This window comes from Providencia sp. UF-224 (genome assembly GCF_058245955.1).
Genome location: NZ_JBSICC010000005.1, coordinates 173,015 through 230,685, shown reverse-complemented (window position 1 = coordinate 230,685; position 57,671 = coordinate 173,015). Strand labels below are relative to the sequence as shown.

The following is a 57,671-nucleotide window of genomic DNA, read 5'->3' as shown; positions in this document are numbered from 1 at the left end:
AAAGAAGACACTAGCCATGCAATGGCAAAAACGGGAATTGGTGTTCATGTCGGCGGTCATATGCATTTTAATGATACGGGTGTGCGTCAGTATCCAGATGGTAGTTTGCTTTTTAATATTCAGGCTCCATCGATGGCGGCATATGTTCCAGCGTATAAAATCTTGAATTTTAAAAATGCCAATGAGATTGACGTACAAACTATTGTTATAGAAGACGTTCCACGTTTTGATGAGCTATTTGAGCACTACCAGCAAGAGTGGGATCATCTCAAGAATACAAACTCGTCACATCTTTGGAATAAAGATATTTTAAAAGCGAGTAACTATTATGATTTCACAAATTGGCATATTACGGAGCTCACTCGCTTACGTTTTATTCCTGAAGAGTGGCCATGTGAAATTCGCCAAATGTTATTTAGTTTAAATGGCGAAGAAATGCTGATTTTGAGCCAATTAGATACTCAGAATGCTTACAGTGATGTGTTAACCGCTCCACTAAGTCAAAATCATGAAATATGCGTGAAAGATTCAGACCCTGGAACCGTCAATATCACTGAGGTTTATTTAAAGAAAGATTCAGATGCATGGAAAAAAGCTCGTGATAAAGCCGCTGTCGTGGCGAAGAAAGCTGGCTATCAATTAAATGATTTTGCGAAGTGGAATGGTTTTGATCTTGCTGTTGATTTTTACCGTTTACGCAATGCTGATGAACTTGCATTGCAAGATATTCCTGTCGAAAGGTTGAATCAGTATCGTTTTCTAACAGGAACATTATTATCATCGTTACCAAGCACTACAGACAAAATTAATACTGATAGTACTTTCGAAAATATTTTTAAATTACGTTTTGGCAGTATTTTCACGGTGATTGATAAATACTTACAAGGTAATCCTAGCCGAGATTTTTATATCAACGTTGAAACAGGTGAAATTAAGCCGATGAATGTAGAGCAGGGAAATAAGTAATTTAAATGTTGTAGTTAATAAATAAGATAATAAAAATCACTGGCAATATTGTGTTGTCAGTGATTTTTTTATGCATAAAGCCACTCAAAGAAGAGTGGCTTGGATAGGTTTTAACTAATTGATTTATTGATAAACTTCTCCAATATCGTAACGATATTTTCCGTTTTCAGGAACGAAAGTTAGCCGGTGAGTAATACAGGCTGGTGCATCTTCTTGATGGTGAGTGACAAATAGCAGCTGAGTGTTGCCTTGCTTGAGCATCACATCAATAAAGCGCAGAACGAGTAAACGGTTCAGTCCATCAAGCCCTTGAAGGGGCTCATCTAAAATCAGCATCGCTGGGTGTTTGACAAGTGCCCGTGCGATTAATACTAACCGTTGTTGACCCCACGAAAGGCTATGGAAAGGTTGTTGTGCAGTTTGGGTTGGGAATCCCAACAGCGCTAACCATTCATATGCTAATTGTATCTGGCGGTCTGATGGTGTTTGGTATAAACCGATTGAATCATGGAAGCCTGAAATGATTACATTCAGCACGCTAGTGGCAACACGGTATTCTTGGTGAATACTGTTACTCACATAACCGATATGGCGCTTGATGTCCCAAATGGTTTCTCCGCTACCACGGCGACGACCAAATAAGGTTAAGTCGTTGCTATAGCCTTGCGGATGGTCACCCGTGATTAAACTTAATAAGGTGGATTTCCCCGCGCCATTTTCACCGATAATTTGCCAATGCTCACCGGGGTTAACATGCCAAGTTAACCCATGCAAAATGGGTTTGTCGTTATAACTGATAACACCATTATTTAATATGATGCGAGGCGTCGTATCATCCAGTTTTTCATCGTTTGTTGGGTCTTCCGTTTCAGGAATGGCAAGCTGCTTAATTTTTTCACTGTGCTGTAACTGGCTGATTAGGGTGTTAGCAAGTACTGACTCTCTATCACCAGACATTGTTAATTTACAATCAGCGACCACCCCCATATTTTCAATATAATCAGGAAGTTCATCAAAGCGGTTTAACACCAAGACTATCGTAAGGCCTTTTTCAGATAAACTGTAGAGCAACTCACTCAAGTTACTTCGTGAATAGACGTCTAAGCCATCAAAGGGCTCATCTAAAATTAATAGGTCGGGATTGCCCATTAATGTTTGGCATAACAGTACCTTACGTGTTTCCCCTGTAGAAAGGTATTTAAAGCGGCGAGAAAGTAAATCGCGAATGCCAAACCGTGTGGCGAGCTCTAAGCAATATTCATTGTCTTTATGGTTTAATTGAATGATTTCAGCAGCGGTATAACCCGTATCTTCCTCATCATCACTGAGCAAGTCGGTATTATTGCGTTGCCACTCTTCGCTAATAATCTTTTGTAGCTGCTCAAATGAAAGACGAACAGGGGAGTTAAAGGTATTTTTAACAACTCCAGAAAGCGGTTTGAGTTCATTCGATAGAACACGTGCCAGTGAGGATTTACCACTGCCGTTAGAACCGATAAATGCCCAGCTTTCACCCTTATTAATATTGAGTTGTTGAATATCAAGTGTTTGCGTTTCGCTGAGCTTAAAGCTGCTATGTTGTATTGTTATTGAGCTCATCAAGCTTCCTTATCATGAATATTTACCTTGTCACCTAACAGGAATAATCAGGATTGGGGATAAAGTCAACAATTGAGCGAAGAGGGGCGAAAAAAAAGGTGAATGCTTACTTACTTTCTCAAGCAAGTAAGCCGATTTATTTAGCAAAGGGTAGCAACAATCACTTGGTCTGCATTGAAAAGTGCCGTAATCGTATCGTTAACTTGCAAAGATTGCGCATCAACATCACTATTTGGCAGGGTTGAGCAGAGCGTTTCGCCGCCTGTTAGTGTGACAATCACTTCGCTATTATCTTTACCACGTTCTAATGTGGTGATTTTGCCTTCAAGGCGGTTATCGAACTCAGTTTGGTTTGGTTTCTTGCTGAGCTTAACCCAAGGTGCTTTAATTAATGCGAGCACTTCTTTGCCTTCGACTAACCCTAAACGGTTAGCACTTTGCTCAGTCAATGCGGCATTGATCACCGTACTGTTATCCGCTAAACGGATTTGCACGTGTTGTTGGACATGCGTATGGTCACGAGCAATCAAGGTGCCGAAAAACTGGTTACGTGCACTGGTTTGCAGTGAAAAGCGTGAGATCGCTGCAAGTAGGCTATCAAGAGGCAAATTGTCTTCTTTGAGAACATCAAAGGCTTTTTGTTGAATTTGTGCTAATAAATCATATAACTGAAGCAGTCTTTCACCGTAATGGGTTAATGTGGTGCCGCCACCGCCTTTCCCCCCAGTTGCACGGTCAACCAGAATATCATCGGTGAGTTGGTTCATCTCATTGATAGCATCCCAAGCACTTTTATAACTGATACCAGCGAGTTTGGCACCTTGGCTGATAGAACCTGTCGCTTTAATTTGTTTGAGTAGCGCGATACGGCGTGGATCAGCAAATAAACTGCCTTGCAATTTAAGTGTGAGTAAAATTTCTGCCTGCATATTTTTCTCCCTTCCGGCTCGGTTGGTGGTGACAGAGTTAAAAAGCACGTTTAGTATGTCGTTAGTATAATATTTTGTCTAAAATAGTCTGCATTATAACGCTATTATGCGTTATTATTTTGATTTGATTTATAATCATTGTGTTTATAATAGATGTATTGAGAGTCGAATTTTCCCTCGTCAGCGTATCTTGTAGGCTGGTGGGTACAGTATCACTGAAGAGGCTTTTTTATGTTAGAACTCATTAAAAGTTTAGGTTTCGCTCTGATGATGGTCCCAGTAGTGATGTTTTTAATCATGGGCTTGATTTACGGCTTAGGCGCATTTTTTAACTTGTTGTCGAAAGCGCACGTACCTCATCATCATAACACTGAGAACAAGTAACGCTTAGCGAGTGCTGTTCGAATTGATCATAGACCCCTTGATTGTTAATGCAATCAGGGGGTTTTGCATTCTATCCCGTCCAAAATATGCACTAAGCCATCATTTTTAGATGAATGTTAATTAAATTATGCACTATATGACTATGAGTAATTTTATTATTAAATAAAAAACTTAATATCATCATGGTTTTTATTTACCTGTAATACCTATTGAAAAAACGGTTATTTAAAATATATTATGGTGTTAAAATTCTTATAGGCCAAACTATCAATATAGGTGCATTATGAAACGTACAGCAACAATACTTCTGTCATTATTTTTCACTAATATCTCTTTTGCTTCTACGCTCATTAATAATTTATTACAGTGTGATACTTCATTCTTTCAATCAGCAAAGAAAATGCGCCAATTTACACCCATAATTGAAGATTTCTATCAGCAAAAACTTACTGATAGCATAAATTATACGAAACCCGTTAATATGGTTGAAAATGGCGTTAAAATAGTTAACTTTACGGTGACATATACGGATTTCGATAAATACAAAGGTCTTATTCCTAATACACCAATGGGTAAATATTATTATTGGGGAGTTGAATCTTCCCAACCTATCGATGAGGTAGTAGCTATTTTATCTAAAGATATCCACTTGATTAAGTTAGATAAAGATAATTATGTGTATAACCCAATGTATCGAAAATCACCTTCTGAAGATTGGCTAGTAAATAGCTCTCCTGCGGGTAGCATTGCCCCAAGTGAACAAGAGGCTGAAAAATTATTAATTGTCGAAAATGACAGTGAAAATAACAAAGTAAAAATCTTTTGTACGTTACAAGGTAATTTAACAGAAAAAGATTTACGCCATGCAGGGTTAGTTAAATGAAAACAAAATTGGTCATACTCTTATTAAATGGGTTTGTTTTAATAGGGTGTCAAAAAAATACGCTGAATGAAAAAGCAAAAGATAATCACGAAGAAGCAATTCCTGAAAATTATACAAAAGCCTTTGAGACTTCTGTCGGCGTAAATTATTTTGTGAGGGAGGAATCTTTATTTTATCGAAATAACCCAGACCTCGTTCAAATAGATTTAGTCACATCTCTGAGTAAAGAAGATGAACTAAATGGCGTTAAAATTAACTCCATGAAGACTAAACATATTTTTGATTGTCGCCAGAAATATAAATACACAGAAAAACCAGAGGGGTTTTTTACCAATCGCTATGCAACAGGCAAGCCTACTGTGCCTTATCCGGCAAGTAGTAGTGTATGGAAAATAGCTGAAGAAAATTCATTAGATGGTATGTTCTGGACAAATTTATGTGACATCAAAGATCAAATAAATCTGATTGCGGATGCTTTCGTCACGACCACCAATGACAAAGCACCGTATGTGTTGGATGAAAATACGATAATTAAAAGTGCTATTAATGAAGCGGGTGCGGTAAAAATTAACTACCAAATAGTTAACCAAGATAAAGCGTCGTTTATGAAGCGTTACCCTGATATCCAAGCGAAGAAAAAACAGGACTTCTGCTTAACAAATGCCTCGTTTAAAGGTTTATTGAAGCCTCGAATGGCAATCCATGAATATTTTATTGAAAGCCAATCGATAGCCAAATTTGAAATCAGCACACAAGATTGTCATTAAGTAAATATGTCATAAGTTCATTATCATGCATGTAACCTTGAAAACTAAAGTTACATGCATGATTGTCGATATTGGATTTAATTGAGCTTACTGTTTTGAGTCGTTTCTTATTTATAAATTTATTTTCCAGTTAGCAAAATTGCATCATTTCTTGAGCCAGCACACTTTTATACGTAGTTTAACTTTAAGTTATCGCTGTGTCCTGATATATATAGCGTGTTAACTCATACTATGGTGGATTAAAATGAAAAAAGGTTTGGTATCTCTTCTTGCTGGTGCAACATTAACGTTAACCATGGCAAGCAACAGCTTTGCCGCTGATAAAATTACCGTTTTCGCTGCTGCCTCTTTAACTAACGCGCTGAATGAAATTTCAGAGCAATACAAAAAAGAGTCCAATGTAGAAGTGGTGGCATCTTATGCTTCGTCTTCAACATTAGCCCGTCAAATTGAACAGGGCGCACCTGCTAATCTGTTTATTTCTGCTGACCAACAGTGGATGGATTACGCTATCGATAAAAAATTAATGGTCGAAAATACACGCTACACCTTATTAGGTAATGAGCTAGTATTGATCGCACCAAAAGATTCAAAAATCGATAAAGTCGAAATTAATAAACAAACAGATTGGAAAAAACTGTTAGATGGTGGCCGTTTAGCCGTGGGTGACCCTGATCACGTGCCAGTCGGTATCTATGCTAAAGAAGCATTAGGTAACTTAGGTGCATGGGAAACCGTAGATCCATTATTAGCGCGTACCAATAACGTGCGTAGTGGTATGGCACTGGTTGAACGCCAAGAAGCCCCTTTAGGCATTGTTTATGGCTCTGATGCGGTTGCAAGCCAAAAAGTAAAAGTTGTGGGTATTTTCCCAGCAGATTCACATAAACCTGTTGAATACCCAATGGCTATCGTTAAAGATCAAGACAATAAAGCAACTCGTGACTACTACGAATACCTGAAAACCCCAGCGGCTTCTGAAGTGTTCAAACGTTACGGTTTTGAGCCACGTACTAAATAAAAATTAAGAGAGTGTTTCGTTGCAGATGTTAAGTCCTTATGAATGGGAAGCAATCTACCTGAGTCTTAAAGTATCCAGTGTCGCTGTGATCCTCAGCTTACCACTTGGTATTTTAACGGCTTGGATACTGGTTCGCTGTAATTTCCCAGGTAAAACACTGCTCGATAGTATTATCCATCTACCATTGGTGCTGCCACCAGTGGTAGTGGGGTATTTATTATTGATCAGCATGGGAAAACGCGGTTTTATTGGTGAATGGCTGTATAACTGGTTTGGTTTTAGCTTCACATTTAGTTGGCGAGGTGCCGCACTTGCATCTGCGGTGGTGGCTTTTCCCTTAATGGTGCGAGCGATCCGTTTAGCACTGGAAGCGGTTGACCGAAAACTAGAACAAGCCGCAAGGACGTTAGGGGCTACGCCGCTGCGCGTCTTCTTCACTATCACTATTCCACTTTCTTTACCGGGTATTATCGTGGGTACTGTGCTGGCTTTCGCTCGTTCTCTGGGTGAATTTGGTGCCACGATTACCTTCGTGTCCAATATACCGGGTGAAACCCAAACTATTCCCCTTGCCATGTATACACTGATTGAAACACCCGGCGCGGAAGTTGATGCTGCCCGCTTGTGTATCATTGCCATCGTTTTAGCCTTGATTTCATTATTAATTTCAGAATGGCTAACCCGTTGGGGTAAAAAACGTTTGGGGGTAGCGTAATATGTTAGAACTCGACTTTTTCCAAAAGTTAGGGGATTTACAGTTGGAAGTGAATACCCAGCTACCCACTGAAAGTATTACTGCCGTTTTTGGGTTATCGGGGGCAGGAAAAACCTCCTTAATTAACGTGATTGGTGGGCTAACGAAGCCTAACAAAGGGCGCATTGTGTTAAATGGCCGTACGTTAGTCGATATCGAAAAGAAAATCTGTTTGCCACCTGAAAAGCGCCATATTGGTTATGTATTCCAAGATGCTCGGCTCTTCCCGCATTATCGTGTCAAAAATAATTTACGTTATGGCATGGCACCCGAAATGAAATCGCGTTTTGACGATATTGTTGAATTATTGGGTATTGAACAACTGCTTAATCGCTACCCAATCACCTTATCGGGTGGGGAAAAACAGCGTGTTGCTATTGGCCGTGCATTGTTAACTGCGCCTGAAATTTTATTGATGGATGAACCGCTGGCTTCTTTAGATTTGCCGCGCAAACGTGAGTTATTGCCTTATTTAGAAAAGCTGTCTCAAGACGTTAAAATTCCCATTTTGTATGTAAGCCATAGTTTAGATGAAATCTTGCGCTTGGCGGATAAAGTGATTGTGATGGCAGACGGGAAGGTCAAAGCGTTTGGCCCACTTGAAGAAGTGTGGGCGAGCAGTGCGCTACGCCCTTGGCTACAAAAAGAAACGTTAAGCAGCGTTGTCAGTGCCACAGTACACAGCCAGCACCCAGATTATGACATGACTGCGGTGGTTGTTGGTGGTCAAAAATTATGGATCCCGCGAGTTGATAGCCAGCAAGGTGCAGAATTACGTATCCGTGTCGATGCATCGGATGTTTCGTTGGTGCTAGAAAAACCGCAAGTCAGCAGTATTCGCAATATTCTCTCCGCAGAAGTGGTTGAATGGATTGAAGATGGCGAGCAAATAGATGTGAAGCTGGATTTAGGCGATGAGCACTATTTGTGGGCGCGTATTACGCGTTGGGCACGAGATGAGCTGTCGATTCGTAAAGGTCGCAAGGTGTATGCGCAGGTTAAGGCGGTGTCGTTGTCTCGCCATTTATAATTTTACTCGTCGTCCTTGGCGCCGTGGCGTTGTTGGCTTCAATCAGCCAATCAAGTCACATACTTATGTATGCTCCTCAATCCTCGTCATATTTCGTACTACAGCGTTGTTGGCTTCATTCAGCTACCCAAGTCACATACTTTTGTATGCTCCTTGGGATAGCTTCATTTGCCGCCTAGCTGTAGTGCGAACTATTTAGAGGATTGACGTAAAAGTTTTAATAGAAAACAGAAAAAGGAAAGCGGGGCTTTCCTTTGGATTGATAAGTAAAAATGGGGTTACAGAACGTATTTGCGGATCACTTCAGCGATACCGGGTTCGGTATTTTCGCGGGTGACCAGTTTGGCTTGCTGTTTGATTTCATCGACGGCATTGCCCATTGCGACGCCAAGACCTGCGGTGGTGAGCATGCTTAAGTCATTGAAGTTATCTCCAAAAGCGACAACGTTCTCCATTGTCATACCTTGGGATTCAACCCACTCTTTTAAACGTTGGCCTTTACTATTACCTTTGCGGCCAACATCCACCTGATCCATCCAAGACCATTCACAATCTAAGCCAAAATCATTTTCGATTTCGTTGACGACTTGGTGCAGCTGTTCTTTATCTTGTGAGCTAACCGCAAATTTCCATATTGAATCGTAGTTGTGCATCACATCCGCGTAGTCTTCAACAAATTCAATGGTTGGTCGTTGTGCAGCGGGTAATGAATCGGCCCAGTTCAATGTGCGTTTAATGCCTTCTGTTTTTGCGTTATATAACATCGCATTATCCACATACATTAAATGTTGGATATCGGTTCCGCGCAGTTTATCAATCATTTGTGTGACGGAATCGAGGGTCATTGGGTTTGATTTAAGCACTTTTTTCCCAAGATAGTCATATAGGTATGTGCCGTTACAGCAAATAGCCGGAGTATCCAGATCAAGGGCTTGGTAAAAGGGGTGAATAGCGACATGGTGACGACCGGTCACGATGATCACTTTAACGCCTTGACGACGGGCTTCTTGTAGGACAGCTAACGATTCAGGCAGGATCTTCTTTTGATGATCAAGCAGTGTTCCATCGAGATCGAGCGCAATAACGCGGTATGACATAAACGGCTCCACGTGATTTTAGAAGTGACCTATAGGCGAGCTATAGGAATGAGGTCATTTTATCATCATAGCTGATAATAGTAACGAACTGAACCGTTTTAGTTTAACGTTTTTGGTTTAAGCTAATAGCGACATTGGCGTTAATTACTCACAGTAATTTAAAAAATATAAGGTATAGTGGCCTAATACATTTAGGTTATCGATGCGGCTGAGCATTTTTATCATGAATTAAGGAGTCAGGATGAATCAGGTTGTTTATATTGCAAGTCCCGAAAGTCAGCAAATTCACGTGTGGTCAATGAATGAAGTGGGGGAGTTGACGCTTCTGCAAACTGTGAACACACCGGGGCAGGTACAGCCAATGGTGTTAAGCCATGATAAAAAGCACCTGTATATTGGAGTACGCCCGAATTTCCGTGTCGTCACCTATGCGATTGAAGAAAAAGGCACACTACGTTTAAAAGCACAAACGTCGGTACCCGGTACACCAGTTCACTTATCCCTTGATAATACGGGTAAATACTTGTTTGTTCCTTCTTATCATCAACACAATTTATCTGTGTTGTCGATCAACCAAGATGGCGTGCCTAGCCAAGTGATCCAAGTACTTGAAGGCCTGCGTAACCCGCATTCTTCTCATGTGGATGTCGACAATCAACAGCTTTGGGTTCCTTGTTTAGGGGAAGATCATATCCGCTTGTTTGATCTGAATGAAAATGGCTATTTAACAGAAGCGACGGCAGACCAAATCACGACAGCGCCAAATTCAGGCCCACGTCATTTGGCATTCCACCCAACGCAGAAAGTGATTTACTGCGTAAATGAGCTGGATTCAACTATTGGTGTTTACCGTAAATTCACCCGTTACCGCACCATGCAAACGCTGGCAAACTACCCAGCAGGCAATGAAAGCCAACGCTGGGCAGCCGATATCCATGTGACGCCAAATGGTCGCCATTTATATGTCAGCGAGCGTTCAGAAAGCTACATCAGCCACTATATAATTTCTGATGATGGTTGTGAGCTCACGTTAGAGGCGCGTTACCCAACCGAGGTACACCCTAGGGGCTTTAATATCGATGCAACAGGGCGCTTTTTAATCTCCAGCGGGCAAAAGTCTGACCATATTTCGGTCTCAGAGATTGACCCGATCACAGGAAAATTGACGCAAATAGACAGGTATAAAGTAGGTAAAGGCCCTATGTGGGTACTGTCTTTCATCCTTTGAGCCGTAGCTGCGTTAGCTACGCTTACTAACCCTAGTCACATACTTATGTATGCTCCTAGGGCTTAGTTTCACTTGCCGCCTTGCTACAACTCAAATGATTTTAGATATTAATGCCCTATTATAATTTCGAGTTGTAGCAGTGTTAGCTTCACTGGATACCCTCGATTGCTGCCTTGCTATAACTCAAATTATTTAGGAGATTATTTGTTTAAAAATCTGTTTAAAAATCTGTTTAAAACAAATAATTAATGGTATCGCGCTGATTACCCTAATACTTTTGTCATAGTCGCGGTGACCTTCGTGAGCTGCTCAGGGGTAATGATATAGGGCGGCATAATATAAATTAACTTGCCAAATGGGCGTACCCACACGCCATTTTCCACAAATACCTTTTGCAAAGCAGCGGTATTTACCGGTTGCTTCATTTCAATCACGCCAATGGCGCCAAGAACACGCACATCTGCAACAGCAGAGTGAGAAGCTAAGGGCAGCAGTTCGGTTTTTAATTGCTGTTCAATATCAGCAATTGTGTGTTGCCAAGGGCTATTGAGCAACAGGGTTAGGCTTGCACCGGCGACAGCGCAGGCAAGGGGGTTACCCATAAAGGTCGGCCCGTGCATAAAACAACCCGCTTCACCGTTGCTAATCGTGTCTGCAACGTGGCGCGTTGTGAGTGTCGCTGAAAGTGTCATATAACCGCCAGTTAATGCTTTGCCTAAGCACATAATATCCGGTGATATATTGGCATGATGGCAGGCAAACAGTTTCCCTGTGCGGCCAAAACCGGTAGCGATTTCATCGGCAATCAGCAAGATCCCATATTCATCACATAACTGGCGCACACCTTTCAAATACTCAGGGTGATATATCCGCATACCGCCAGCCCCTTGCACGATCGGCTCTAAGATGATCGCCGCGACTTCACTGTGTTTTTTTGCTAATTCATCGATTAACGGTACAAGATCATTTGGATCCCATTCATCATAAAAACCGCATTGTGGTGCATCCACAAAGAGATGCGGTGGTAAATAACCTTTGTACAGGCCGTGCATGGAGTTATCTGGGTCGCAAACGGCCATTGCACCAAAGGTATCCCCATGATATCCATGGCGTAATGTTAAAATTCGTTGACGTTTTTCACCTCTTGCTTGCCAGTATTGCAACGCCATTTTTAGTGCAACTTCGACGGCAACGGAGCCTGAATCCGCCAAAAACACACACTCCAAAGGCTCAGGTGTAATGGCGACTAACTGCCTGCATAAATTCACAGCTGGTGGGTGAGTTATTCCGCCAAACATCACGTGAGACATCTGACTTAGCTGATTTGTAACGGCTTGGTTGAGCACGGGATGATTATAGCCATGAATAGCTGACCACCACGAAGCCATCCCATCAATCAATTTTTTTCCATCTGCCATTTCGAGCTCAACCCCGTGCGCAGCAACAATAGGGTAGGCTGGAATAGGGCGGCTCATTGAGGTGTAAGGGTGCCAAATGTGTTGGCTATCAAAAGCGATATCGTGACTATTCATGATTATCCATCGTAAACTTTTTTAGATCATTTTGGTTGACATGATAACCACAATATTTAAACTGGCAACAACTTTTTCAACGGGAGCGTCTCCATGAGTACATTAAAACAGTGGACAATAAAACAAGCTAATGAACTGTTTTCAATGCCTTTTTTTGAGTTGTTATTTCAGGCTCAGCAAACACATCGCCAACACTTTGACCCACAGCAAGTGCAAGTTAGCACCTTGTTGTCTATCAAAACAGGCGCGTGCCCTGAAGATTGCAAATACTGCGCGCAGAGTGCTCGCTATAAAACAGGTTTGGAAACTGAACGTTTGATGGAAGTGCAGCAAGTACTTGAATCTGCGAAAAAAGCCAAGCAAGCTGGGTCAACACGTTTTTGCATGGGGGCAGCATGGCGCAACCCAAAAGAGCGTGATATGCCTTACCTAGAAATGATGGTGAAAGAGGTGAAATCCCTAGGGATGGAGACCTGCATGACCTTAGGCATGATTGATGATGCTCAAGCCCAGCGCCTTGCTGAAGCGGGTTTAGACTATTACAACCACAACCTTGATACATCCCCTGAATATTACGGCAATATTATCACCACAAGAACATATCAAGACCGTTTGGATACCTTGGGCAATGTTCGCAATGCAGGGATTAAAGTCTGTTCAGGCGGTATTTTGGGTTTAGGCGAAAAAGTCAGCGACCGTGCCGCATTGCTGGTGCAATTAGCCAATTTACCCAAACCACCAGAAAGTGTTCCAATCAACATGCTCATGAAAGTTGAAGGCACGCCAATGGCAGACAATGAAGATGTTGATGCCTTTGATTTTATTCGCACTATTGCGGTTGCCCGTATCATGATGCCGACCTCATATGTCCGTTTATCTGCGGGTCGCGAATATATGAATGAGCAAACGCAAGCACTCTGTTTTATGGCAGGTGCAAACTCAGTTTTCTATGGCTGTAAGTTACTAACCACACCAAACCCAGATGAAAACAAAGACTTAGCTCTGTTTAGAAAGCTGGATATTAACCCTGAGCGAATTGATACGACTGAAGGGGATAACCTGCAAGCTGCTAAATTGGCTGAAACATTGCTAACCGCGGATAACGCCAAATTCTATAACGCAGCGGTATGATGAGCTGGCAAACATTTCTACAAGAGCAGGAAGAGCAGCGCAAACGCGCATCGATTTGGCGTCAGCGGCAATGCATTGATGGCGCTAATGGCCGAGAACTGCACCAGCATGGAAAGAAATACCTTAATTTCTCCTCTAATGATTATTTAGGGTTATCTCATCACCCGAACATTATTGCTGCATGGCAACGCGGTGCGGATATTTATGGGGTCGGTAGTGGGGGCTCTGGGCATATCACGGGGTATACCCAAGCCCATGCCGAACTAGAAACGGAGCTGGCGCAGTGGTTGGGGTACTCGAAAGCGCTGTTGTTTATTTCGGGCTTTGCAGCAAACCATGCGGTAATTACGGCGTTAATGATGCCAAATGACCGCATACTGGCCGATAAACTCAGCCATGCGTCGATCATAGAAGCCTCGATACATTCAGCGGCTCAATTAAGACGGTTTCATCATAACAATACATCTTCACTTGAAAATTTAATTCATAAGCCAGCAGCAGGGAAAACCCTCGTGATAAGCGAGGGGGTTTTTAGTATGGATGGGGATAGTGCTCCCCTTGATACCTTGCATAATATTGCGAAAAAACACTGTGCATGGTTAATGGTTGATGATGCACATGGTATTGGTGTTTGGGGGGAGCAAGGACGAGGAAGTTGCTCTGCTTATGGTATCAAACCTGAAATTTTAGTCGTCACATTCGGTAAAGCGTTTGGCTCAAGCGGAGCAGCCGTGCTTTGTGATGAGCAAACCGCCGATTATTTGCTTCAGTCTGCGCGCCATTTGATTTACAGCACGTCTATGCCACCCGCGCAGGCAGTTGCATTATTAGAAGCCGTTAAACAGATTAAATTGGCAGATAAACCGCGTGAAACTCTTAATCATCATATTGAATACTTAAGAGAAAATACCAATTTTAAGCAGATGAAATTAGCGGATTCAAAGACAGCTATCCAGCCTTTAATTATTGGTGATAATGAAGCATGCCAACATGCAGCCGTATTTTTACGCCAGAAAGGTATTTGGGTACAAGGGATCCGCCCGCCAACGGTTCCGCCAGGAAGTGCACGGTTGCGGATCACGTTGAGTGCAGCACATCAACAAGACGATCTAGATAAATTGTTGGAGGCGTTATATGACTTCGATAATTTGTCATGATAAGCAAAAAATTGCGGCGGCATTTGGTCGAGCAGCGGCAAGTTACGATGCAATTGCGAATTATCAGCAAGGGACAGGAAATCAACTGCTCAATAAATTGAAATCGACCCTTGTTGCAAAGCAAATCAACAAGCCCTTACGGGTATTAGATGCTGGATGTGGGACGGGTTTTTTTAGCCAAAAACTGAAGAATCAAGGCTATATTGTTACTGCGTTAGACTTATCTTCAGGCATGTTAGATGTCGCCAAAAGCAAAGATGCAGCAGATGAATATGTGTGTGCGGATATGGAGTCGATCCCTGTTAGTTCAGCACAGTTTGATGTGGTGTTTTCCAATTTATCCATACAATGGTGTGAAAGCTTGCATGGTGCATTGAGCGAATTGTACCGCGTGACAAAACGTGGTGGTGTGATTGTTTTTACAACGCTTGCAGAGAATTCGCTGAGTGAATTATCACAAGCTTGGCAGTCACTAGATGGATATTCTCATGTGAATACCTTTTTAAGCTCACAAGACATTACTGCGAGTTGCCAAACATGGCGTCATGATGTGTCTTTTCAGCAAGATACGTTGCTTTTCCCTGATTTAATCAGCTTATTGAATTCGCTAAAAGGGATCGGTGCAACCCATTTAACGGCAGGGCGCCAAGCTGGGCTCATGACGCGTAAGCGCCTTCAACAATTAGCTTTAGCTTACCCGATGGCTCACCAAGGGTTACCGTTAACTTATCAAACCGTATTTGGAGTCATCTATTGTGACTAAAACGTATTTTGTAACAGGAACGGACACTGAAGTCGGTAAAACCGTGGCGAGTTGCGCTTTATTACAAGCCGCTAATGCGCAAGGGTTTAATGCAATAGGTTATAAGCCTGTCGCTTCTGGCAGCGAACAGACTTCAGAAGGGCTGCGTAATAACGATGCTTTATTATTGCAAGCCAATAGCCGCGTGAAATTACCTTATTCAATGATAAACCCCATCGTATTTGAAGCACCGACTTCACCGCATATTATAAGTGAAAAAATGGGATTACCTATTGATTTCTCTGTCATTAATCAAGGGGTATTAGATATTCAGAGACAAGGTGATTGGGTGCTAGTTGAAGGTGCTGGTGGCTGGTATACCCCATTATCCACTGAAAAAACCTATGCAGATTGGGTCATTGAACAGCAACTTCCGGTTATTTTAGTGGTGGGTGTGAAGCTGGGTTGTATTAATCATGCACTATTAACACTAGAGGCGATTCATGCAGCTGGGTTATTGGTTGCCGGCTGGATTGCTAATGAAGTGGAACCTGCTGGGGCTTATCAAGCTGAATACCTTGCCACACTCAAACGCATGATTAAGCCGCCTTGCTTGGGGATCCTTCCTTATCAACCTGAACTTAATGAATCTACATTAGGGCAATATTTGGATCTTTCATTATTGTGAAATAAATAAAGGGCTTAGCATTATCGTTAAAGCCCTTTTTTCCTTCGTAAAAAAAGATCAATTGTTAAATGTTCGGTTGATCTTGTGTAACGTTCTTAACCTATTTTTTGTCAAGTTTTACCGTAGAAATAGTCTGACGATCGAACTAAAACAGATAAAATCCCTTTTTATTAGCGGATACTACGTAAAAATTTTTTCATATAACTGCCATCATTTTGTCATTTAGTCCACGTTTATCAAATTTTACCAATGTCGAGAAAGCATGAGCCCTAAGGGCTTCAAGAGTTATCCACCATTTCTGTGGATAACCTTGTGCATTAACGTTATAAAACGACTTCTATGCTAGGCGACGAGCGGCTTTGCCTTTATTTGATGTGATTCTGGACTTAAAAATAATTTCATTTAAATACAAATGGTTAAATAAAATCAAGACTTCAATTTGCATTTGCGATAGGGCGATAAAAACCAATAGCATAAAATATAAAGTTTTCCAAAGGTCAAGCATTATTTTGGGGATAACATTTTTATAAACTCATTGGAACGTCGGATAGACAAAATATTAAATTCAGGACTTGAAGCTGTTTTTTTATCCAGTATTATAGCAAAAGAGATAAGTGATGAGGCGGTAATATGAGTAAGGATTTTAAGCTGTATTCTGAGTTTCAGCCTGCAGGGGACCAACCTGAAGCAATTCGTAAATTACGCGAAGGGCTGCAAGACGGCTTAGCACATCAAACCTTATTAGGTGTTACAGGGTCAGGGAAAACATTTACGATAGCCAACGTTATTGCAAAAGAAAATCGCCCAACCATGTTGATGGCACATAATAAGACCTTGGCGGCGCAGCTCTACAGCGAAATGAAAGCGTTTTTCCCTGATAACGCAGTGGAGTATTTCGTTTCTTATTATGATTATTACCAGCCTGAAGCTTATGTACCTAGCTCTGATACATTTATCGAGAAAGATGCTTCTGTAAACGAACACATTGAGCAGATGCGCTTATCGGCGACTAAGGCCTTACTTGAACGTCGTGATGTGATTGTAGTGGCTTCAGTCTCAGCCATATACGGGTTGGGCGACCCAGATAGCTACTTAAAAATGATGCTGCACCTAACGGATGGCATGATCATTGACCAACGCTCTATTTTGAGGCGTTTAGCTGATCTGCAATACAGTCGTAACGACCAAGCTTTTACTCGCGGTACTTTCCGCGTTCGGGGGGAAGTGATAGACATTTTCCCTGCAGAATCTGATGAATACGCGCTGCGTGTCGAACTATTTGATGATGAAGTCGAGCGCCTATCTCTTTTTGACCCTCTGACGGGGCAAATCCAACACCGTGTGCCTCGCTTTACGGTTTACCCAAAAACGCACTATGTCACCCCAAGAGAGCGTATTTTGGAAGCGATGGAGCATATCAAAGAAGAGCTGGTGGATAGACGAAAAGTGTTGTTGGAAAACCATAAACTGGTTGAAGAGCAGCGCATTACCCAGCGCACTCAGTTCGATTTAGAAATGATGAATGAACTGGGCTATTGCTCAGGGATTGAAAACTATTCACGTTATTTATCCGGCCGTGCACCGGGCGAGCCACCTCCGACACTGTTTGATTATTTACCGGCGGATGGCCTACTGGTAGTGGATGAATCTCACGTGACGATCCCACAAATTGGGGCGATGTACAAAGGTGACCGTTCCCGTAAAGAAACCTTAGTCGAATACGGTTTCCGTTTGCCTTCGGCATTGGACAACCGGCCAATGCGTTTTGAAGAATTCGAAGCTCTAGCACCGCAATCTATCTATGTCTCTGCAACACCGGGCAAATATGAGCTGGAAAAATCGGGCAATGAAGTCATTGAGCAAGTGGTTAGGCCAACAGGCTTACTTGACCCAATCATTGAAGTTCGTCCTGTCACCACGCAAGTGGATGATCTACTGTCTGAAATTCGTATTCGTGTACAGAAAAATGAGCGAGTGTTGGTCACCACATTGACCAAACGGATGGCGGAAGATTTAACGGAATATCTGGAAGAGCATGGGGAGCGTGTTCGCTACCTTCACTCAGATATTGATACGGTTGAACGGGTGGAAATCATCCGTGATTTACGGCTCGGTGAATTTGATGTGCTGGTTGGGATCAACTTATTGAGGGAAGGTCTCGACATGCCAGAAGTTTCGTTAGTGGCTATTTTAGACGCTGACAAAGAAGGCTTCCTGCGTTCAGAACGCTCTTTAATTCAGACAATAGGCCGTGCAGCGCGTAACTTAAACGGTAAAGCGATCCTCTACGGCGACCGAATCACCAATTCGATGGAAAAAGCGATAGCAGAAACCGAACGCCGTCGTGCAAAACAAATGGCGTTCAATGAAGAACATGGCATCGTGCCGCAAGGGCTGAACAAGAAAATTGGTGATATTCTGCAAATTGGCCATAAAGTGGGTGGAAAAGGCAAAGGTCGCTCAAAAGACAACGCCAAAAATGAGATATCAATTGATATCCAAGGCATGTCAACGAAAGAGTTGGAGCAACGTATTTCACAACTTGAAGCGCAAATGTATAAGCACGCACAAGACTTGGAGTTTGAAGCGGCAGCGCGTGTGCGTGATGAGTTGCAAGAGATTCGGTCTCTGTTTATCGCTAATTCCTAATCTTCTTCATATTTCGCGTTGTGGGGGTGTTGGCTACGCTCAATCACTCGGGTCACATACTTATGTATGCTCCCCGAGATGCTTTCGCTTGCCGCCTACCCACAACACGAACTATTTTGAAGATGATTTTTCATTGTATTTCATTATGTTGGGAAGCAGGGCAATCACTCGGGTCACATACTTATGTATGCTCTCCGAGGTGCTTTCGCTTGCCGCCTACCCACAACGCGAATTATTTTGAAGATGATTTTTCATTGTATTTCATTATGTTGGGGAGATCAGGGGCCATCACTCGGATCACATACTTATGTATGCTCTCCGAGATGCTTTCGCTTGCCGCCTAGCCACAACGCTAGCTATTTAGAGGATTTGCGTGAAAATAATTAGAAAATCAATAGGATTGATATAAAAATTGTCTTTAAAATAGAGAAATATTCCACCTCTGGGAGCCAAAGGTGGAATAAATTACAATAGCGGGATGGTTTCTTCGATGGCTTGTAGGAGCAGCTTTCTATCGTGGCGGTAAGGGATATCGTCCGCTTCGAGGACACGCTGGATAATCTTACGGTCACTGCTGATATCACTGATTTTTGTGCGTGGGCCAAGGATCAACGCATCAATTTTTTTGCAGCCAATATAGTTTTCCATCATCTGCAATTTTTCGGGCAAAGTTAAATTTGCGGCGGAGGAGCCTACTTCCTTTCCTAAGTTGCCAATATAAATCATCGGTGCTTTACATTCGCGCAGGGCTGTTGCAACTTCTTCAAGTAACAGCAGTGGCATTAAACTGGTGAAGAAACTGCCGGGGCCAATAAGAATCAAATCAGCTTGGTGAATAGAATCTAACGCTTCTCGTGTGGCTTTCACGGAAGGGTATAAGCGTAACTCTTTCGGGATTTCGCGTAGAGCGTCTACATTGACCTCGCCATAAACTTCATTACCCATCTCATCAATTGCCATCAAATCAACGGGGGATTCTGACATTGGAATGAGTTGTGCATCCACTTTGAGCATATTACGAATTAAATTAATCGCCTCGAGCGGTCTAACACTCAGGTGATCTAATGACTTTAACATTAGGTTACCCAAATTATGGCCAGACAGCTCGCCATTGCCACCGAAACGGTATTCAAACATCGCCGAAGCAATCGACGGTTCAGTAATTAACTGATTCAAGCAGTTCCGCATATCGCCCCAAGCAATCCCGCCTTCAGAACGACGAATTCGACCTGTAGACCCCCCATTATCCGTGGTGGTTACAATTCCAGTTAGGCGAGGCCCTAAAGAGGAAAGGGAAGACATTACGCGGCCCAGCCCATGCCCGCCACCAAGGGCAACAACATGTTTCAGGCTCGCCAGACTACTATTTGGCATAGTGTTCCTATATCAATCAGTCAATATTCGGCAAATAAACAGCCACTACTTGGGGCTTTTTATCTGTGATTTTGCCGTGTTTACAGAACCGAACGTATTAAAAATGAAATCTAAAATAAATTGGGCGTTAATCTACCATAAAATATCATTGCCCGCTGAGTTACTGTGATAAAAAACAATAAAAGGCAATATTCCAGATTTACCTTAATTTCTTCGCAAAAAAATACCTGAATGTTTCCATTTTGCACATTTACCTATATAGTGTAAATAATTCTCATTTTCACTATTTGTGTTATGGCTCAATATGTCTGATTCTGAGTTGCAACGCTTGTTTGCACGCCATTCTTCCTCATTATGTCGCTATCTCAACATGTACCTTAAAGACCATAGTTTAAGCATGGATATTGTGCAGGAAAGTTTTGTGCGAATGGCTGAATTGATGAAACACTCGACGATCCAAGACTTTGATGCTTATCTTTATCGCGTAGCGAAAAACCTGATGATTGATCACTTTAGGGAACAAAAAGCTCGCCCTTCAATGGCCATCAGTGATGAGCAGTGGCATGAAATACCAGCACAAACAAAAAGTCTTGAAGCAACGGCAATCAGAGAGCAGCAACTGAGCCAGATACAAACCATTATTCAAACATTGCCTGAGAGAACACAGGCTATTTTTCGTTTGCACAGAGAAGAGGGATTGACGCAAACCGAAGTAGCTCAATTGTTGAATATTTCGCTCAGTACCGTTGAAAAGCATTTAGCCAATGCATTGGCTGTTCTGATTCATCAATGGAAGGATTAATCATGAAACCAACATCTCCATCTGAAATCGAAAATACAGCAGCGATGTGGGTCATCAAAACCACACAAAGAGAACTAAACGCGCAAGAAAATAGCGAGTTCCAGCACTGGGTGAGCGCATCAACAGAGCATGCAAATGCTTATTACCGTGCAAGGCAAATCTGGGCATTAACTTCCTGTCATCAACAGCCTAAAAAAAGAATAAAACCGATTAAAGCGGCAAATAGTTATTTGAAAAAAACCATTGCAGCTAGTGTATTAGTGTGTGGTTTGGCAACGCTACTTTGGTGGAGTGAAAATCACGAACAGATTGATTACCAAGCCAAAATTGGTGAGGTTCAACACATTACATTGCCCGATGGTAGCCAAGTTGACCTCGATAGTGGTGCGCAATTACAGTTAGCTTTTGACGGGCAATATCGGCAAGTTAATTTGCTTCAAGGACGCGCCTATTTCTCTGTTGCACCTACCACTGGCAGTGAACTTCGTCCTTTTCAAGTTAAGGCGAAAAATGGAGTAACGCAAGCACTGGGAACCGAGTTTGCTATTGATAATGAAGGGGATAATGTTGATGTGAGTGTTTATCAGCACAGCGTTAAAATATCGCTATTATCAGGACAAGAAGTGGTGGTTAAAGCGGGCAACTTTACACAATACCAACAGCAAATTTCCCCTATATTGCCTCTCGCCAAACAGAATTCAGAAGGGTGGCGTGAGGGGCAGATTATTTTTCAACAGCAAACGCTTTCTGAGATCGCCGCTAAAATCAGCCGTTACCATAAAAAGCAAATTATTATTTTAGCCAATGACAATGATGGGAGGTTAAGTGGCGTATTGCAAATAAACGCGCTAGAAAGCGGGCTTAAGCACCTTGCGTCATCAAAAGGGCTTTCGGTTTATGAAGTGCCATTCTTCACATTAATCTACTGATAGATAATAACATTATTATTTTTCACAATTATTTAAATTATTTTTTACGGGTTTCTTGCATTTCTGCGTCTTAATCTAAGTGATTATGATTTTTATTACCATTATCATTTTAGGGATGGGAAATGACTCAAAAAAAGCACCAATATAAAAAAGCCTCACTCTGTGTTTACCTTGTATTAGGGGCACTACCTGCATATTCATTGTTTAACATTGCACACGCGAATCAACCAATAACTGCCGCACAGCAGAAAATTTCATTTTCGATAGGGGCCGGCTCACTTGAGAGCGTATTGTTGCAATTTGCCCAGCAGGCAAAAGTTGAAATTATTATTAATAGCCAAGAAATGAATGGCTTAAAAAGCCAAGGCATCAAAGGACAGTTAACCTTGCAAGAAGGGTTACAGCAGCTTGTTGGTGCAAATCCAGTTCAGTACCAAATACACAATAATCGTATTTCTATTCATCGGGTAACTAACTCCCCCGCGGGTGAAAAAGTCATCAAGCTAGATAATATTACGGTGACTGCAAGCCAAATTCAGCAAGGGGACTGGGTTTACAGTAGCCCCTCATCGGTGAGTGTGATCAGTAAAAAGCAAATTGAAGACAGGCCACCGAAGCATATTGCTGACGTATTGGAACTCACGACGGGCGTGTATTCCAGTGTTAGCCAACAAGACCCGTCATTATCAGTGAATATTCGTGGGATCCAAGATTATGGGCGTGTGAATATGAATATTGATGGGATGCGGCAAAACTTCCAAAAAAGCGGCCATGGGCAGCGTAACGGTTCAATGTATATTGATTCTGAGCTACTTTCTGGCGTTGAAATTCAAAAAGGAAATAGTAGTGGGATGGGGAGTGGGGGAACACTCGGCGGTGTTGCCACATTTAATACGGTAAATGCATCTGATTTTTTATCGAAAGATAAAACATTTGGTGGAAAATTACACGCAAGCACAGGGACAAACAATACTCACTTTATCGGCAGTAGCGCATTTGCCTTGGGTAATGAAAAAGGGGACTTACTGTTTGCCGCCAGTGAACGTCGATTAGGTGACTATAAACCGGGGACGCACGGCAGTATTGGTGATATCCGTGTTAACAATGAAACGGGGCATTATGACGAATTAGTACGTGGTTTAAAACATAGCCGAATTAACGATAGCAATTACCAAATGACGTCCTATCTGGCGAAAGCAGGCTGGAATCTCAGTGAGTCACAACGTTTACAATTCAATTATTTAGAAACCAAAGTGGCAACCCCTAATGCAGGAACGTTGACCAATTTGACGCAAACATGGCCGTACAAGCTTGGGTGGAAAAGTAGTGGATTTAGTGATGTGACAACTCAGAATTACTCTCTTGATTATACACAATTTAGTGACAGCCCATGGAGCACTGAATTTAAAGGGAAAGTATATTTTGTCGATACGAAGGACGACACGGAAACTTATTCAACCAGCCCTGTTTTTAATAATGGCTACCAGATGGATACTCGGGTTAAAACACTCGGGTTACAACTCGAAAATCATTCAGAGGTTGAATTTAATCCTAATAATGTAGTAAAAGCGCATTATGGTTTTGAAACTTTCCAAGATAAAGCCAGTAGCTCATCAACGCGTGAAGCCGCATCAGGAGTGACACCGGATGGAAAACGCACGTTGAGCTCTCTGTTTACTAATTTAACATATGAATATGATGACTGGCTGACCGTCGAAGGGGGAGTGCGTTACGACTACTATACCCTTAAAGGGCAAACCAGTATGCGTTATCCCATCTTTCCCTATACCAAAGAAAACCCATGTACGGGCAGGCGGTTACGTGATTGCCCTAGCACGATGTACACAGAGCATTGGAATGTTGATAAATCAGAAGGAGCGTTTTCACCCAACGCTCGACTGGCTATCCGTCCCGGCGTTGAATGGATGGAGTTCTTTACCAGTTATGGCCGTTCGTGGCGTCCGCCTGCGATCACTGAAACACTCACCACGGGCAGTGCTCACAGCTCCTCAACACAGTATCCTAACCCATTTTTGAAAGCAGAACGTTCGAATGCGTGGGAAGTCGGGATGAACCTGAATTACCCGCAACTGGTGCTCGAAGAAGACCGACTATTGGCTAAAGTGGCTTATTTTGATACGCGAGTTGATAACTACATCAACCTTTCTATTAACCGAACTAAGCCAGGATTGGTTAACCCAAGTATTGGAAATGCTGCGTACAGCAATAACTTAAATACGACACGTTTTAGAGGGTTTGAATACCAACTCAACTATGATGCAGGGTTTGTGTATGCCGATTTAACGTTCACTCATATGATTGGCAAAAATAAATTCTGTGCTAACCGTGCGTGGTTAGGTGGCGTCTTGAAATTCCCAGAAGGTGTGGGGCCTGGTAATTGGTACGCAGAATCTGATGAGCAAGCAAACAATTATGTGAACTGTGATAGCGGCTCCATCTTTGGTAGCGCAGCAAACCTGCCCGGTGACAGAGGGTCATTCACACTTGGTGGACGTGCCTTTGATAGAAAATTGGATGGTGGAATGGTTATCCGTTTTACCCCCGGCTTCCAAGACTATTCCGCACAATCAAATTACCCATATTTAGCGGATTGGCCGAAGTATACCCTTGTGGATTTATACGCAAGTTATTCAATTACCGATAATTTAATTATCCGCGGGAATGTGGAGAACTTAACCAATCGGGCCTATGTGGTGAGCTACGGAGAAAGCTTAGCGAACACGCTAGGACGTGGAAGGACGATATCTGGCGGGGTTGAGTACCGTTTCTAAATACGTTCAATTAGTTGGAGCATAGGCGTTCGCTTTTGATTGGCATAATGCTTAGCGAGAAATACGAAGCGATTGGTAACAATATTTATAACGGAAACAATAGGATGGGGAGCTTGCTCCCCATTTTAGATCTATATCAAGAAATGTTTAATTAAATAATAAGAGATGTTAATCATTTAAAGTGAAATTGTATCTGTGACTAGGCTATTTTTAAGAAAATTGTCTATGATAATAAGAGCTTCGGAGATTACCGCTGATGTTCTGTAAGTCGTTGTATATTATATTATATACCGAATTCTGATTCGCTTTTTCATATTCTATACGCTAGAATCCTTACAGAAATTAAGTGAACAAAGTGGCCTGTTTTCGTTATTAAATTAGCGGCTTTGTTCCAAATAAAACTCCTAGCCTTTGCGTCTAAGTTTGTTTCCACAAATATGATGCTCTGGCCGTGGCCTTAGAGCCACCAGGGTGCAAGATAGAAATGTCTGCATCTCCCGTATTTGGAAAGGTGTGATTATGCAGCAACTCGTCGATCAATTTGACCGAAAATTTTACTATCTTCGGCTTTCTATAACAGATGTTTGCAACTTCCGTTGCACATACTGTCTACCTAATGGTTATCAGCCAAGTGGCCGCCATGAATTCCTCACACTGGATGAAATTCGCCGTGTCAGCAGCGCATTCGCTGAATTAGGCACAGAAAAAGTTCGCATCACAGGTGGTGAGCCTACCATGCGCAAAGATTTCAGTGAAATCATTGCCGCAATTCATGAAAATGCCGCGATCAAAAAAATTGCAGTGACCACTAACGGTTATCGCATGGCGAGAGACGTTCAAGCATGGAAAGATGCAGGTCTAAATGCGATTAACGTCAGCGTGGACAGCTTAGATCCACGTCAGTTTGCTGCAATCACTGGGCAAGACAAATTCTTCCAAGTGATGAAAGGAATTGATGCTGCGTTTGAGGCTGGTTTTGAAAAAGTGAAAGTCAACGCTGTGCTGATGAAAAATGTCAACGATATCGGGCTGAAGTCATTCCTAAATTGGATTAAGCACCGCCCAATTCAACTGCGTTTTATTGAATTAATGGAAACAGGGGATGGCAGTGATGTTTTCCAGCGTTTTCATGTTTCTGGCGAAACCATTCGCGACCGTTTAATTGAAGAAGGTTGGTATCGACTTCCTCGGTCACGCAATGATGGTCCTGCTCAAGTTTTTAGTCACCCTGATTACCAAGGTGAAATCGGTCTTATCATGCCGTATGAAAAAGACTTTTGCCAAAGCTGCAATCGCCTTCGCGTGTCTTCTTTAGGCAACCTCCATTTGTGCCTATTTGGTGAAAATGGCATTCCTCTACGTGATTTGTTAGGGGACGATAACCAAAACGAAGCACTAAAAGCGCGGATACAACGTGGTTTGCACCACAAGCGCGAAACGCACTTTCTACATATGGGTGATAGTGGCATTACCCCTAATTTATCCGTTATTGGCGGTTAACTCTTTTTCAGATTTTCAGGAGAAAATATGTCCCAACTGACTCACCTCAATGCGTCGGGCGAGGCGCATATGGTTGATGTTTCAGCCAAAGCTGAAACTGTCCGTGAAGCTCGTGCAGAAGCTTATGTCACCATGACCCCCGAAACCTTAGCCATGATTGTTGATGGCAGCCACCATAAAGGGGATGTGTTTGCAACGGCACGTATTGCAGGCATCCAAGCCGCTAAAAATACATGGCAGTTAATTCCATTATGCCATCCACTGTTGTTAACTAAAGTGGAAGTCACCCTTGAAGCAGAACAAGCACATAACCGTGTTCGTATCGAAACATGTTGCCGCCTAACCGGTAAAACTGGGGTGGAGATGGAAGCATTAACGGCGGCCTCGGTAGCGGCATTGACCATCTATGACATGTGCAAAGCAGTACAAAAAGATATGGTCATTGGCCCTGTTCGTTTGTTAGAAAAAACAGGCGGCAAATCTGGACATTTTAAGGTGGAATGATGATTACCGTATTATTCTTTGCACAAGTTCGCGAATTAGTGGGAACAGATAAACTCGAAATAACTGAAAAATATCAAACGGTTGAGTCTCTACGCCTTGCCCTGTCACAAAAAGGTGATCGCTGGGCACTGGCGTTAGAAAACGGCAAATTGCTGGCGGCAGTTAATCAATCATTTGTTTCCCTAGAACACCCTCTGGTGGAAGGGGATGAAGTGGCCTTTTTCCCACCGGTGACAGGGGGATAATCATGGAAAACACCCATATTGCTGTCCAAACACACAATTTTAGTGTTGGTGAACAATATCAGTGGCTTGCGAAGTGTGATAGTGATGGCGCTGTCGTTACTTTCACTGGCAAAGTTCGCAATCACAACCTTGGTGATAGTGTCGCAGCCTTAACCCTTGAGCATTATCCAGGAATGACGGAAAAGGCCTTAGCAAACATTGTCATAGAGGCAAGAGAACGTTGGCCTTTGCAGCGTGTGAGTGTGATTCACCGCATTGGTACTTTGCAGCCGGGGGAAGAAATCGTATTTGTTGGGGTGACGAGCGCACACCGTAATGCAGCATTTCAAGCCGCTGAATTTATTATGGATTACTTAAAGACGAAAGCACCGTTTTGGAAAAAAGAGACCTTGCCAGATAACGAACGCTGGGTTGAAGCGAAAGATAGCGATGAAGCATCAGCAAACCGCTGGTAATCGCACTTTTTCCTCCGAAAAATACGAATTTGCCGAATGGTAATGTCATAATAATGTGTTAGACTTTGGTTAATTTTCTCCGATTGCAGTATTTTTACTGTGTCGATTTTTATTTTAGCGGAAGGGTAACCATCATGGGTCAGTTTGATCAACGTAATGATTCTCTTGTCCAGAGGGCCGAAACTGGCGTTCAGGCATTTATGTCTCAGGTCTACGGCTGGATGACAGTCGGTCTACTGTTGACAGCATTTGTGGCTTGGTATTCAGTGAGCAGCGGTTTGTGGTTCACCATTGCCTCAAATAAAATTTTATTTTTTGGAATGATCATTGCTGAACTGGGTTTGGTAATGGGAATTTCATTCTTACTGCAAAGAATTAGTGGAATGATGGCAACGGGCATGTTTATGCTCTATTCATTACTAACTGGTTTAACTATTTCTGTCATTCTTGCGGCGTATACTGGTGAATCTGTTGCGAGCACCTTTGTTATCACTGCGGTCATGTTTGGTGCATTAAGCTTCTACGGCTACACCACTAAGCGCAGCTTAACAGGAATGGGTAACTTTCTGTTTATGGCACTGATTGGTATCGTTGTGGCTTCTTTAGTTAACATCTGGCTACAAAGCACAATGATGTACTGGGTGATCACTTACGGTGGTGTGTTACTGTTTGCTGCGTTGACGGCTTATGACACACAAAAACTGAAAGAAATGGGCTCACAAATTAATGAAGATGACAGAGAAACAATGCGTAAATACTCCATCATGGGTGCGTTGTCTCTATACTTAGACTTCATCAACCTGTTCCTGATGTTACTGCGTATTTTCGGTGACCGTCGCTAATTGCGAGTAACGCATTCATTAGTTGAATGTTTTAACCAGTAAAATTCAAAACCCTTGTTGCTTCGGTAGCAAGGGTTTTTTCATGGTAATCGTACCAAAAAATATAATTTGATTATTATTTACTCGCTAATTCAGGGTTTAGTTAAGTGCTTTACAACGCTAAATCTATTCACCTTAATAACGGCATTAGGCAATTTTCTTTCTAAAGAGATAATACGCTGCAGAACTGGTGATGATAGCGATAATCAGTAATGGCCATAAACTTTGGAAAATCACCGAAAAATCAGCGTCTTTTAAGTAGATTTGTTTAGTGATTTCAGTAAAGTGGCGAATAGGGTTAACCCAAGTGATATCTTGCAGCCAAACAGGCATGTTCTCGACTGGGGATATATAACCAGATAGCAGTACAGCTGGCATCATAAACACAAACACACCAATGAAGGCTTGTTGTTGCGTCGAGCAAAGGGCTGAAATTAATAAGCCAAACCCCACTAATGACAAACCATAAAATAGCATCGTGGCATAGAACAGTAGCAGTGAACCTGCAAACGGGATCTGGTAACAAAAAATGCCGATAACCAACACAAGGCTTGCTTGGGCTGTCGCCACAATTAACGCAGGTACTGCTTTACCAATAAAAATTTGCCATGTTGTTAATGGGGAAACCAGGAGTTGATCCAGAGTCCCTTGCTCCCTTTCGCGTGCAATGGAAAGCGAGGTCACAATCAGCACGCCAATCGTTGTTATGAGCGCCACTAAAGAGGGCACAATAAACCACTTATAATCTAAGTTTGGGTTATACCAGTTACGAATAACCAACTCACTATTATTGGGCTTGATTTGGTTTTGTGTTAACTCTTGCTGATATTGCATCACAATTTGTTCGACATAATTCGCTGCAATTTGCGAACTGTTTGAATTACGCCCATCGAGTAATAACAACATATTTGCAGGGGAATGCGAGTCGATATCTGCACTAAAGTTTTGGCTAAAACGCACGGCTAACAGGGCTTTACGGTTATCGAGGGTGTCGCGTACTTCATGCTCACTTTTGACGAGTAACACGTGGGAAAATGCACTGGCTTTGGCTAACCTTTGGGTAAGCTCAACAGCGTGTTTACCGCCATCTTGGTCAAAAATTGCAATAGTGGTATTTGTTACTTCTAATGTGGCGGCAAGCGGGAACAAAATCATTTGAAAAATAACAGGTAAAATCAAAATAACTCGAGTTTGTGGCTCTTGTAATAATGATTGTAACTCTTTCATAATTAAGGTGTATAAACGATAAAACATAGTGCACCTCAATCAAGACGGCGGCGAGTTTTCAGCGCCGTCAGACCAATAAATAAGATTGCAGAGGCAATCAATAATAAGAAATCAACCAGCAATACCCAGTAAATATCCCCTGCAAGGAACAACGTTTGCAAGCTGCTGACAAAGTAACGTGCTGGGATAAAATAGGTTACCCACTGAATGATGGCTGGCATGCTATCAATCTCAAAAATAAACCCTGATAGCATAATTGCAGGCAAAAATGCCGCATTTAAGGCCACCATCGCGGCATTAAATTGGTTGCGAGTAATCGTTGATATTAATAGCTCCATGCCAAGGGCGGTTGCAAGGTACAGGCTCGTAATAACAAACAGCACTAATAATGACCCGCGATACGGTACGCCCAGAACAAAGGTTGTCACGACCATGCACAGCACCATCACAAAAGTGCCAAGAACTTGGTAAGGTAATAATTTTGAGAGCAACAATTCAGTGCGAGTGATTTGGGTTGAAAGCAAGGCTTCCATAGTGCCGCGCTCCCATTCACGGGCAACCACCAGTGACGTTAAAATCGCCCCCACAACGGTGATAATAATGCTAATGGCGCCTGGAATAATAAAATGTTGGCTGATTGCCGCCTCATTAAACCAGTAACGCATATTAAGCTCAATTAATGGTGAAACTGTATTTGCACGGTTTTCACCTTGTTGCTGCTGCCATATTTGCCAGACGCCTTTGGTGTAAGCTTGAACAAAGTTAGCCGTGTTCGGTTCACTTCCATCGGTGATAATTTGTATCGCAGCGTGCCCTTCAGGTTGCAGTAATTGGGCCGAAAAATTCACTGGGATCACGACAATTCCACGAATTTCACCTGCTTGCATTTTGTCGATTAACGCTTTTCGGTTATCACTGATAGTGGCATCAACAAAAGGAGAACCTGTAAAGGTATCCACGAGCTCGCGTGCAGGCTGGCTTTGTTGCTCCATTAAAATGCCAAGACGTAATTTACTTGAATCCAAGTTAATGCCGTAGCCAAAAATAAATAGCAGCATCAATGGGATCAACACTGCAATTAAGGCACTACTGGGGTCGCGGACAATTTGTTTGGTTTCTTTCCAGCACAACGCTTTTAGTCGGCGCCATGAAAAATGAGAGGTAGAATGATTCATTTTACCCCCTGTTGTTTGTCGTAATTCATAATGAGCTCGATAAACGCATCTTCCATAGAGGGATCTGGGTTATCACGGGTAGCAACTTGCTGTTTTAGCTCATCAGGTGTGCCAGCTGCGATAATTTTGCCGTGGTACACAAGCCCAATTCGGTCGCAATATTCTGCCTCATCCATAAAATGAGTCGTCACCATTACGGTCACACCTTTATCTACCATCCCATTGATATGTAGCCAAAATTCTCGGCGAGTTAATGGGTCGACACCTGAAGTGGGTTCATCTAAAAATAAAATATCAGGTTCATGCATGAGTGAACAAGCAAGGGCAAGGCGCTGTTTATAGCCCAAAGGAAGGGATTCAGTGATTTGATTGATAATAGGCTTAAAGCTAAAGGCATCAACCATTTCTTGGATTTTGCTAGACTGCTGTTTATGGTGCAATCCATAAACTCCAGAGAAAAATTTTAGGTTTTGCCCTACCTTTAAATTGCCATAGAGCGAAAATTTTTGTGCCATATAGCCAAGGTGTTGCCTTGCTTTATTAGAACTGGTTTTTAAATCCATACCCAGCACTAAAGCTTGCCCTTCAGTGGGTTTCATTAGGGCACACATCATTTTAAAGGTGGTGGATTTCCCTGCGCCATTAGGCCCTAATAGGCCAAAAATTTCCCCGCGCTTGACTTGGAAATTGACGTGGTCCGTCGCTGCAAAATCACCAAACTTTTTAGTCAGATTGCGAGCTTCGATCACTGTTTCTTCGGGATTAGCAGGGATCTGCGGCACAATGGCCGCTAATTCTGAACGGTGGGAAGGGCCGCCACCAAGAAGGTCAATGAACGCATCTTCAAATCGTGGTTGTGCGGCAATTAGCTTATTTTCTTGCATATTGAGTGCATTTAACAGATTTTCTTGAGATGCATCAGGTTTTAGAATTAAGCGAACATAACGGCCTTGGATCACGCCATCTGTCGTTTCAGGAAGTACTAATGCATTTTGCAATACCGTACGTTTTTGTGCGGCTGGAACTTCAAGTAAATAGGAACGACCCGCCATTTTTTGTGTTAATAACTCAGGTTTTCCCGAGTAAAGCAGTTGGCCTTTATTGAGGAGAAGGACCTCTTTACATTGCTGGGCTTCATCTAAATACGAAGTACTCCACAATATTAACATTCCATCATCAGCAAGAGTATGAACCATCTGCCAGAGTTCACGTCTTGCGATAGGATCGACACCAACACCCGGTTCATCCAATAGCAAAACTTTCGGTTTACCCAGTAAGGTACAGGCTAAACCCAGTTTTTGCTTCATGCCGCCTGAAAGCTTACCCGCAAGGCGCTTAGTAAAAGGGGCAAGGTTAGTGAATGAAAGTAACTGTTGGTAGGTTTTTTCTCGCTCTTCTCCAATAACACTGCGCAAATCGGCGTATAAGTCCAAATTTTCTTGAACCGTTAAATCTTCATATAAACCAAACTTTTGGGGCATATAACCAAGGTTTGCACGTACTGCGATACTGTCTTTAATAGGGTCTAAACCCATCACGCTAATCTGCCCTGCATCAGGTTTAAGCAACCCAGCGAGCATACGCATTAACGTCGTTTTCCCTGCGCCATCGGGACCCACTAACCCGGTGACAGATCCACCGCGAATATCTATTGTGAGGCTTTCAACCGCAGGCGAATCTAAGCCACTAAAGCTTTTTTCAACCCCTTGAAGTCGGATGCTGTAATCATCACTCATGGCTATTTCTTACTGTTTGTTATCTGCAAAGTTAATGGTAACAGGCATTCCTTGGCGCAAAGCATCGTCTGCATCATCAACAATAATACGTAATCGATAAACTAAATCAGTTCGTAAATCAGGGGTTTGTACACTTTTAGGTGTAAATTCAGCGGTTGGAGAAACAAAACCAATCGTGCCATGGTAGGGTTGGTTAGGGCGGCTATCCGTATAGAGCGTGACTTTCGTCTCTGGAACAGCGTTACCAAGGTGCGTTTCGCTAACATAGGCACGCACCCAAACAGGGTGAGTAAGGGTAACACTAAAAATACTGTTTCCTGCGCCAACATTGGTTCCCGGCTCAATGGCCCGAGTCAAAATAGTGCCATCGGAAGGGGCTACCAGCACGGTATCTTGCAAATCGAGCTCTGCTTGGGCAACGGCGGCTTCTGCTTGCAGCCATTCCCCTCTAGCCGCCGCTATCTCTTCTTGGCGAAAGCCACTTTGGTATTGGTTTAGTTTGTCTTGAGCGGCTTGAAGAGCAGCAAAGGCTTGATTACGGTTATTTTTTGCATTATCAAGGTCATTGGCTGAAATGACGCGAGAAGCCGCTAAGCCTTGTTGGCGCTTATAAAAGTTATCCGCATATTGCCAAGCAGCTTGCCGTTGGGCGACCTCCGCTTCAACTTGGGCTACTTCTTGGGTGCGGTAACCGCTCTCTTTTAACGCTAACTGTGCTTTGGCGCTTTCTCTCATACCTTTAGCTTTATTCAATGCATTGATAAAAGGTGCATCATCCAATTGGCCAAGTTTATCGCCTTTTGCAATGCGCGCGCCCTCATCAACCGCTAAGGACACGAGCTTGCCGGGTACTCTAAAACTCAAATTCACCGTTCGAACATCAACATTGCCATATAATGTTAATGAGTTATTTTGTTGAGATTGATAGTAATAGTAACCGCCAACTGCTGTACCGATTAATAAGACAATAATAAAAACAAAAATAGAACGGCTTTTATTGTTCATCGCTAACCCTAGTTAATAGTTAAAAGATGATTTCACTTAATGGTTTAATCATATCACTTTTCAATCTGTTTGCGGTGACGTAACCCCGCTAATAATATATTAGTATGTTCAATAAGGACTTGATTAATAATTTTAAATTCATTTTCATTGATATGTTTCCACCCTGTTTGGCGTAATAAGGTTTCTCGCGCGATACGAAATGACAGCGTTTCACCTAAAATGGCGTGAGTATGAATGAGTGTTGTGAGGTGATTGGGGTCAGCCCCAATATAAACAGCGATTAAACGGTTGAGGCGTGAATGGATAGGGCCTAAAGCTTGCTCATGAATGATGGTGTAGGCTTCGGTGGGGTTAAGTTGTTCACGAGCTAATATACGAGAAAAGCTTAAGTTTTTCTTTTCCAATTGAAAATAGTTATAGGCGATGACTGTTTTTTGCAGTAAATCGAGAGCTTCCTGAGGAGTTCTTTCATTAACAGGCTGATTTAAAAAGTGATCAATAGCACTAAACACATCATGGAAACTCTCTTTAATATTTTTAGCAATCATCTTTGCGACCGCTAAATAAAGCCCTTCTTTGGAACCAAAATAGTAGGAAATGGCAGCAATGTTTTGCCCTGAGGCTTGTGCGATTTTGCGGGTTGTTGCCCCATCAAGCCCTTGTTCTCCATAAACATCCGCTGCTGTAAGTAGTAATTGTAACTTTGCGTTTTCTCCCCGCAAGGTTGGTGACGAATTTATATTCATAAACATTCCTTTAAATCAGAATTAAATCATACTTTATAAGCTCTAAGTGGCTCTTTATGTTTAAAAGGGGTCATAAACGACAACTCATAGTGTTGTATAAGTATATATACTATATAGGGGGAATTTTATATTAATTTATTACCCAAACTAAATTAATATATTTATCACCATCAAATAATGTTAGAATTTTGCAATGTCGCACGGCAGTTTGCGCTTTTTTCTTCTGACTCACTTCCCCCAGAACTGCCACAATCAACTTGAAGCGGTGAAGCCCGGAGTAATTTAATTTGACAACTTTTTCAGACCTCGCGTTAAACGAGGAAATTTTGCTTGCCATTAATGAGTTAGGCTATGAAAGTCCAACGCCTATTCAACAACAAGCTATCCCAGCTGTGCTTGCAGGAAACGACCTTCTTGCGAGTGCACAAACCGGAACAGGTAAAACAGCTGGTTTTACACTGCCGATTTTACAAAAACTGGTTTCTAATCCTCGCGGTAATAACCGTCGGCCAATCCGTGCACTAATTTTGACGCCAACGAGGGAGCTTGCGGCTCAAGTTGCTGAAAATGTAAAAGAATATAGCCGTCACTTGCGTATTCGTTCATTTGTTGTTTTTGGTGGAGTGAGTATTAATCCGCAGATGATGAAACTGCGAGGTGGGGTTGATATTTTAATCGCCACGCCGGGTCGTTTATTGGACTTAGAACATCAAAATGCCGTTGACCTTTCTCAGGTCGAAATGTTTGTATTGGATGAAGCTGATCGTATGTTAGATATGGGCTTTATTCACGATATTCGCCGTGTTATCAATAAATTACCTAAAAAGCGCCAAAATTTACTGTTTTCAGCAACCTTTTCTGATGACATTAAACAGCTTGCGAATAAGTTGCTAAATAACCCTGTTACTATCGAGGTTGCACCGCGAAATTCAGCGTCTGAGCAAATAACGCAATATGTTCATTTAGTGGATAAAAAGCGTAAAGCTGAGTTATTGTCATTTATGATTGGCCGTGACAACTGGCAGCAAGTTCTTGTTTTCACAAGAACAAAGCACGGGGCAAACCGTTTAGCAGAACACTTGAATAAAGATGGTGTTAAAGCCGCGGCTATTCATGGTAATAAGAGCCAAGGTGCAAGAACACGTGCTTTAGCAGACTTTAAATCAGGGGATATCCGTGTTTTAGTGGCAACTGATATTGCTGCTCGCGGCCTTGATATTGAGCAGCTGCCTTATGTGGTCAATTTTGAATTACCAAATGTCGCCGAAGACTATGTTCATCGTATTGGTCGTACAGGTCGTGCAGATGCAACTGGTATGGCGGTATCATTAGTGTGTATTGATGAAGCTAAGCTGCTTAAAGATATCGAAAAACTGCTGAAAAAATCGATTCCACTGATGGCGATTGACGGTTATGAGCCTGATCCATCTATTAAAGCAGAACCGATTCAAAAAACGCCACAACGCAATGAACGTCGCTCTGGTGATAGAAACCATGGCAACAATACTAAGTCTCCACGTCGTAGTCATTCACCCGCGGCGAAAGCCGGTGGTAACAGAGGCTCTGCATCTACATCACCGTGGAAAAGTGCCCAGAAAAAAGTGAGTCAAGGGCGTAAGGATAGCTAGTTACATCAAAAAATGATGTGACTATTAGTAACATAATGAGTGTACTAAATTTTAAGGGAGTAAGGCTTGGCTTTATTTCCTTAAAATTCACCTTTCATTCTTTTAATCTATTGTTTGAACCAATCATTTGATTAATACCAATCCTCCCAGCTTAATATTAATTTCAGCTCGATACTATCTCGGTGATCATCAAATTGAGATGTGCAGCATAAGATAACAATATTTTCACAAAATCCCTTTCAAATTTTAATAAAACAAATTAATTTCATCAGTGAATTATCAAAACGGGCGCAAACGGGTTTATGCGGGTAAATACGGGCTTTTGTGTTTTTCTTTGTATTTGCCCGTATTTGACCGATATGCAAACTATTAAGCGATACAGCATCGCTAAGTTAGGGGGAATTTGTGTTTTCTGAGATAAAAATCACAGAAAATGGCTTTTTTCCCTGATCCTAACGTTCTGAGAAAAACGGCTCAGTAATCATGAATTGGTACGGCTATACTCATCACCATATTGAAAGGGGACAAATATGCTACAACTCGAAAGACACAATGCTATTGTTGCCCTCATTCAAGAACATGGCGCAATGCGTGTTAATGATTTGGCCGAGCGTTTACAGGTATCTCGGGAAACGGTGCGGCGAGATTTAACTGACCTTGAACATCAAGGAATGGTGAATCGAAGCCACGGTGGGGCGTTGTTATCAAATAAGCTAAAAACGTCGTTGATACCCTATTATGCACCTCAAGAAATGCCTCCTTCAGTAAAACAAGGCGCATTTCGAGTTCGAACGGCGTTAAATATAGAAAATAAAACACGCATGGCGAAAGTTGCTTTGGATTTTATTCAACCGCAGCAAATTATTTTATTAGATGGTAGCAGCAGCAGTTGGTTTTTAGCTAGGCAACTTCCTGAGTTTGAATTAACAGTTGTTACGCCTTCTGTTGCGATTATTCAAACGCTGATGCCGCGGACATCGACGCGTGTTGTCGGGTTAGGTGGGGAATTTTCTGTCGCAGAAGAAGCTTTTTTTGGTGAAACGACAATCAAACAAATTAATGAACAGAATGTCGATACACTATTTTTTTCCTGTCAAGGAATTGATAGAGATAGAGGCATTTATGCGGATAGTGAAGCTCATGCAGCACTCCTTAGGCAAATGTTTTTAATATCGCGTCGAATTGTTTTATTAGTTGACCAAAGTAAGTTTGGAAAGATAGGAACAGCTCGAGTTTGTGGGTTTGGTGATATTGACCTATTAATTACTGAAAAATTTGATGACCCATTATTCCAAAAAGAAATGACGTGGCATAACGTTAAAGTCATTACGATTAATTAAATTTATAATTAAATAGTAAAACTCTGAACTTATATATGTCAGAGGCAGCATTGTATTAAATAAAATATTTATTAGGATGAAAAGATGAAATACTTAATTTCACCGTCTTTAATGTGTATCGATATGATGAAAGTATCTGAGCAATTATCATTTTTAAATGATAATGCGGATATGCTGCATGTGGATATAATGGATGGGCATTATGTCAAAAACTTAGCATTGTCAGTTGATTTTATTAGACAAATTAAACCCTACACACAGCTACCCATTGATGTTCATCTCATGGTAGAACACCCAATGGATTTTATTGATGATTTAATTTCTGTTGGAACTGACAGTATTTCTTTGCATGCGGAAATTATAAGTTCATATGCATTTAGAGTTATTAATCATATTCGTAATAAGGGAAAAAAAGTTGGGATTGTTTTAAATCCTGCGACAAGTATTGAGGTGTTAAATCCTTATATTCATTTAATTGATAAAGTTACTGTGATGACGGTTGATCCGGGTTATGCAGGGCAAGCATTTATTCCCGAAATGGTAGAAAAGATCCATGCTTTGAATCAGAAAAAATCAGAAGGGAATTATTCATTTTTAATTGAGGTTGATGGTTCTTGTAATAAAAATACGTATAAAGCCTTATTAAAAGCAGGTGGGCAAGTTTTAATTATGGGAAGTAGTGGGTTATTTAAAAAAGGTATTCCGCTATCTGAAACGTGGCAAACGATGCAAGAAGATATCCACACCTCACTGAATTATGCTTAGTTTTAAGGATTAATTATGGCAGGAAAAGTCTGTGTATTCGGCTCGTTTAACTTTGATATGGTTGCTAGAGTATCTCGCTTCCCTTTTCCAGGTGAATCACTTGTCGCAAACAGCAGTATGACAAGTGCAGGCGGGAAAGGAGCAAACCAAGCAACGGCGGCTTTAAAATCAGGTGCAAATGTCCATTATATTGGAAAAATAGGTGAGGACGCTTTTGGGCAGTATGCGCGTAGGCATCTAAAGTCAGTTGGTTTTAATGCCGTTACCTTATTAGTAACAAATGAAATTTCAACTGGGAATTCACTCGTTTATGTCGCTGAGCGTGATGGTGATGCTGAAAATATGATAGCCGTTGACCCCGGCGCAAATATGACAGTAACAGACGACGAAATCAGCCAGTGTGAGCCAACAATTTCTTGTGCAGATGTTGTATTAGTTCAATTAGAAAATAATTTGCAAGCTATTGAGCGCGTGATTGCTATTGGTAAGGCGAATAATGCTTTTGTCATTTTAAACCCAGCACCTTGGCAGCCTGTGACGAGTGAGATGTTACAACAGGTTGATTTAATTACACCTAATTCAACAGAGGCATGGCTAATTACAGGGTGCAAAGTGGAAGATTATGAAAGTGCGAGCCAAGCTGCTGACTTAATCCACGCTAAAGGATGCAGAAACGTCATTATCACAATGGGCTCGCTTGGTGCATTGTTATCAGATGATGAAGGGAAGATGGTTATTCCGTGTTTCCCCTCACAACCTATTGATACGACGGGTGCTGGAGACGCATTTAATGGCGCATTAGCGGCGAGATTAGCAATGGGAGATTCAATCCGTTTAGCGACCCGTTTTGCATCTGCCTATGCGGCTGTGAGCGTTGAAAAGCTAGGGGCTGGCACGTTACCTGATTTATCCGAAGTAGAAGAAAGGTTACTCACTCAGTCTATTTAATTAATTAAATTTAATAATAAAGGCATTAAGAAAATTTAGTTATATAGTTATCAAAATAATAGAAAGCACCATCCCTACATATAAAGGTAAATATAATGAAAGCTATTAATAAATTATTGCTTTGCACTATTGTTGTTTCTGCATTTTCAACAGGTTTTGCTAATGCTGAAGATAAAATAAAAATTGGTTTTGCAAATAGAACATTAAATGGCGCATTTTTTAATGGACTTGATCAATACATGCAAAAGCATGCTAAAGAAAAAGGTTATGAAATAATCACGACAGATGCTCGTGGGGATTTAAATAAGCAAATCTCAGATGTAGAGGATATGTTATCTCAAGGAATTAATTATTTAGTTTTAAATCCACAAGACCCAGAAGCAGGTATTCGTATTACGAATATGGCAAAAAATAAAGGTATTCCAACCATTATTCTAGACAGTGATATTCCACTAAGTGCACCTGTCATAACACGTGTTCAGGCTGATAATGGAAAAAACAATGTCTTAATGGGAGAGTATGCAGTTGATTTATTTGGTAAAAACCCAATGAACTGTGTCTTTATTAGTGGAAATCAAGGTAATTTAGTGGGTGAAGCACGCCGAGCAAACTTTGTTCGTGGCGTGATGGAAGCGCAACTTAGAAAATATAACCAAACAAATTTAACCGTGTTAAGCCAAGGTTGGGGAAATTGGGACCAGCAAGGTGGTCTTAAAGCAATGGAAGATTTGCTCGTTGCACAGGGAGATAAAATTAACTGCGTTTATACCGAATCTGATGAAATGGTCTTAGGTGCAGTTTTATCTTTGAAAGCCGCAAACAAATTAGATAACGTGAAAATTTTCTCGAATGATGGATATAAAAAAGCACTTGAAGCGATTTCACGTGGTGAATTGCAAGCAACATCTTCAAATAACCCAGATACACTGACATCTGCTGTTATCGATGTTATTGCTAAGCATAAAGCAGGCCAAACAGAATTCCCTGATTATTCTTACATCACGCCAGTTGTCATTAATAAAGATAATGTTAAGAAATATTATGATGAAAAAGCACTGTATTAATTAAGTGCGTGAGGTGCGGTAACAGAATGCCGCACCTCTAAAAATCTATCATAGTTAATAAAGCAAAAGGTATTTATGATGGAAGAATATGCAATTGTGACAAAGGGTGTGAAAAAAAGTTTTGGTGGGGTTCATGCCTTAAAAGATATTAACCTTAAAGTTAAGCGGGGTGATATACATGCAATTGTAGGTGAGAATGGAGCCGGAAAATCAACATTAATGAAAATTCTATCTGGCATATATACAAAAGATAGTGGACAAGTTTTTATTAATGGTGAAGAAGTGAACTTCACAACACCAAAGCAAAGCAGACAACATAAAATTGGTATTATTTACCAAGAACTTGCTATTTCACCTGAGCTAACTGTTGCCGAAAATATTTTTCTGGGGGACCTTGGTTTTGGGAAAGCGACTATAAACCGAAAATTATTAAATAAACGTGCTAGTCATGTTTTAAAAAATTTAGGTTTTGATATTGATCCCACCGTTAAGGCTAAAACACTGAGTATTGCATATCAACAAATGGTTGAAATAGCGAAGTCATTGGCTCGAGATGTTAATATTTTAATCTTAGATGAGCCTTCAGCAGTATTATCTGAGCGTGAAATTAATATTTTATTTAGCCAATTAAAATTTTTAAAGGCACAAGGTGTCACTATTTTATATATTTCCCATCGATTAGAAGAAATATTTAGAATAGGGGATGCAATTACGGTTATTAAAGATGGTGAAACGACTAAAGAACTGGATCCTAAAACGTGCACAGAGGACGATATTATTACAGGCATGGTGGGGCGAAGTTTTGAAAATCTATACCCAGCTAAAAATACGCCAAGTAATGAAATTGCTTTACAGGTCGAAAATTTATCCACTAAAAGCTTACTTAATAATATTAATCTTTATGTTAAAAAAGGTGAAATTGTAGGTCTAGCTGGGCTCGTCGGCTCAGGACGCACGGAAATTGCAAGGTGCTTATTTGGCATCGATAAAACAACGTCGGGTAGAATCTTTAAAGATAACAACGAAATTATTATCCACCACCCAAGTGATGCAATGAGCAAAGGTATTGGATTAGTTCCAGAAGATAGAAAAATTCAAGGTGCAATTTTATCTAGACCTATTCGTGAAAACATTAGTTTGACAAAGTTACGCTCTATTTGCCAATTAAAAGGTGTTATTCGGGTTAGTAAAGAACGTGCATTAGCGAGCATCTTTAAAGATAAGTTAAAAATTAAATTTAATAATATGGATGACCCAATTTCGAGTTTAAGTGGTGGAAACCAACAAAAAGTCGTTATTGCCAAATGGTTAAATACAAACTGTGATGTATTAATCTTAGATGAACCCACTCGAGGTGTTGACGTTGGCGCGAAAGTTGAAATTTATCACTTAATTAATGAATTAGCGCAAAAAGGCTTTTCAGTAATTGTTATTTCATCGGAAATGATTGAGGTCATTTCACTTTCTCATCGTGTTTACGTTATGAGTGAAGGGCGAATTACCGCTGAGTTACAAGAAAATGAACTATCAGAAGAAAATATCATGCGTCACGCTATTGTCAAACATGAAAAAACAGCTGCAATGGCAAATTAACTCATTTTTAAATGTAGCGCTGTAATCTAAGTTACAGATAAAAATAAAAAGGATACACCATGGAAACACTAGAAAACTCAAATTTGAGTGTGGATAATAAATCGAACAATCAACCATCTTTATTAAGAAAAATAGCAAAGTTGATCGGCGAGAATTCAACACTACTTGTTTTTATTATTATGCTTGTTGTCGCGGGTTTTTTATCGGATCGGTTTTATAGTGCCGATAATATTACTAACGTATTAAGGCAAAGCGTTCCTCTCGGGCTAGCTACACTAGGTATGCTATTTGTTATTTTAACAGGGGGAATTGATCTATCCGTTGGTGCAATTATGGCCTTAGTTTCTGTGGTTGTTGCATTAATGATCCCTGACATTGGTCTATGGCCCGCATTAGCCGTTGGTATTATTATGGCAACCATTATTGGTGCTTTTGCAGGCATTTTAGTGACCTGGTTTAATATCGCACCATTTATTGCCACATTAGCAATGATGACAATTGCTCGGGGCTTAGGGTTGATAATATCAAAAGGACAGCCTGTATTTATTGATGACCCTGCATTAATCGAATTTGGTACTGGTTATTTATTTGGGATCCCTTTACCTGTTTACGTATTCGGTATCTTTATTTTACTAGCTCAATTTTTATATAAGCATACGGTATTTGGTCGTTTAGTGGTTTCAATTGGTTCAAATGAAACGGCAACACGCTTTGCGGGTATTCGAGTTAATTATTACAAATTAGCTGTTTATGCACTAAGTGGATTAGCCTGTGGGGTTGCAGGAATTTTAGCCACAACAAGAACGGGTGTTGGTTCTCCGGTATTAGCGGTTGGTTTTGAATTAGATGTTATTGCAGCGGTGGTTGTGGGGGGTGCAAGTTTAGCGGGTGGTCGAGGCACTGTTATTAACACGATTATTGGTGTTTTAATTTTAAGTATTATTTCTAATTTGATGAACTTGATGAATATCTCTGGTTATAACCAACAAGTGGTTAAGGGCGTCATTATTATTATTGCTGTGATGCTGGAAAGTATTAAATCAAAAGTAAAATTGTAAGAACAATAGGTAGTGAGCTAATAAATAGAGCTTATTTCCTGTAAAAAACGAGCAAATAATTATCCATTATGGAGAGCGCGATTATGAGTAGTGATATTTTTTCTTTAAAAGGGAAAGTTGCCATTGTCACTGGTGGCAAGCAAGGCATTGGAAAAGTTGTCGCACAATATTTAGCGAATGCAGGTGCTGATATTGCTATTTTCGATCTTGCTGATGCCAGTGATGTCGCTGAGCAATTAGAAAAAAATTATCATATCAAAGCAAAAGCCTATCGCTGCAATGTGGTAGACCCTGAAAATGTGAAGGCGTGCATTGAGTCCGTTGGAATTGATTTTGGTACCTTAGATTTATTATTTAACAATGCAGGAATTTGCTTGCATAAACCGGCAGTTGATTGCGCTCCTGACGAGTGGCGTAAAATTGTTGATGTTAATTTAAATGGTGTTTTCTTTGTTGCTCAAGCATTTGCTCGTTATCTGATTAAAAATAATAAACCAGGTAGTATTGTGAACACAGCATCAATGTCTGGGACTATCGTGAATATTCCACAAGAGCAAGCGTCCTATAATGCATCAAAAGCGGCTGTTGTACATTTAACCAAATCTTTAGCCGTTGAATGGAGCCAGCTTGGTATTCGCGTTAATTCAATTAGCCCTGGCTATATTCGAACTGAAATGACGGCGACAGTAAGACAAGATTGGCAGGATGAATGGGTTAAAATGATTCCATTTAAACGAATGGGGACACCTGAAGAGCTTGCTGGTGCTGTCATTTATTTATTATCTGACGCTGCAAGTTATACCTCTGGTGCTGATTTAATAATCGATGGTTGTTTTACTATCGTTTAATTGTTCATATTTTGAATGAAAAACACCTCAGTAAGTTATACTTATTGAGGTGTTTTTTTTGTCATTGCAAAGCACGCTCATTTTTATACTTATTTAGCCAAGAAAATGTATTATAGTCAGCTCAAATTCGTGCCTTTATTTTCCATGTGAACATATTGAGCTACCCCATGGCCAATATGGCCTGTAAAAATTGATTTTTACCTTTGTTGTTTTTGTGAGCCATTTATGCGTGTTTTATTAGCTCCTATGGAAGGAGTTTTAGACCCCCTTGTTCGTTCTTTATTAACTGAGGTCAATGATTATGACCTTTGTATCAGTGAGTTTGTGCGAGTGGTGGATACACTATTGCCCGCAAAAACATTCTACCGCCTATGCCCTGAGCTCAAATATCAAAGTCGGACCCCTTCGGGGACTTTAGTTCGTGTTCAATTGCTTGGTCAGCACCCGCAATGGTTGGCTGAAAATGCTCATCGAGCGATTGAATTAGGGTCGTGGGGAGTGGACTTAAATTGCGGTTGCCCTTCAAAAACAGTTAATGGTCATGGTGGCGGGGCAACATTGCTTAAGCAGCCAGATTTAATTTATCGAGCGGCAAAAGCGATGAGAGATGCCGTGCCGAAAGAACTTCCGGTGTCGGTCAAAGTGCGCTTAGGTTGGGACAGTATTTCATTCGCTCATGAAATTGCGGATGCTGCTCAACAGGCGGGAGCAACGGAGTTAACGGTGCACGGGCGCACAAAAGAAGATGGTTATAAAGCGGAACGTATTAACTGGCAAGCCATCGGTGAAATCCGCCGTCGGTTATCAATTCCAGTCATCGCGAACGGTGAAATCTGGGATTATGGCAGTGCTCAGCGCTGTCTTGAGGTTACAGGTTGCGAAGCGGTGATGATAGGTCGAGGGGCGCTTAATACGCCAAACCTTAGCAGAGTGATTAAATTTAACGAAGCTAAAATGCCATGGGTACAAGTTGAGTCACTGTTGTTAAAATATACAGAATTAGAAAAACAAGGTGATACAGGGCATTATCACGCTGCTCGTATTAAACAATGGTTGGGTTATTTACGCAAAGAATACCAAGAAGCAGATGAGCTATTTTCACAGGTTAGAGCCTTGAAAAATGCGGAGCAAATTGCGGCCGTGATCCTGAAAGTTGTTAGCCACTAATTGTAAATAATCCTGTTTAGTTATTATTTTCATTTGCGAATTTAGCGCATAGCGTCTTTACTTAAAGCATATGTTAGGTGTATTCATTACCTATGATTGAGTAAAACCTAGTCTTGGGAGGCTTTAAATGGGTGTTATTGCGTGGATCATTTTTGGTTTGATAGCCGGTGTTTTAGCGAAGTGGTTAATGCCAGGTACTTATCATATGGGCTTCATCATGACAACAGTACTAGGGATTGTTGGGGCTGTAGTGGGCGGTTATATCAGCACATTTTTTGGTAAGGGCAAAGTGGATGGTTTTAACTTCGGTAGCTTTGTTGTCGCGGTCATAGGTGCTATTGTTGTGCTCTTTTTAGCAGGGTTGTTTGCAAAATAGCGCGCTCATAACCTAAAAAATGTCTTAAATAAGCCACTTAATATGAGTGGCTTATTTCTTCCATGAGCTTAAAAACTAAGGTTCTATTGGTAAGCCATTATCTTGGCCCCATTGTGCCCATGAACCATCGTATAAACGCACATTCGTATTGCCTAATAGCGTTAATGCCATAAGAACCACAGCAGCTGTCATTCCAGAGCCACAGGTGGTCATTGATGGGGCTTGGATATCAACGCCTTGCTCTGCAAAGATGGCTTTTAAGTCTTCAGGGGATTTAAACTCGCCATTAGCGACTAACAAGTCCCAAGGAACATTTTTACTTCCCGGAATGTGGCCCATGCGTAAACCAGGGCGAGGCTCTGGCGCTTGTGCAAGAAAGCGAGGAGCAGCACGCGCATCAATAATTTGAATTTGGCCTTCGTTGACAATCTGAAGAACTTGTTGTTGGTCTAATGCATTTGTGCCTTTACGTGAGGCTTTAAACTGCTTGTGAGTAGGTGTAATAACCTCACCTGATTGAATGGCAAAACCCGCAGCTTTCCAAGCATCAATTCCCCCAGAAAGAATTTTTACGTTTTTGCATCCCATTGTTGTGAATGTCCACCAAGCACGTGGTGATGAAAATAAATTGTTCTGCGAATAAATGATAACTTGCGTATCATTATCAATACCCATTGCACCAACAGCTTGGCTAAAGACTTCAGCGCTTGGCAACATATGGGGTAGATCGCAAGTTTTATCTGCAACTTCATCTTGGTGGAAAAACTGCGCGTTCGGAATATGCTCTTCCAAATAACGTTGGCGGCAATCATAGGGAGCCGTCGGGGGAGGAGATGAAGCATCAAGTACAATGATATTACCATCCGATAAATGCGTATTAAGCCATTGAGGGGTTACAAAATAATCGTTGTACATAAGCTATCTCCGTCCTGGGTTGATAAATTATTCGAAGCTATTGAACTTGGTTTGGCGCAGGCAATAATGATGGCGATTGTGGTTGCCCTTGTTCTAGCGGGGTTGTGGAACGAGTGTAGATGTTCATTCCTGCAAGAACGATGCCGCCTACGGAACCAAAAGCGCATAATGCGCAAAGTGCGATAACAACCTTTTTCATTTTATATAGCCTGCGTAGAAATAAGAACCCAAAGTATAACTGGATGAGTGTTGCAAACAAGTTAAAAGCGATTTTTTCTGTATCAGAATTGGTGTTTTGCAAAAGGCTTCCCAATTTTTATGTATAATGGGTTTTAATACAGTAGTTTTGCGAAGCGGTTGGCAAATGTTATCTTTCGCGTTTCCCAGCCGTTGTTATTTTCATTACCTTACATCTCACATTTGGTCATCAGCGTAATTTATGTCCCTATCAAATAAAATTAAAGAACAAATAACCCAATGGTACAAAGGGTTGTCACTACAAATTGATGGGTTTGTTTCCCGTGCGCCACAGCGCCAAATGATTGCGGAAGTTGCTAAAAATTTAGCCGATGATGATGGTCGGCATCTTGTTATCGAAGCACCAACAGGAGTAGGTAAAACCCTTTCATACTTGATACCTGGCATTGCGGTGGGGAGAGAAGAGGGAAAAACGCTGGTTGTTAGTACGGCAAATGTGGCATTGCAGGATCAAATTTTTAGCAAAGATTTGCCCTTATTGAGCAAAATTATCCCAGACTTAAAATTCACGGGGGCATTTGGGCGTGCTCGTTATGTTTGCCCGCGAAATTTAGAGGCTATTTGTGCTGCGGAAGGGGAGCAAATTGATTTAATGCTGCTGGTGGAAGATAAAGCGGAGATAGCTAATAGCGAAGAGCGAGCTATTTGCCAACAGCTACGTAACGACTTTAATGCTTTTTCATGGGATGGCTTACGTGATCACCATAAACGGGCTTTTCCCGATAGCTTATGGCGTAAAGTCAGTACGGACAAAATGAATTGCTTAGGGCGTAATTGCCAATTTTATCAACGGTGCCCGTTTTTTATTGCAAGGCGTGAAATCGAAGATGCTGATGTTGTGGTGGCGAACCATGCTTTAGTGATGGCGGCGATGGAAAGTGAGTCAGTTCTACCTGATCCGAAAAAACTGTTATTAGTTTTGGACGAGGGGCACCATGTGCCAGATGTTGCGCGGGATGCCCTCGAAGTTGAAGGCGAAATTACATTAGTACAATTGAACGCTCAGGTAGATAATTTTATTAGTCATGTAGGGCAATATTTAGCGCAATTTCGGCCAGTTAAACCGCCTAAACTAGCCAATCCAGAAAAGTTACAATTGCATGCTGAAAAACTGCGAGAAACATTTCGTGATTTTTCGTTGTTATCGAATGCATTATTGCCTGAAACGTCAAAAGAAAGCGAATACCTTTTCCCGTTAGGTGTGTTACCAGAGGCAATGCAACTGTGTTGCCAAGATCTTTTTAAACAAACGGACGCATTAAAAGGTTTAGCAGAGTCAATCTTAAATGATTTGACAGAACAAACCGCAAAACAAGATATCGTGCGTTTGCATCGTTCCATACTCACAACAAGCCGTGCGATGGGCTACTTTGAAAATATGGCTAAACTATGGCGATTAGCGGCCCTAGAGCAAAGTTCAGGAGCGCCTGTTTCGAAATGGTTAAGTCGGCGTTACGAGAAAAACCAGTCCCGTATCTTTATGCACTGTGCGGGGATCCGGGTTAGTGAACAGTTACAGCACTTATTGTGGCGTAATGTGCCACACATTGTCATTACCTCGGCAACGCTTCGTTCATTAAATAGTTATTCACGGTTTATGGAATTAACTGGGCTATCTGAAAAGAGTGATGATCGTTTTGTGACGTTATCTTCCCCCTTTAACCATGTTGAGCAAGGGAAAATTATTATTCCTAAAATGGAATATGAACCCACAATAGCCAATGAGTCACAGCACCTTGCTGAAATGGCTAGTTTTTTCCGTGAGCAGTTTACTCAAGGTCAGCATCGTGGTGTTTTGGTGTTATTTAGTAGCCAAAGGGCGATGGAAGGGTTTCTGGAGCACGTAAAAGATTTACGATTACAGCTATTGGTTCAGGGCGACCAACCACGCTATCGTTTGGTAGAAACTCATTGTGAAAGAGTGAACAAAGGTCAAGTGAGTGCTTTGATTGGCTTACAGTCATTTGCGGAAGGGCTGGATTTAAAAGGTGAGTATTTAACGCAGGTACATATCCATAAAATCGCATTTCCACCTGTCACTAACCCTGTCATTATCACTGAAGGTGATTGGTTAAAATCATTAAAACGCTACCCTTTTGAGGTGCAAAGTTTACCAAGTGCATCATTCAATTTAATTCAGCAAGCAGGACGTTTAATTCGTAGTCATGAATGTTATGGTGAAATTATCATTTATGATAAGCGACTTTTGACCAAAAACTATGGAAAGCGTTTATTAAATGCGTTGCCTGTTTTTCCAATAGAGCAACCTGAAATGCCAAAAGAGATAAATAAAAAATAGCTTTATGTACTCTCAAAATAAAAGGCCACAATTAAGTGGCCTTCAGGTCAATTTAAATTGACTCTATTGCACGACATTACTCAATATTTGCTTCTAAAAACCACAGGAATTTGTCCATATCACGAGACGCTGCGGTGAACATATCGGCAGTATCCTCATCTTCGACTTCATCAATGGCTTTACGAATATCATTCGCAACAACAGCATAGCGGTCTGCGAGTGCTTTTAAATGGTCTTGTACGCTGTGAATATTTATTGGGTAAGCTTCTAGTGATGTGAAGCGATTGACTTCCTGAGTCGTCCCAATCGCAACGCCACCTAATTGGACTGCGCGCTCTGCAAATTCGTCTAAATGCTCAACCAATGTCGTTCTAAAGCCATCTAGCATTTCATGAACAGCAATAAAATTACGCCCGCGCATGTTCCAATGAGCCTGTTTGGTCATCAAAGACAAGTCTGTAAAATGAACTACCATAACATTTAAAATACCAATGGTTTCTAATTTTACGCTATCTTCCAAGTCGTTACGTGTATATAAAAGTTCAGTTGAAGATGTTTTAAATAATTTAGCTGTGCTCATGGTTCATCCTCTTTTTAAATATTGAAACTGGTTAATAACCTCATCTGTTAATAAATATAAAATATTCAGTTTAATTTGTCATAGTGTAATAAACGATTAATTTAATAGGTGGATTCGATATGGTTATTACACGTTATTTTATTGTGGCTGCTGAAAATTAATTGTTTTTTGCAATAAGTGCGATAGGTGAAATTAATATTAATTTAAAACAAATTTAATAAATAAATATGACAAAAATATGAAATGTTAATGGCAGGATAACAGGTTAATAAACTGAGTGAACAAGTTTATTAACCTAATTAAGACTTCAAAAAAACAAGGTATTATTTGTCTTATCTACGAGACTTCTTCAATTTTGGGCTTCGGTGAGGCTGTTGATGTTGAGCCGATAGAGGCGCAAACGATACATAACAGTGCTAACCACTGAGTTAATGTTAGGTGCTCTTGCAAGAAAACGATACCTAAGAATGCGCCCATACATGGCTCAAGGCTCATTAGCGTACCAAATGTTCTTGCCGGTAGGCGTGTTAAGGCAATCATTTCAAGTGTATAAGGAAATGCAGTCGATAAGATAGCCACCGCTAATGCAAGAGGTAAAATTGATGGGTCAAACATCACCTCAAAGCCAGTTTGCATTAGTCCAATAGGGAAAAATATAAGGGCAGAAATAAAAGAGCCAATTGCGACTGTTGCAGCGCCATAACCTGCACCTGCACGTTGACCGAAAATGATATAAATCCCCCAACACACCCCAGCGCCTAACGCATAAATAGCACCAAGTGGGTCGATGGAATTGATGTTATCACCGATAGGCAGCAAAAAGAGTAACCCAACGATGACCAGTCCAATCCATAGAAAATCGATAGGCCTACGCGAAGAAAACATCGCAACAGCCAGAGGTCCCGTAAATTCCAGAGCAACGGCTATCCCAAGCGGGATGCGCTCAAGGGACAGATAAAACAGGTAATTCATTGTTCCGAGGGACAAACCATACGTTAATAATGGCACCAATGAGCTTTTTCTAAATTTTAAGCGCCAAGGTTTAAAAATAACAAATAAAATGATGGTAGCGAGTAATAAACGTAAGCCTGTTACACCGGGAGCGCCGATAAGAGGAAATAATGTTTTAGCTAAAGACGCACCACTTTGAATTGAGGTCATTGCAAGTAATAATAACCCTATTGGTAATAGTGGAAATGCGCTCTTTTTGGTATCGGCAGACATAAATAATAAAACCTCAGAAAAACGTTACTAAGTTAGCAAACACAGATAAAAGTAATCAGTGTTAAAAAAATAAAGCACGATGAAAAGTAATTTCCTAATGATTATCTCATAAAATTGGCGTGCTTTATATTTGTTTGTTGATTAACCGCACGCCTTGGGGAGGGTTAAAATGCGATATAGTGCAATTGATATTGGTTTAGTGAAATAGCAATGGTATAAACAGTGATTAATAAGATTTTATTATGGCAAATAATCTGGGTTGAGCTTCTTTAGCGCTCCCGTATAATTCTTTTTCCGCAAAAGTCATAATAAAATGAGAAAATGAGGACGTAATGGGAAAAATTAAAAGCATTGCAGTGTATTGTGGCTCAAGTATGGGCAAAGATGATACTTATAAACAAAAAGCAATTGAATTTGCTAAAGAAATGGTCAAGCGTGATATCACATTAGTTTATGGTGGCGCCAGCGTCGGTATTATGGGCACAATCGCCGATACCGTTTTATCGTTAGGTGGCAAGGCGATAGGGGTTATACCGTCATTGCTTGAAGAGCGGGAAATTTCACATAAAAACCTGACTGAGTTGTACAAAGTTGAAACGATGCATCAGCGCAAAGGTAAAATGATTGAGCTGGCGGATGCCTTTGTTGCTTTACCCGGCGGATATGGCACGTTAGAAGAATATGCGGAAGTGTTTACATGGAGCCAAATTGGCCTGCATACCAAGCCTTGTGCATTGTTTAATATCAATAATTACTGGCAGCCATTGATTGATATGACGAATAAAATGGCGGACGAAGGTTTTTTACACGAAAAGTACCGTCATATGGCGATTGTCAGCGATTCACCAGCGGCGTTGATTGATAGTTTTGAATCTTATATTGCACCGCCAGTAAAAACATACGATTAAGCTGTATAAAAATAACGGGTTAATGATGATAAGAGAAGCAACACGAGATGATTTAAATGCTGTTTTATCTCTCTACCACGCTTTGTTTACTGAGATGGCATTGCTGGATCCTGAACGAATGAGACCCGCAGAGCAATCAAGAGAGTTTGTTGAAAATGCCATTTATGATGATAGGTTTCACCTGTTAGTTGCTGATTTTAATGGCGAAATTATAGGTTTTTGTATTGCTCAACATCAATCTGCGGCGTCATACAGTTGTATGGTTCCACGGGATTTTGGCTATGTTTTTGATTTGATTGTTGCGCCTGGTTTTCGTGGCGAAAATACAGGACATCAGTTATTAGATGGCATGAAAAATTGGGCGAAAGCTAAGGGCTTTGGTCATTTGGAATTATCTGTGTTAGCGCAAAACCATAAAGCGGTTCGCTTTTATGAGCGTGAAGGTCTATCTGAAATTTCGCGTACGATGGGAATTAAGCTCTAATCCATTTATAGTCGGCCAATCATGGCCGATTCATTTTTCATTGAGTTCATAATTAGTTATCTACTTACTTATTATGTAATTATATTCTTAATATATTGTTTTATATTAACTTTATTTTTTTTAATATTTTTAAAATAACCAATTTCGATTACTTTCGTTTTTACATTAAAACTAAGGTAGTTAGAAATATGATGGAATATCCATTTCAAATAAAGCGTATGGCACCTGCGTTAGGCGCTATTATCAGTGGTATTGATTTATCCCAAGAATTAAATGATAAACATTTCTTAGCATTAAAATATGCGTTGAAAGCCTATCATGTGCTCTTTTTTAGAAATCAGCCTATCCAGCCTGAACAACAAAAGCAACTTGCGCAACGGTTTGGCTTATTACATGTGCACCCAATTTACCCCCATACTCCAGAGTGTGATGAAATAATGGTGCTAGACACGGATAAGCATAATCCACCCGATAATGACAATTGGCACACTGATGTGACATTTATAGAAACGCCCCCAATGGGCGCCGTATTAGCAGCAAAGCACATCCCAACAATAGGTGGAGATACCTTATGGGCAAGCAATATCGCCGCTTATAACACGTTATCTATTCGGTGGAAGCATATGCTTTTAGGGCTGAAAGCTGTCCATGATTTTACAAAATCGTTTCCCGAATACCGTTTTAGTCATTCAAAAGAGACTCACTCTAGTTGGCTGAAAGCCAAAAAAAGCAACCCGCCAGTATTACACCCTGTTGTTAGAACACACCCACATTCCGGCAGAAAAGCGCTGTTTGTTAATGAAGGTTTTACTACTCGTATCATTGGGTTAACACCAAAAGAGAGTGAGTCAACATTAGCTTTTTTATTCGAACATATTAATAAACCTGAGTTTCAAGTACGTTGGCAATGGGAACAAGATGATATGGTGATTTGGGATAACCAAATTACGCAACATTATGCAACAGCCGATTATTTGCCAGAGAGGCGCATAATGCACAGAGCGACAATCATCGGTGGCGTACCTTACTAGAATTATTGATGAATAATAATTATCAAAATCAGCACAAGATCTAAGCGTCTTATTATGGCATAATGCGCCGCTATTTATACCCGTCGTACTTTAGGTCATAGGAATCTCTATTTTCTTTGCTGTTTGAGACTACATTATTCATTTTTCTATGATGAACATTCTTTAAGACAGGTAACTCTACACCGTTTAATTTAAGGCATAGCAGTGTTAACAACCAACAATATCACTATGCAGTTTGGCAGCAAGCCACTGTTTGAAAACATCTCAGTTAAGTTCGGCACAGGCAACCGTTACGGTTTAATCGGCGCAAATGGTGCGGGTAAATCAACGTTTATGAAGATCTTAGGTGGTGATTTAACCCCAACAGCGGGTAACGTCAGTACAACGGATCCGAATGAGCGTATTGGTAAACTTCGCCAAGATCAGTTTGCATTCGAAGAATATACGGTTCTGGATACGGTCATTATGGGCCATACTGAATTGTGGAATGTGAAGCAAGAGCGTGACCGTATTTACGCATTACCTGAAATGAGCGAAGAAGATGGCTACCGAGTTGCTGACTTGGAAGTGGCTTATGGTGAAATGGATGGTTACAGCGCAGAAGCACGTGCGGGCGAATTATTACTGGGTGTAGGTATTCCTGTTGAGCAACATTATGGCCCAATGAGTGAAGTTGCACCGGGCTGGAAGCTGCGTGTATTACTGGCTCAAGCCTTGTTTTCTAACCCAGACATTCTGTTACTCGATGAGCCAACGAACAACTTGGATATTGATACTATCCGTTGGTTAGAACAAGTGCTGAATGATCGTAACTGCACCATGATCATTATTTCCCATGATAGGCACTTCCTCAATACCGTTTGTACACACATGGCGGATTTAGATTACGGTGAATTGCGTTTATTCACGGGTAACTATGATGAATATATGATTGCAGCGACACAAGCACGTGAGCGCTTAATTTCTGATAATGCGAAGAAAAAAGCGCAAATTGCTGAACTGCAATCTTTCGTTAGTCGCTTTAGCGCTAACGCATCTAAATCAAAGCAAGCAACGTCACGTGCTCGTCAAATTGATAAAATTCAATTGGATGAGGTTAAAGCCTCTAGCCGCCAAAATCCGTTTATTCGTTTTGAACAAGAGAAAAAACTGTTCCGTAATGCTCTTGAGCTAGAAGGGGTTGCGAATGGTTATGACCAAGACCCACTCTTCAAAGACGTCAATTTGCTGCTTGAAGTGGGTGAAAAAATGGCAGTTATCGGTGCCAATGGTATTGGTAAAACCACGTTCTTAAAAACCTTAATGGGTGATCAACCGGCTACAAGTGGGATGGTTAAGTGGTCAGAAAACAGCAGTATTGGTTACTATGCACAAGACCATGCTGAAGATTTCGAGACTGATCTTAACGTTTTTGACTGGATGAGCCAGTGGAAAAGTGAAGGTGATGATGAGCAGGCGGTACGCAGTATCTTAGGCCGTTTATTGTTCTCACAAGACGACATTAAGAAGAAAGTGAAAGTGTTATCCGGTGGTGAGCAAGGGCGTATGTTATTTGGTAAGTTGATGATGCAACAACCAAATATCTTAATTATGGATGAGCCAACTAACCACTTGGACATGGAATCCATCGAATCATTGAACTTAGCACTTGAGATGTACCAAGGAACGCTAGTATTTGTCTCCCATGACCGTGAATTTGTTAGTTCACTGGCAAGTCGCATTTTAGAAATCAAAGAAGATAAAGTTGTTGATTTCAAAGGGACATATGACGAGTACCTGACAAGCCAAGGTGTTGTGCTGTAAACCTTGCTTTACCTAAAAATAAAACCCCAGTGACGTAATGTGACTGGGGTTTTTTGTTTGTCTAAACGAGTAACTGGGTTACCTAGTTCTTTTTCACAAACTCCGATTTCAGCTTCATTTGGCCAAAACCATCAATTTTACAATCGATATTGTGGTCACCTTCGACTAAGCGAATGCCTTTCACACGTGTACCGATCTTGAGCATGGTCGAGCTGCCTTTCACTTTCAGGTCTTTGATTACAGTGACGGTATCGCCATCCGCTAACAGATTGCCGTTGGCATCTTTAACAATCAGTTCATCAATCTCTGCCACAGGTTCTGCGTCATTCCATTCGTGCGCACATTCAGGGCAAATATACATATCGTTATCAGTATAGGTGTATTCAGACTGACATTTCGGGCAAGGAGGGAATTGCATATTCATACTCTCAGTAGCATTATCAAAATAATAAAACGTGGTGATGTTTATACATATAGGCACCACAAAAGAGAGATAGTATAAGCTCAAAGGGCAATTAAATTATTTTTTCGGATTAATCTTAATTTTATATCTAAGGAGAGATTAAAAAGGCGAAAATAATTTCGCCTAGTTGAACAATTAATTTGCCTTAGCGGCAGACTTCGCAGTGTGGGTCTTTACTCAGTTTAAACTGGCGAAAATCCATTGTCATCGCATCAAACAGTAACACTTTGCCTGAATTCACTTTGCCATAATTGGCGAGCAGTTTAATGGTTTCCATCGCCTCTAATGTGCCGATAGTTCCAACGAGTGGAGACATCACACCCGCCTCAACACAAGTTAAGCTATTTTCACCAAATAAACGGCTTAAACAGTGATAACAGGGGGTGCCATCTTCATAAGTAAAAACAGACAGTTGGCCTTCCATTCGTATTGCGGCGCCAGAGACCAACGGTTTTTTCTGGGCCAAGCACAAACGGTTAAGTTGCTCACGAATAGCGACATTATCGGTGCAATCTAAGATGACATCATGGCGAGTAATTAATTCACTAAGTTGTGCATCGTCAAGTTGTGCATTAACCACATCAATATGAATGTGGGGGTTAATCGCACAAAGTTGCGACTTTGCAGAATCAACTTTGGCTTCGCCAATTGTGGCATCGCGGTGCAAAATCTGCCGTTGTAAGTTAGAAAGCGATACGGTATCAAAATCAACGAGCGTTAAATGGCCAACACCCGCTGCCGCAAGATATTGCGTTGCGGCACAACCTAAGCCGCCTAAGCCAATGACCAGCACTTTTCCCGCTTTGAGTTTTTCTTGCCCGTCAAAATCAAAGCCTCGAAGGATGATTTGGCGGTTATAACGTAGCATTTCGTTATCGCTAAGTTCTTGCACGGTAATTATTCGCTTTTTAATAAGTAGTTAAACATTTCAACTTCAACGGTTTCACCAGCTTCGACGCGGCCACGTTCTCTTTCTAACACGATAAAGCAGTTCGCTAAGCTAAAAGAGCTAAATACATGTGAGCCTTGATGGCCTGTTGTAGCAACTTGAAGTTGACCTTGCTCATTGGCACTTAAAATGCCGCGCTGAAAATCCAAACGACCCGGTGTCTTTTTCAATGGGGTAATAACTGGCACTTTGAATCGAAGTGGTGCACGCCATTGGCTGTTGCCTGCAAGGCGGGCGATCAACGGCTGAACCAGTTGATAGAAAGTTAATGCAGCAGAAACGGGGTTTCCTGGTAGCCCGCAAAACCAAGAATTGCTGAGTTTACCGAAAGCAAAAGGTTTGCCCGGTTTGATAGCTAATTTCCAAAAACCAATGGTACCTAACTCGTCAAGAATTTGTTTGGTGTAGTCGGCTTCACCGACAGAGACGCCACCACTACTGATCACTAAATCCGCTTGTTGATCCGCTTCAATAAAGATCTGTTTTAGTTTTTCAGGGGAATCGGGGATCACACCTAAATCTAACACTTCACAATTGAGCTTTTCTAACATCAAGCGGACAGTAAAGCGGTTAGTATCATAGATTTGGCCGTCACTAAGTGGCTGGCCTACAGCTTGTAGCTCATCACCAGTAGAGAACACGGCCACTTTTAAGCGACGATAGACTGTCACATCAGCAATACCGAGTGAGGCAATTAATGGCAATTGAGCGGTTGTGAGTAAGGTTCCTGCAGGGAACACCGCACTGCCTTGGGCAATATCTTCGCCAGCTTTACGGACGTTGCTGCCTTTTTTAATTGGCTGAGTAAATAGGATGCCGTCATCTGTTTGTTCAGTGGATTCTTGCATCACTACCGTATCAACGCCTTGGGGGATAGGGGCTCCGGTCATAATACGCACGCAACAGCCTGCTTTCAGTTCACCTTCCATTGGGTTACCTGCGAACGACTTGCCTGCCACTGGCATTGGTGTTTTTCCATCCCAATCTGCAAAACGCAAGCCATACCCATCCATCGCTGAATTATCAAAGGGAGGGACATTGATAGGGGAAATAAGGTCAGTGGCAATGATCCGCTGTGCTGATAAAGTCAGTGGAATGATTTCTGTGCTTGTCACGGTTTTGGTTTGAGAAAGTAATTTTTCCAATGCAAGATCTAAAGAAATCAAATCGTTAGTATGACACTGATCCATAAATAATGACCCTCATTATTGTGATATGCCTTGAGGCTTAAAATGTGTTCTTAATGCACATTATGGCAGAAATCATAGGTTGGGTGAATGAATAGAAATTGATTACAGATAGCTTTTGGGCAGATATTACCGATTTATAGAACAAACAAATGCACAAAACGATAAAGCTGTTTTTGTTGTATTAATGTTAAATAGTAAGAAAGTGAACTATTCTAGGTGCAATATTTCTAGAACTTAACGAGTGAAAATTGTGTCAATAAAGCCGATTGTGACCTCACTAAGCCGTAGTGCTACCGCGTTTCATATTGCTTTTACTGGTTTTCTTTCATTAATTGTGGTGATGGGGATAGGGCGATTTACGTTAACACCTCAAGTGCCCCTAATGATTGAAGAGCACCAATTAACCTTATCGAGTGCCAGTATTGTGGCTGCTTGTAACTACCTTGGTTACTTGCTGGGGTCTTTTGACGCTATGCGAGCACGTTCCCATGTCGAAAGGCGTATGTGGTTAGGGGTATGGGGCGCTGTCGCCATTACATTACTCAGTGCACTGCTGAATGGCCCGATATTACACAGTATTGCCCGTTTTGTGATTGGCTGGGCGAGTGGTATTGCGTTGGTCTTGGTGGCGGCATGGGCCAATGAAACCCTTGCGAGGCTTAATCGACCCGCGCTTAGTGTGGCGGTGTTTGCAGGAACAGGAACGGGGATTTTCGTTAGCGGCATGTTAGCGGTAGGGATCCAACGATGGCATCTAACAGCAAGTGAAGCATGGGTAATTTATGGTGTTCTCGCGTTAGTTTTGAGCCTATATATCAGCCGTTATTTACCGCGCACAGGGCAGTGGCAACG

At 41.3% G+C, this 57,671-nt stretch carries 54 protein-coding genes and 1 riboswitch (2 of these 55 running past the window's edge); of the genes, 37 read left to right on the top strand and 17 right to left on the bottom strand.

All coding sequences use genetic code 11. The features are described 5' to 3' along the window. A protein-coding gene (locus AC4IFO_RS07615; RefSeq protein WP_490733203.1) for a metallophosphoesterase family protein crosses the window boundary here: on the top strand, positions 1 to 966 show its final stretch. Its footprint begins 1,158 nt before the window's first position; 966 of the gene's 2,124 nt are visible here — the last part of the coding sequence; the start codon falls outside the window, past its left edge; its stop codon occupies positions 964 to 966. A gap of 123 nt (positions 967 to 1,089) precedes the next feature. Here AC4IFO_RS07615 and modF read toward each other — a convergent pair whose 3' ends face one another. Together modF and modE are read right to left on the bottom strand one after the other, a co-directional pair. Next, the gene (gene modF / locus AC4IFO_RS07610; protein WP_490733201.1) at positions 1,090 to 2,565 is read right to left on the bottom strand and encodes a molybdate ABC transporter ATP-binding protein ModF; all 1,476 of its coding nucleotides are present in this window, start codon (positions 2,563 to 2,565) and stop codon (positions 1,090 to 1,092) included. Positions 2,566 to 2,705: 140 nt separating this feature from the next. Next, a complete protein-coding gene (modE, locus tag AC4IFO_RS07605; protein WP_490733199.1) occupies positions 2,706 to 3,494 on the bottom strand; it encodes a molybdenum-dependent transcriptional regulator in 789 nt (262 codons plus the stop codon). 231 nt (positions 3,495 to 3,725) lie between these two features. Here modE and AC4IFO_RS07600 point away from each other — a divergent pair, with 231 nt between their 5' ends. The 6 genes from AC4IFO_RS07600 to modC all read left to right on the top strand — a co-directional run bounded on the left by AC4IFO_RS07600 (position 3,726) and on the right by modC (position 8,333). Further along, complete coding sequence (locus AC4IFO_RS07600; protein ID WP_004256731.1) at positions 3,726 to 3,878, top strand: AcrZ family multidrug efflux pump-associated protein; 153 nt, start codon at positions 3,726 to 3,728, stop codon at positions 3,876 to 3,878. 283 nt (positions 3,879 to 4,161) lie between these two features. Then, a complete protein-coding gene (locus AC4IFO_RS07595) occupies positions 4,162 to 4,761 on the top strand; it encodes a hypothetical protein (protein ID WP_490733197.1) in 600 nt (199 codons plus the stop codon). Next, complete coding sequence (locus tag AC4IFO_RS07590; protein ID WP_490733195.1) at positions 4,758 to 5,528, top strand: surface-adhesin E family protein; 771 nt, start codon at positions 4,758 to 4,760, stop codon at positions 5,526 to 5,528. The genes AC4IFO_RS07595 and AC4IFO_RS07590 overlap by 4 nt, the downstream gene beginning before the upstream one ends. A gap of 244 nt (positions 5,529 to 5,772) precedes the next feature. Then, positions 5,773 to 6,549, top strand: a complete 777-nt coding sequence (gene modA / locus AC4IFO_RS07585) for a molybdate ABC transporter substrate-binding protein (RefSeq protein WP_490733193.1) — start codon at positions 5,773 to 5,775, stop codon at positions 6,547 to 6,549. A gap of 25 nt (positions 6,550 to 6,574) precedes the next feature. Further along, a complete protein-coding gene (gene modB, locus AC4IFO_RS07580; protein WP_219244273.1) occupies positions 6,575 to 7,264 on the top strand; it encodes a molybdate ABC transporter permease subunit in 690 nt (229 codons plus the stop codon). A gap of 1 nt (position 7,265) precedes the next feature. Continuing rightward, positions 7,266 to 8,333, top strand: a complete 1,068-nt coding sequence (modC, locus tag AC4IFO_RS07575; RefSeq protein ID WP_490733191.1) for a molybdenum ABC transporter ATP-binding protein ModC — start codon at positions 7,266 to 7,268, stop codon at positions 8,331 to 8,333. 278 nt (positions 8,334 to 8,611) lie between these two features. Here the strand turns inward: modC and AC4IFO_RS07570 are convergent, their stop codons facing one another. Beyond that, positions 8,612 to 9,430: a pyridoxal phosphatase gene (locus tag AC4IFO_RS07570; RefSeq protein WP_490733189.1), complete on the bottom strand. Its 819-nt coding sequence runs from the start codon at positions 9,428 to 9,430 to the stop codon at positions 8,612 to 8,614. A 241-nt stretch (positions 9,431 to 9,671) separates the two neighbouring features. Between AC4IFO_RS07570 and pgl the strand changes: the two genes are divergently transcribed. Then, positions 9,672 to 10,658, top strand: a complete 987-nt coding sequence (gene pgl, locus AC4IFO_RS07565; protein ID WP_490733187.1) for a 6-phosphogluconolactonase — start codon at positions 9,672 to 9,674, stop codon at positions 10,656 to 10,658. A gap of 263 nt (positions 10,659 to 10,921) precedes the next feature. Here pgl and bioA read toward each other — a convergent pair whose 3' ends face one another. Further along, positions 10,922 to 12,190: an adenosylmethionine--8-amino-7-oxononanoate transaminase gene (gene bioA, locus AC4IFO_RS07560; protein WP_490733185.1), complete on the bottom strand. Its 1,269-nt coding sequence runs from the start codon at positions 12,188 to 12,190 to the stop codon at positions 10,922 to 10,924. A gap of 93 nt (positions 12,191 to 12,283) precedes the next feature. On the opposite strand from bioA, the gene bioB reads away from it, so the two are divergent. From bioB to uvrB, 5 genes are all read left to right on the top strand, one after another. After that, complete coding sequence (gene bioB, locus AC4IFO_RS07555) at positions 12,284 to 13,321, top strand: biotin synthase BioB (protein WP_490733183.1); 1,038 nt, start codon at positions 12,284 to 12,286, stop codon at positions 13,319 to 13,321. Then, positions 13,321 to 14,478, top strand: a complete 1,158-nt coding sequence (bioF, locus tag AC4IFO_RS07550; RefSeq protein ID WP_490733232.1) for an 8-amino-7-oxononanoate synthase — start codon at positions 13,321 to 13,323, stop codon at positions 14,476 to 14,478. The genes bioB and bioF overlap by 1 nt, the downstream gene beginning before the upstream one ends. Next, the gene (gene bioC, locus AC4IFO_RS07545) at positions 14,456 to 15,241 is read left to right on the top strand and encodes a malonyl-ACP O-methyltransferase BioC (protein WP_490733181.1); all 786 of its coding nucleotides are present in this window, start codon (positions 14,456 to 14,458) and stop codon (positions 15,239 to 15,241) included. The genes bioF and bioC overlap by 23 nt, the downstream gene beginning before the upstream one ends. Beyond that, the gene (gene bioD, locus AC4IFO_RS07540) at positions 15,234 to 15,908 is read left to right on the top strand and encodes a dethiobiotin synthase (protein WP_490733179.1); all 675 of its coding nucleotides are present in this window, start codon (positions 15,234 to 15,236) and stop codon (positions 15,906 to 15,908) included. Before bioC ends, bioD begins: the two co-directional genes overlap by 8 nt. Positions 15,909 to 16,538: 630 nt before the next feature. Beyond that, positions 16,539 to 18,557, top strand: a complete 2,019-nt coding sequence (gene uvrB, locus AC4IFO_RS07535) for an excinuclease ABC subunit UvrB (RefSeq protein WP_490733177.1) — start codon at positions 16,539 to 16,541, stop codon at positions 18,555 to 18,557. Between the two features lie 465 nt (positions 18,558 to 19,022). Here uvrB and AC4IFO_RS07530 read toward each other — a convergent pair whose 3' ends face one another. Next, positions 19,023 to 19,931 carry a gluconeogenesis factor YvcK family protein gene (locus tag AC4IFO_RS07530; RefSeq protein WP_490733175.1) on the bottom strand — a complete coding sequence of 303 codons (909 nt, stop codon included), beginning with the start codon at positions 19,929 to 19,931 and terminating at the stop codon, positions 19,023 to 19,025. A 304-nt stretch (positions 19,932 to 20,235) separates the two neighbouring features. Between AC4IFO_RS07530 and AC4IFO_RS07525 the strand changes: the two genes are divergently transcribed. From AC4IFO_RS07525 to AC4IFO_RS07490, 8 genes are all read left to right on the top strand, one after another. Next, entirely contained in the window at positions 20,236 to 20,733 is a 498-nt protein-coding gene (locus AC4IFO_RS07525) for an RNA polymerase sigma factor (protein WP_490733173.1), read from the top strand. 2 nt (positions 20,734 to 20,735) lie between these two features. Further along, positions 20,736 to 21,662, top strand: a complete 927-nt coding sequence (locus AC4IFO_RS07520; RefSeq protein ID WP_490733171.1) for a FecR family protein — start codon at positions 20,736 to 20,738, stop codon at positions 21,660 to 21,662. A gap of 122 nt (positions 21,663 to 21,784) precedes the next feature. Continuing rightward, complete coding sequence (locus tag AC4IFO_RS07515) at positions 21,785 to 24,454, top strand: TonB-dependent hemoglobin/transferrin/lactoferrin family receptor (protein WP_490733169.1); 2,670 nt, start codon at positions 21,785 to 21,787, stop codon at positions 24,452 to 24,454. Between the two features lie 389 nt (positions 24,455 to 24,843). Further along, a riboswitch (molybdenum cofactor riboswitch) is annotated at positions 24,844 to 24,984 on the top strand. Further along, complete coding sequence (moaA, locus tag AC4IFO_RS07510) at positions 24,974 to 25,954, top strand: GTP 3',8-cyclase MoaA (RefSeq protein WP_490733167.1); 981 nt, start codon at positions 24,974 to 24,976, stop codon at positions 25,952 to 25,954. Its footprint overlaps the riboswitch before it by 11 nt. Positions 25,955 to 25,981: 27 nt before the next feature. Next, a complete protein-coding gene (gene moaC, locus AC4IFO_RS07505) occupies positions 25,982 to 26,458 on the top strand; it encodes a cyclic pyranopterin monophosphate synthase MoaC (protein ID WP_219244257.1) in 477 nt (158 codons plus the stop codon). Beyond that, a complete protein-coding gene (moaD, locus tag AC4IFO_RS07500) occupies positions 26,458 to 26,703 on the top strand; it encodes a molybdopterin synthase sulfur carrier subunit (protein ID WP_219244256.1) in 246 nt (81 codons plus the stop codon). Before moaC ends, moaD begins: the two co-directional genes overlap by 1 nt. 2 nt (positions 26,704 to 26,705) lie before the next feature. Further along, entirely contained in the window at positions 26,706 to 27,158 is a 453-nt protein-coding gene (gene moaE, locus AC4IFO_RS07495) for a molybdopterin synthase catalytic subunit MoaE (protein WP_490733164.1), read from the top strand. 134 nt (positions 27,159 to 27,292) lie between these two features. After that, positions 27,293 to 28,000 carry a Bax inhibitor-1/YccA family protein gene (locus tag AC4IFO_RS07490; protein ID WP_490733162.1) on the top strand — a complete coding sequence of 236 codons (708 nt, stop codon included), beginning with the start codon at positions 27,293 to 27,295 and terminating at the stop codon, positions 27,998 to 28,000. A gap of 186 nt (positions 28,001 to 28,186) precedes the next feature. On the opposite strand, the gene AC4IFO_RS07485 is transcribed toward AC4IFO_RS07490, so the two are convergent. From AC4IFO_RS07485 to AC4IFO_RS07465, 5 genes are read right to left on the bottom strand one after another with little or no spacing between them, the layout of a single operon-like run. After that, positions 28,187 to 29,293: an ABC transporter permease gene (locus AC4IFO_RS07485; RefSeq protein WP_490733160.1), complete on the bottom strand. Its 1,107-nt coding sequence runs from the start codon at positions 29,291 to 29,293 to the stop codon at positions 28,187 to 28,189. Between the two features lie 8 nt (positions 29,294 to 29,301). Continuing rightward, on the bottom strand, positions 29,302 to 30,441 hold the full coding sequence (locus AC4IFO_RS07480; protein WP_490733158.1) for an ABC transporter permease: 1,140 nt from the start codon (positions 30,439 to 30,441) through the stop codon (positions 29,302 to 29,304). Next, positions 30,438 to 32,177 carry an ATP-binding cassette domain-containing protein gene (locus AC4IFO_RS07475; RefSeq protein WP_490733156.1) on the bottom strand — a complete coding sequence of 580 codons (1,740 nt, stop codon included), beginning with the start codon at positions 32,175 to 32,177 and terminating at the stop codon, positions 30,438 to 30,440. Before AC4IFO_RS07475 ends, AC4IFO_RS07480 begins: the two co-directional genes overlap by 4 nt. A gap of 9 nt (positions 32,178 to 32,186) precedes the next feature. After that, positions 32,187 to 33,182 (bottom strand): secretion protein HlyD, encoded by a 996-nt coding sequence (hlyD, locus tag AC4IFO_RS07470; protein ID WP_490733154.1) that lies wholly within the window; start codon positions 33,180 to 33,182, stop codon positions 32,187 to 32,189. A 53-nt stretch (positions 33,183 to 33,235) separates the two neighbouring features. Then, positions 33,236 to 33,934 (bottom strand): CerR family C-terminal domain-containing protein, encoded by a 699-nt coding sequence (locus AC4IFO_RS07465; RefSeq protein WP_273804425.1) that lies wholly within the window; start codon positions 33,932 to 33,934, stop codon positions 33,236 to 33,238. A gap of 281 nt (positions 33,935 to 34,215) precedes the next feature. On the opposite strand from AC4IFO_RS07465, the gene rhlE reads away from it, so the two are divergent. The 10 genes from rhlE to AC4IFO_RS07415 all read left to right on the top strand — a co-directional run bounded on the left by rhlE (position 34,216) and on the right by AC4IFO_RS07415 (position 44,715). Next, positions 34,216 to 35,556 carry an ATP-dependent RNA helicase RhlE gene (gene rhlE, locus AC4IFO_RS07460; protein ID WP_490733152.1) on the top strand — a complete coding sequence of 447 codons (1,341 nt, stop codon included), beginning with the start codon at positions 34,216 to 34,218 and terminating at the stop codon, positions 35,554 to 35,556. Positions 35,557 to 36,086: 530 nt separating this feature from the next. Next, on the top strand, positions 36,087 to 36,896 hold the full coding sequence (locus tag AC4IFO_RS07455) for a DeoR/GlpR family DNA-binding transcription regulator (protein ID WP_225819854.1): 810 nt from the start codon (positions 36,087 to 36,089) through the stop codon (positions 36,894 to 36,896). 84 nt (positions 36,897 to 36,980) lie between these two features. Continuing rightward, positions 36,981 to 37,661, top strand: a complete 681-nt coding sequence (gene alsE, locus AC4IFO_RS07450; RefSeq protein WP_490733149.1) for a D-allulose 6-phosphate 3-epimerase — start codon at positions 36,981 to 36,983, stop codon at positions 37,659 to 37,661. A 15-nt stretch (positions 37,662 to 37,676) separates the two neighbouring features. Continuing rightward, the gene (locus tag AC4IFO_RS07445; protein WP_490733147.1) at positions 37,677 to 38,609 is read left to right on the top strand and encodes a ribokinase; all 933 of its coding nucleotides are present in this window, start codon (positions 37,677 to 37,679) and stop codon (positions 38,607 to 38,609) included. Positions 38,610 to 38,704: 95 nt separating this feature from the next. Next, entirely contained in the window at positions 38,705 to 39,673 is a 969-nt protein-coding gene (locus tag AC4IFO_RS07440; RefSeq protein ID WP_490733145.1) for a substrate-binding domain-containing protein, read from the top strand. Between the two features lie 78 nt (positions 39,674 to 39,751). Next, complete coding sequence (locus tag AC4IFO_RS07435; RefSeq protein ID WP_490733143.1) at positions 39,752 to 41,266, top strand: sugar ABC transporter ATP-binding protein; 1,515 nt, start codon at positions 39,752 to 39,754, stop codon at positions 41,264 to 41,266. 179 nt (positions 41,267 to 41,445) lie between these two features. Then, positions 41,446 to 42,324, top strand: a complete 879-nt coding sequence (locus AC4IFO_RS07430; protein WP_490733231.1) for an ABC transporter permease — start codon at positions 41,446 to 41,448, stop codon at positions 42,322 to 42,324. Positions 42,325 to 42,407: 83 nt separating this feature from the next. Beyond that, a complete protein-coding gene (locus AC4IFO_RS07425) occupies positions 42,408 to 43,172 on the top strand; it encodes an SDR family oxidoreductase (protein ID WP_490733141.1) in 765 nt (254 codons plus the stop codon). A 225-nt stretch (positions 43,173 to 43,397) separates the two neighbouring features. Continuing rightward, positions 43,398 to 44,339, top strand: a complete 942-nt coding sequence (gene dusC / locus AC4IFO_RS07420) for a tRNA dihydrouridine(16) synthase DusC (protein WP_490733139.1) — start codon at positions 43,398 to 43,400, stop codon at positions 44,337 to 44,339. Positions 44,340 to 44,466: 127 nt separating this feature from the next. Continuing rightward, a complete protein-coding gene (locus AC4IFO_RS07415; RefSeq protein WP_273839124.1) occupies positions 44,467 to 44,715 on the top strand; it encodes a GlsB/YeaQ/YmgE family stress response membrane protein in 249 nt (82 codons plus the stop codon). Positions 44,716 to 44,790: 75 nt separating this feature from the next. Here the strand turns inward: AC4IFO_RS07415 and sseA are convergent, their stop codons facing one another. Further along, a complete protein-coding gene (sseA, locus tag AC4IFO_RS07410; protein ID WP_490733137.1) occupies positions 44,791 to 45,630 on the bottom strand; it encodes a 3-mercaptopyruvate sulfurtransferase in 840 nt (279 codons plus the stop codon). 37 nt (positions 45,631 to 45,667) lie between these two features. Continuing rightward, positions 45,668 to 45,829, bottom strand: a complete 162-nt coding sequence (locus AC4IFO_RS07405; RefSeq protein ID WP_219244245.1) for a hypothetical protein — start codon at positions 45,827 to 45,829, stop codon at positions 45,668 to 45,670. Positions 45,830 to 46,069: 240 nt separating this feature from the next. On the opposite strand from AC4IFO_RS07405, the gene dinG reads away from it, so the two are divergent. Continuing rightward, positions 46,070 to 48,187, top strand: coding sequence for an ATP-dependent DNA helicase DinG (gene dinG, locus AC4IFO_RS07400; protein ID WP_490733134.1), 2,118 nt, complete (start codon positions 46,070 to 46,072; stop codon positions 48,185 to 48,187). Positions 48,188 to 48,263: 76 nt separating this feature from the next. Here dinG and dps read toward each other — a convergent pair whose 3' ends face one another. Both dps and rhtA read right to left on the bottom strand, forming a co-directional pair. After that, entirely contained in the window at positions 48,264 to 48,767 is a 504-nt protein-coding gene (dps, locus tag AC4IFO_RS07395; RefSeq protein ID WP_206085362.1) for a DNA starvation/stationary phase protection protein Dps, read from the bottom strand. Positions 48,768 to 49,103: 336 nt separating this feature from the next. Continuing rightward, entirely contained in the window at positions 49,104 to 49,991 is an 888-nt protein-coding gene (gene rhtA / locus AC4IFO_RS07390; RefSeq protein WP_490733132.1) for a threonine/homoserine exporter RhtA, read from the bottom strand. A gap of 332 nt (positions 49,992 to 50,323) precedes the next feature. On the opposite strand from rhtA, the gene AC4IFO_RS07385 reads away from it, so the two are divergent. From AC4IFO_RS07385 to AC4IFO_RS07370, 4 genes are all read left to right on the top strand, one after another. Continuing rightward, positions 50,324 to 50,899: an LOG family protein gene (locus AC4IFO_RS07385; RefSeq protein WP_490733130.1), complete on the top strand. Its 576-nt coding sequence runs from the start codon at positions 50,324 to 50,326 to the stop codon at positions 50,897 to 50,899. A 22-nt stretch (positions 50,900 to 50,921) separates the two neighbouring features. Beyond that, positions 50,922 to 51,383, top strand: coding sequence for a GNAT family N-acetyltransferase (locus AC4IFO_RS07380; RefSeq protein ID WP_490733128.1), 462 nt, complete (start codon positions 50,922 to 50,924; stop codon positions 51,381 to 51,383). A 191-nt stretch (positions 51,384 to 51,574) separates the two neighbouring features. Next, complete coding sequence (gene tauD / locus AC4IFO_RS07375; RefSeq protein WP_490733230.1) at positions 51,575 to 52,414, top strand: taurine dioxygenase; 840 nt, start codon at positions 51,575 to 51,577, stop codon at positions 52,412 to 52,414. A gap of 204 nt (positions 52,415 to 52,618) precedes the next feature. Further along, positions 52,619 to 54,217 carry an ABC-F family ATPase gene (locus AC4IFO_RS07370; protein ID WP_490733126.1) on the top strand — a complete coding sequence of 533 codons (1,599 nt, stop codon included), beginning with the start codon at positions 52,619 to 52,621 and terminating at the stop codon, positions 54,215 to 54,217. An 82-nt stretch (positions 54,218 to 54,299) separates the two neighbouring features. Here the strand turns inward: AC4IFO_RS07370 and AC4IFO_RS07365 are convergent, their stop codons facing one another. The 3 genes from AC4IFO_RS07365 to moeA all read right to left on the bottom strand — a co-directional run bounded on the left by AC4IFO_RS07365 (position 54,300) and on the right by moeA (position 56,819). Then, entirely contained in the window at positions 54,300 to 54,635 is a 336-nt protein-coding gene (locus AC4IFO_RS07365; RefSeq protein ID WP_219244239.1) for a zinc ribbon domain-containing protein YjdM, read from the bottom strand. Between the two features lie 190 nt (positions 54,636 to 54,825). Then, positions 54,826 to 55,572, bottom strand: coding sequence for a molybdopterin-synthase adenylyltransferase MoeB (gene moeB / locus AC4IFO_RS07360; protein ID WP_490733123.1), 747 nt, complete (start codon positions 55,570 to 55,572; stop codon positions 54,826 to 54,828). Between the two features lie 5 nt (positions 55,573 to 55,577). Further along, positions 55,578 to 56,819, bottom strand: a complete 1,242-nt coding sequence (gene moeA / locus AC4IFO_RS07355) for a molybdopterin molybdotransferase MoeA (RefSeq protein ID WP_490733121.1) — start codon at positions 56,817 to 56,819, stop codon at positions 55,578 to 55,580. 250 nt (positions 56,820 to 57,069) lie between these two features. Here moeA and AC4IFO_RS07350 point away from each other — a divergent pair, with 250 nt between their 5' ends. Further along, positions 57,070 to 57,671: the 5' portion of a YbfB/YjiJ family MFS transporter gene (locus tag AC4IFO_RS07350; RefSeq protein WP_490733119.1), read on the top strand. Its footprint extends 571 nt past the window's final position; 602 of the gene's 1,173 nt are visible here — the first part of the coding sequence; the start codon lies at positions 57,070 to 57,072; its stop codon lies beyond the right edge, outside the window.

Coding starts and splice junctions, on each gene's coding strand:
- AC4IFO_RS07425 (WP_490733141.1), top strand. CDS start 42,408: ATGAGTAGTGATATTTTTTCTTTAAAAGGGAAAGTTGCCATTGTCACT.
- AC4IFO_RS07520 (WP_490733171.1), top strand. CDS start 20,736: ATGAAACCAACATCTCCATCTGAAATCGAAAATACAGCAGCGATGTGG.
- dps (WP_206085362.1), bottom strand. CDS start 48,767: ATGAGCACAGCTAAATTATTTAAAACATCTTCAACTGAACTTTTATAT.
- AC4IFO_RS07490 (WP_490733162.1), top strand. CDS start 27,293: ATGGGTCAGTTTGATCAACGTAATGATTCTCTTGTCCAGAGGGCCGAA.
- AC4IFO_RS07385 (WP_490733130.1), top strand. CDS start 50,324: ATGGGAAAAATTAAAAGCATTGCAGTGTATTGTGGCTCAAGTATGGGC.
- bioA (WP_490733185.1), bottom strand. CDS start 12,190: ATGAATAGTCACGATATCGCTTTTGATAGCCAACACATTTGGCACCCT.
- tauD (WP_490733230.1), top strand. CDS start 51,575: ATGGAATATCCATTTCAAATAAAGCGTATGGCACCTGCGTTAGGCGCT.
- alsE (WP_490733149.1), top strand. CDS start 36,981: ATGAAATACTTAATTTCACCGTCTTTAATGTGTATCGATATGATGAAA.
- AC4IFO_RS07600 (WP_004256731.1), top strand. CDS start 3,726: ATGTTAGAACTCATTAAAAGTTTAGGTTTCGCTCTGATGATGGTCCCA.
- modF (WP_490733201.1), bottom strand. CDS start 2,565: ATGAGCTCAATAACAATACAACATAGCAGCTTTAAGCTCAGCGAAACG.
- AC4IFO_RS07480 (WP_490733158.1), bottom strand. CDS start 30,441: ATGAATCATTCTACCTCTCATTTTTCATGGCGCCGACTAAAAGCGTTG.
- AC4IFO_RS07405 (WP_219244245.1), bottom strand. CDS start 45,829: ATGAAAAAGGTTGTTATCGCACTTTGCGCATTATGCGCTTTTGGTTCC.
- AC4IFO_RS07525 (WP_490733173.1), top strand. CDS start 20,236: ATGTCTGATTCTGAGTTGCAACGCTTGTTTGCACGCCATTCTTCCTCA.
- bioC (WP_490733181.1), top strand. CDS start 14,456: ATGACTTCGATAATTTGTCATGATAAGCAAAAAATTGCGGCGGCATTT.
- AC4IFO_RS07595 (WP_490733197.1), top strand. CDS start 4,162: ATGAAACGTACAGCAACAATACTTCTGTCATTATTTTTCACTAATATC.
- AC4IFO_RS07365 (WP_219244239.1), bottom strand. CDS start 54,635: ATGCAATTCCCTCCTTGCCCGAAATGTCAGTCTGAATACACCTATACT.
- dinG (WP_490733134.1), top strand. CDS start 46,070: ATGTCCCTATCAAATAAAATTAAAGAACAAATAACCCAATGGTACAAA.
- uvrB (WP_490733177.1), top strand. CDS start 16,539: ATGAGTAAGGATTTTAAGCTGTATTCTGAGTTTCAGCCTGCAGGGGAC.
- AC4IFO_RS07430 (WP_490733231.1), top strand. CDS start 41,446: ATGCTTGTTGTCGCGGGTTTTTTATCGGATCGGTTTTATAGTGCCGAT.
- AC4IFO_RS07445 (WP_490733147.1), top strand. CDS start 37,677: ATGGCAGGAAAAGTCTGTGTATTCGGCTCGTTTAACTTTGATATGGTT.
- dusC (WP_490733139.1), top strand. CDS start 43,398: ATGCGTGTTTTATTAGCTCCTATGGAAGGAGTTTTAGACCCCCTTGTT.
- moaC (WP_219244257.1), top strand. CDS start 25,982: ATGTCCCAACTGACTCACCTCAATGCGTCGGGCGAGGCGCATATGGTT.
- modC (WP_490733191.1), top strand. CDS start 7,266: ATGTTAGAACTCGACTTTTTCCAAAAGTTAGGGGATTTACAGTTGGAA.
- sseA (WP_490733137.1), bottom strand. CDS start 45,630: ATGTACAACGATTATTTTGTAACCCCTCAATGGCTTAATACGCATTTA.
- rhtA (WP_490733132.1), bottom strand. CDS start 49,991: ATGTCTGCCGATACCAAAAAGAGCGCATTTCCACTATTACCAATAGGG.
- AC4IFO_RS07440 (WP_490733145.1), top strand. CDS start 38,705: ATGAAAGCTATTAATAAATTATTGCTTTGCACTATTGTTGTTTCTGCA.
- AC4IFO_RS07455 (WP_225819854.1), top strand. CDS start 36,087: ATGCTACAACTCGAAAGACACAATGCTATTGTTGCCCTCATTCAAGAA.
- moeA (WP_490733121.1), bottom strand. CDS start 56,819: ATGGATCAGTGTCATACTAACGATTTGATTTCTTTAGATCTTGCATTG.
- AC4IFO_RS07380 (WP_490733128.1), top strand. CDS start 50,922: ATGATGATAAGAGAAGCAACACGAGATGATTTAAATGCTGTTTTATCT.
- modE (WP_490733199.1), bottom strand. CDS start 3,494: ATGCAGGCAGAAATTTTACTCACACTTAAATTGCAAGGCAGTTTATTT.
- AC4IFO_RS07590 (WP_490733195.1), top strand. CDS start 4,758: ATGAAAACAAAATTGGTCATACTCTTATTAAATGGGTTTGTTTTAATA.
- moaE (WP_490733164.1), top strand. CDS start 26,706: ATGGAAAACACCCATATTGCTGTCCAAACACACAATTTTAGTGTTGGT.
- hlyD (WP_490733154.1), bottom strand. CDS start 33,182: ATGAACAATAAAAGCCGTTCTATTTTTGTTTTTATTATTGTCTTATTA.
- AC4IFO_RS07485 (WP_490733160.1), bottom strand. CDS start 29,293: ATGTTTTATCGTTTATACACCTTAATTATGAAAGAGTTACAATCATTA.
- moaD (WP_219244256.1), top strand. CDS start 26,458: ATGATTACCGTATTATTCTTTGCACAAGTTCGCGAATTAGTGGGAACA.
- AC4IFO_RS07570 (WP_490733189.1), bottom strand. CDS start 9,430: ATGTCATACCGCGTTATTGCGCTCGATCTCGATGGAACACTGCTTGAT.
- moaA (WP_490733167.1), top strand. CDS start 24,974: ATGCAGCAACTCGTCGATCAATTTGACCGAAAATTTTACTATCTTCGG.
- AC4IFO_RS07465 (WP_273804425.1), bottom strand. CDS start 33,934: ATGTTTATGAATATAAATTCGTCACCAACCTTGCGGGGAGAAAACGCA.
- bioF (WP_490733232.1), top strand. CDS start 13,321: ATGAGCTGGCAAACATTTCTACAAGAGCAGGAAGAGCAGCGCAAACGC.
- modA (WP_490733193.1), top strand. CDS start 5,773: ATGAAAAAAGGTTTGGTATCTCTTCTTGCTGGTGCAACATTAACGTTA.
- bioB (WP_490733183.1), top strand. CDS start 12,284: ATGAGTACATTAAAACAGTGGACAATAAAACAAGCTAATGAACTGTTT.
- AC4IFO_RS07530 (WP_490733175.1), bottom strand. CDS start 19,931: ATGCCAAATAGTAGTCTGGCGAGCCTGAAACATGTTGTTGCCCTTGGT.
- AC4IFO_RS07415 (WP_273839124.1), top strand. CDS start 44,467: ATGGGTGTTATTGCGTGGATCATTTTTGGTTTGATAGCCGGTGTTTTA.
- AC4IFO_RS07435 (WP_490733143.1), top strand. CDS start 39,752: ATGGAAGAATATGCAATTGTGACAAAGGGTGTGAAAAAAAGTTTTGGT.
- pgl (WP_490733187.1), top strand. CDS start 9,672: ATGAATCAGGTTGTTTATATTGCAAGTCCCGAAAGTCAGCAAATTCAC.
- AC4IFO_RS07475 (WP_490733156.1), bottom strand. CDS start 32,177: ATGAGTGATGATTACAGCATCCGACTTCAAGGGGTTGAAAAAAGCTTT.
- modB (WP_219244273.1), top strand. CDS start 6,575: ATGTTAAGTCCTTATGAATGGGAAGCAATCTACCTGAGTCTTAAAGTA.
- AC4IFO_RS07515 (WP_490733169.1), top strand. CDS start 21,785: ATGACTCAAAAAAAGCACCAATATAAAAAAGCCTCACTCTGTGTTTAC.